Origin of the sequence: Acinetobacter sp. SH024, assembly GCF_000163635.1 — a bacterium.
Classification (GTDB): Bacteria; Pseudomonadota; Gammaproteobacteria; order Pseudomonadales; family Moraxellaceae; genus Acinetobacter; species Acinetobacter pittii.
In genome coordinates, this window is sequence record NZ_GG753602.1 from 1 (window position 1) to 57,671 (window position 57,671).

At 39.7% G+C, this 57,671-nt stretch carries 56 protein-coding genes, 1 rRNA gene and 1 pseudogene (1 of these 58 running past the window's edge); 31 read left to right on the top strand and 27 right to left on the bottom strand.

Going from position 1 to position 57,671, the window contains the following annotated elements:
- Positions 1-106: 106 nt before the first annotated feature.
- Together rrf and cysK are read left to right on the top strand one after the other, a co-directional pair.
- A 5S ribosomal RNA gene (rrf, locus tag HMPREF0013_RS16575) occupies positions 107-221 on the top strand.
- A gap of 125 nt (positions 222-346) precedes the next feature.
- Entirely contained in the window at positions 347-1,345 is a 999-nt protein-coding gene (cysK, locus tag HMPREF0013_RS16580; protein WP_005803987.1) for a cysteine synthase A, read from the top strand.
- A gap of 56 nt (positions 1,346-1,401) precedes the next feature.
- Here the strand turns inward: cysK and HMPREF0013_RS0105525 are convergent, their stop codons facing one another.
- The 4 genes from HMPREF0013_RS0105525 to HMPREF0013_RS16595 all read right to left on the bottom strand — a co-directional run bounded on the left by HMPREF0013_RS0105525 (position 1,402) and on the right by HMPREF0013_RS16595 (position 3,597).
- Positions 1,402-2,010, bottom strand: coding sequence for a lytic transglycosylase domain-containing protein (locus HMPREF0013_RS0105525; RefSeq protein WP_005803989.1), 609 nt, complete (start codon positions 2,008-2,010; stop codon positions 1,402-1,404).
- A gap of 280 nt (positions 2,011-2,290) precedes the next feature.
- Positions 2,291-2,524, bottom strand: a complete 234-nt coding sequence (locus HMPREF0013_RS16585) for a DUF2798 domain-containing protein (protein WP_005065652.1) — start codon at positions 2,522-2,524, stop codon at positions 2,291-2,293.
- Between the two features lie 4 nt (positions 2,525-2,528).
- Positions 2,529-3,095, bottom strand: coding sequence for a flavodoxin family protein (locus HMPREF0013_RS16590; RefSeq protein WP_005803991.1), 567 nt, complete (start codon positions 3,093-3,095; stop codon positions 2,529-2,531).
- A gap of 16 nt (positions 3,096-3,111) precedes the next feature.
- Positions 3,112-3,597 (bottom strand): DUF2938 domain-containing protein, encoded by a 486-nt coding sequence (locus tag HMPREF0013_RS16595; RefSeq protein ID WP_005803994.1) that lies wholly within the window; start codon positions 3,595-3,597, stop codon positions 3,112-3,114.
- Between the two features lie 81 nt (positions 3,598-3,678).
- Here HMPREF0013_RS16595 and HMPREF0013_RS16600 point away from each other — a divergent pair, with 81 nt between their 5' ends.
- From HMPREF0013_RS16600 to HMPREF0013_RS16615, 4 genes are all read left to right on the top strand, one after another.
- A complete protein-coding gene (locus tag HMPREF0013_RS16600; RefSeq protein WP_000350995.1) occupies positions 3,679-4,083 on the top strand; it encodes a helix-turn-helix domain-containing protein in 405 nt (134 codons plus the stop codon).
- Positions 4,084-4,233: 150 nt separating this feature from the next.
- Entirely contained in the window at positions 4,234-5,493 is a 1,260-nt protein-coding gene (locus HMPREF0013_RS16605) for an esterase-like activity of phytase family protein (RefSeq protein ID WP_005803998.1), read from the top strand.
- A gap of 212 nt (positions 5,494-5,705) precedes the next feature.
- On the top strand, positions 5,706-8,084 hold the full coding sequence (locus HMPREF0013_RS16610) for a YgiQ family radical SAM protein (RefSeq protein ID WP_005804000.1): 2,379 nt from the start codon (positions 5,706-5,708) through the stop codon (positions 8,082-8,084).
- A gap of 314 nt (positions 8,085-8,398) precedes the next feature.
- Positions 8,399-8,899: a DUF2726 domain-containing protein gene (locus HMPREF0013_RS16615; RefSeq protein WP_002121669.1), complete on the top strand. Its 501-nt coding sequence runs from the start codon at positions 8,399-8,401 to the stop codon at positions 8,897-8,899.
- 147 nt (positions 8,900-9,046) lie between these two features.
- Here the strand turns inward: HMPREF0013_RS16615 and HMPREF0013_RS16620 are convergent, their stop codons facing one another.
- A complete protein-coding gene (locus tag HMPREF0013_RS16620; RefSeq protein ID WP_005804002.1) occupies positions 9,047-9,400 on the bottom strand; it encodes a RidA family protein in 354 nt (117 codons plus the stop codon).
- Positions 9,401-9,593: 193 nt separating this feature from the next.
- Here HMPREF0013_RS16620 and HMPREF0013_RS25355 point away from each other — a divergent pair.
- Positions 9,594-9,656 (top strand): annotated as a pseudogene (locus HMPREF0013_RS25355) (hypothetical protein); the annotation flags it as partial.
- 58 nt (positions 9,657-9,714) lie between these two features.
- Here the strand turns inward: HMPREF0013_RS25355 and dinB are convergent.
- From dinB to HMPREF0013_RS16640, 4 genes are all read right to left on the bottom strand, one after another.
- On the bottom strand, positions 9,715-10,770 hold the full coding sequence (dinB, locus tag HMPREF0013_RS16625) for a DNA polymerase IV (protein WP_005804005.1): 1,056 nt from the start codon (positions 10,768-10,770) through the stop codon (positions 9,715-9,717).
- Position 10,771: 1 nt separating this feature from the next.
- A complete protein-coding gene (locus HMPREF0013_RS16630) occupies positions 10,772-11,530 on the bottom strand; it encodes a GH25 family lysozyme (protein WP_005804007.1) in 759 nt (252 codons plus the stop codon).
- Positions 11,531-11,606: 76 nt separating this feature from the next.
- Positions 11,607-12,998 carry a multidrug transporter subunit MdtD gene (gene mdtD, locus HMPREF0013_RS16635; RefSeq protein WP_005804008.1) on the bottom strand — a complete coding sequence of 464 codons (1,392 nt, stop codon included), beginning with the start codon at positions 12,996-12,998 and terminating at the stop codon, positions 11,607-11,609.
- Positions 12,999-13,169: 171 nt separating this feature from the next.
- Positions 13,170-13,793: a TIGR00730 family Rossman fold protein gene (locus tag HMPREF0013_RS16640; RefSeq protein ID WP_005804010.1), complete on the bottom strand. Its 624-nt coding sequence runs from the start codon at positions 13,791-13,793 to the stop codon at positions 13,170-13,172.
- Between the two features lie 326 nt (positions 13,794-14,119).
- Between HMPREF0013_RS16640 and HMPREF0013_RS16645 the strand changes: the two genes are divergently transcribed.
- The 6 genes from HMPREF0013_RS16645 to HMPREF0013_RS16670 all read left to right on the top strand — a co-directional run bounded on the left by HMPREF0013_RS16645 (position 14,120) and on the right by HMPREF0013_RS16670 (position 22,689).
- Positions 14,120-15,709, top strand: coding sequence for a TerC family protein (locus HMPREF0013_RS16645; RefSeq protein WP_005804011.1), 1,590 nt, complete (start codon positions 14,120-14,122; stop codon positions 15,707-15,709).
- Between the two features lie 71 nt (positions 15,710-15,780).
- Positions 15,781-16,248 (top strand): YchJ family protein, encoded by a 468-nt coding sequence (locus tag HMPREF0013_RS16650; protein ID WP_005804012.1) that lies wholly within the window; start codon positions 15,781-15,783, stop codon positions 16,246-16,248.
- A 45-nt stretch (positions 16,249-16,293) separates the two neighbouring features.
- Positions 16,294-16,938, top strand: coding sequence for a trimeric intracellular cation channel family protein (locus tag HMPREF0013_RS16655; RefSeq protein ID WP_002121256.1), 645 nt, complete (start codon positions 16,294-16,296; stop codon positions 16,936-16,938).
- Between the two features lie 82 nt (positions 16,939-17,020).
- Positions 17,021-18,340, top strand: coding sequence for an MFS transporter (locus tag HMPREF0013_RS16660; protein WP_005804015.1), 1,320 nt, complete (start codon positions 17,021-17,023; stop codon positions 18,338-18,340).
- Between the two features lie 152 nt (positions 18,341-18,492).
- Entirely contained in the window at positions 18,493-20,712 is a 2,220-nt protein-coding gene (gene parC / locus HMPREF0013_RS16665) for a DNA topoisomerase IV subunit A (RefSeq protein WP_005079495.1), read from the top strand.
- A 297-nt stretch (positions 20,713-21,009) separates the two neighbouring features.
- On the top strand, positions 21,010-22,689 hold the full coding sequence (locus HMPREF0013_RS16670) for a long-chain-fatty-acid--CoA ligase (RefSeq protein ID WP_002121274.1): 1,680 nt from the start codon (positions 21,010-21,012) through the stop codon (positions 22,687-22,689).
- 40 nt (positions 22,690-22,729) lie between these two features.
- Here HMPREF0013_RS16670 and HMPREF0013_RS16675 read toward each other — a convergent pair whose 3' ends face one another.
- Complete coding sequence (locus HMPREF0013_RS16675) at positions 22,730-23,122, bottom strand: hypothetical protein (RefSeq protein WP_005065679.1); 393 nt, start codon at positions 23,120-23,122, stop codon at positions 22,730-22,732.
- Positions 23,123-23,228: 106 nt separating this feature from the next.
- On the opposite strand from HMPREF0013_RS16675, the gene HMPREF0013_RS16680 reads away from it, so the two are divergent.
- Both HMPREF0013_RS16680 and ppa read left to right on the top strand, forming a co-directional pair.
- Complete coding sequence (locus tag HMPREF0013_RS16680) at positions 23,229-23,627, top strand: MAPEG family protein (protein WP_005065682.1); 399 nt, start codon at positions 23,229-23,231, stop codon at positions 23,625-23,627.
- 127 nt (positions 23,628-23,754) lie between these two features.
- Positions 23,755-24,279 (top strand): inorganic diphosphatase, encoded by a 525-nt coding sequence (gene ppa, locus HMPREF0013_RS16685; RefSeq protein WP_002121243.1) that lies wholly within the window; start codon positions 23,755-23,757, stop codon positions 24,277-24,279.
- Positions 24,280-24,385: 106 nt separating this feature from the next.
- On the opposite strand, the gene HMPREF0013_RS16690 is transcribed toward ppa, so the two are convergent.
- Complete coding sequence (locus HMPREF0013_RS16690) at positions 24,386-25,672, bottom strand: OprD family outer membrane porin (protein WP_002121245.1); 1,287 nt, start codon at positions 25,670-25,672, stop codon at positions 24,386-24,388.
- Between the two features lie 736 nt (positions 25,673-26,408).
- On the opposite strand from HMPREF0013_RS16690, the gene HMPREF0013_RS0105530 reads away from it, so the two are divergent.
- Positions 26,409-26,597, top strand: a complete 189-nt coding sequence (locus HMPREF0013_RS0105530; protein ID WP_002121272.1) for a hypothetical protein — start codon at positions 26,409-26,411, stop codon at positions 26,595-26,597.
- Positions 26,598-26,635: 38 nt separating this feature from the next.
- Positions 26,636-27,448 carry a TorF family putative porin gene (locus HMPREF0013_RS16695; RefSeq protein WP_017481901.1) on the top strand — a complete coding sequence of 271 codons (813 nt, stop codon included), beginning with the start codon at positions 26,636-26,638 and terminating at the stop codon, positions 27,446-27,448.
- Positions 27,449-27,490: 42 nt separating this feature from the next.
- Here the strand turns inward: HMPREF0013_RS16695 and HMPREF0013_RS0105535 are convergent, their stop codons facing one another.
- Complete coding sequence (locus HMPREF0013_RS0105535) at positions 27,491-28,369, bottom strand: dihydrodipicolinate synthase family protein (protein ID WP_017481902.1); 879 nt, start codon at positions 28,367-28,369, stop codon at positions 27,491-27,493.
- Positions 28,370-28,384: 15 nt separating this feature from the next.
- A complete protein-coding gene (locus HMPREF0013_RS16700; RefSeq protein ID WP_005804025.1) occupies positions 28,385-29,161 on the bottom strand; it encodes an aldolase in 777 nt (258 codons plus the stop codon).
- A 111-nt stretch (positions 29,162-29,272) separates the two neighbouring features.
- Here HMPREF0013_RS16700 and HMPREF0013_RS16705 point away from each other — a divergent pair, with 111 nt between their 5' ends.
- On the top strand, positions 29,273-30,706 hold the full coding sequence (locus HMPREF0013_RS16705; RefSeq protein WP_005804027.1) for a PLP-dependent aminotransferase family protein: 1,434 nt from the start codon (positions 29,273-29,275) through the stop codon (positions 30,704-30,706).
- A 24-nt stretch (positions 30,707-30,730) separates the two neighbouring features.
- On the opposite strand, the gene HMPREF0013_RS16710 is transcribed toward HMPREF0013_RS16705, so the two are convergent.
- The 3 genes from HMPREF0013_RS16710 to HMPREF0013_RS16720 all read right to left on the bottom strand — a co-directional run bounded on the left by HMPREF0013_RS16710 (position 30,731) and on the right by HMPREF0013_RS16720 (position 33,160).
- Complete coding sequence (locus tag HMPREF0013_RS16710) at positions 30,731-31,276, bottom strand: NADPH-dependent FMN reductase (RefSeq protein WP_005804029.1); 546 nt, start codon at positions 31,274-31,276, stop codon at positions 30,731-30,733.
- A gap of 103 nt (positions 31,277-31,379) precedes the next feature.
- Positions 31,380-32,867 carry a YifB family Mg chelatase-like AAA ATPase gene (locus tag HMPREF0013_RS16715; RefSeq protein ID WP_005804030.1) on the bottom strand — a complete coding sequence of 496 codons (1,488 nt, stop codon included), beginning with the start codon at positions 32,865-32,867 and terminating at the stop codon, positions 31,380-31,382.
- 65 nt (positions 32,868-32,932) lie between these two features.
- On the bottom strand, positions 32,933-33,160 hold the full coding sequence (locus tag HMPREF0013_RS16720) for an accessory factor UbiK family protein (RefSeq protein ID WP_002121136.1): 228 nt from the start codon (positions 33,158-33,160) through the stop codon (positions 32,933-32,935).
- A gap of 278 nt (positions 33,161-33,438) precedes the next feature.
- Between HMPREF0013_RS16720 and glnK the strand changes: the two genes are divergently transcribed.
- From glnK to HMPREF0013_RS16750, 6 genes are all read left to right on the top strand, one after another.
- Positions 33,439-33,777, top strand: a complete 339-nt coding sequence (gene glnK / locus HMPREF0013_RS16725; protein WP_000780326.1) for a P-II family nitrogen regulator — start codon at positions 33,439-33,441, stop codon at positions 33,775-33,777.
- Positions 33,778-33,834: 57 nt separating this feature from the next.
- The gene (locus HMPREF0013_RS16730) at positions 33,835-35,229 is read left to right on the top strand and encodes an ammonium transporter (protein WP_005804034.1); all 1,395 of its coding nucleotides are present in this window, start codon (positions 33,835-33,837) and stop codon (positions 35,227-35,229) included.
- A gap of 124 nt (positions 35,230-35,353) precedes the next feature.
- Complete coding sequence (gene nrdR, locus HMPREF0013_RS16735) at positions 35,354-35,812, top strand: transcriptional regulator NrdR (RefSeq protein WP_000543541.1); 459 nt, start codon at positions 35,354-35,356, stop codon at positions 35,810-35,812.
- 15 nt (positions 35,813-35,827) lie between these two features.
- Positions 35,828-36,913, top strand: a complete 1,086-nt coding sequence (ribD, locus tag HMPREF0013_RS16740; RefSeq protein WP_005804038.1) for a bifunctional diaminohydroxyphosphoribosylaminopyrimidine deaminase/5-amino-6-(5-phosphoribosylamino)uracil reductase RibD — start codon at positions 35,828-35,830, stop codon at positions 36,911-36,913.
- Entirely contained in the window at positions 36,910-38,202 is a 1,293-nt protein-coding gene (locus tag HMPREF0013_RS16745) for a DNA adenine methylase (protein ID WP_002121221.1), read from the top strand. The genes ribD and HMPREF0013_RS16745 overlap by 4 nt, the downstream gene beginning before the upstream one ends.
- Before the next feature lie 43 nt (positions 38,203-38,245).
- Positions 38,246-38,905, top strand: coding sequence for a riboflavin synthase (locus HMPREF0013_RS16750; protein ID WP_002121149.1), 660 nt, complete (start codon positions 38,246-38,248; stop codon positions 38,903-38,905).
- Between the two features lie 60 nt (positions 38,906-38,965).
- Here the strand turns inward: HMPREF0013_RS16750 and HMPREF0013_RS16755 are convergent, their stop codons facing one another.
- The 4 genes from HMPREF0013_RS16755 to HMPREF0013_RS16770 all read right to left on the bottom strand — a co-directional run bounded on the left by HMPREF0013_RS16755 (position 38,966) and on the right by HMPREF0013_RS16770 (position 41,841).
- A complete protein-coding gene (locus HMPREF0013_RS16755; protein WP_005804040.1) occupies positions 38,966-39,184 on the bottom strand; it encodes a hypothetical protein in 219 nt (72 codons plus the stop codon).
- 131 nt (positions 39,185-39,315) lie between these two features.
- Positions 39,316-39,954 (bottom strand): hypothetical protein, encoded by a 639-nt coding sequence (locus HMPREF0013_RS16760; RefSeq protein ID WP_005804042.1) that lies wholly within the window; start codon positions 39,952-39,954, stop codon positions 39,316-39,318.
- Between the two features lie 38 nt (positions 39,955-39,992).
- Positions 39,993-40,400, bottom strand: a complete 408-nt coding sequence (locus tag HMPREF0013_RS16765; protein ID WP_005804044.1) for a DNA polymerase III subunit chi — start codon at positions 40,398-40,400, stop codon at positions 39,993-39,995.
- Positions 40,393-41,841 (bottom strand): leucyl aminopeptidase, encoded by a 1,449-nt coding sequence (locus tag HMPREF0013_RS16770; protein ID WP_005804047.1) that lies wholly within the window; start codon positions 41,839-41,841, stop codon positions 40,393-40,395. The genes HMPREF0013_RS16765 and HMPREF0013_RS16770 overlap by 8 nt, the downstream gene beginning before the upstream one ends.
- Before the next feature lie 143 nt (positions 41,842-41,984).
- On the opposite strand from HMPREF0013_RS16770, the gene lptF reads away from it, so the two are divergent.
- From lptF to HMPREF0013_RS16790, 4 genes are all read left to right on the top strand, one after another.
- Positions 41,985-43,085, top strand: coding sequence for an LPS export ABC transporter permease LptF (gene lptF / locus HMPREF0013_RS16775; RefSeq protein WP_002121169.1), 1,101 nt, complete (start codon positions 41,985-41,987; stop codon positions 43,083-43,085).
- On the top strand, positions 43,085-44,155 hold the full coding sequence (gene lptG, locus HMPREF0013_RS16780) for an LPS export ABC transporter permease LptG (protein WP_002121203.1): 1,071 nt from the start codon (positions 43,085-43,087) through the stop codon (positions 44,153-44,155). The genes lptF and lptG overlap by 1 nt, the downstream gene beginning before the upstream one ends.
- Positions 44,156-44,281: 126 nt before the next feature.
- On the top strand, positions 44,282-45,829 hold the full coding sequence (gene gpmI / locus HMPREF0013_RS16785; protein ID WP_005804050.1) for a 2,3-bisphosphoglycerate-independent phosphoglycerate mutase: 1,548 nt from the start codon (positions 44,282-44,284) through the stop codon (positions 45,827-45,829).
- 15 nt (positions 45,830-45,844) lie between these two features.
- The gene (locus HMPREF0013_RS16790) at positions 45,845-47,029 is read left to right on the top strand and encodes a S41 family peptidase (protein ID WP_002121269.1); all 1,185 of its coding nucleotides are present in this window, start codon (positions 45,845-45,847) and stop codon (positions 47,027-47,029) included.
- 3 nt (positions 47,030-47,032) lie between these two features.
- On the opposite strand, the gene HMPREF0013_RS16795 is transcribed toward HMPREF0013_RS16790, so the two are convergent.
- Genes HMPREF0013_RS16795 through HMPREF0013_RS16805 form a run of 3 tightly spaced genes read right to left on the bottom strand, consistent with a single transcriptional unit; the run spans position 47,033 to position 50,683 of the window.
- Entirely contained in the window at positions 47,033-48,445 is a 1,413-nt protein-coding gene (locus tag HMPREF0013_RS16795; protein WP_005804053.1) for a sigma-54-dependent transcriptional regulator, read from the bottom strand.
- Positions 48,446-48,468: 23 nt separating this feature from the next.
- Positions 48,469-50,037 (bottom strand): sensor histidine kinase, encoded by a 1,569-nt coding sequence (locus HMPREF0013_RS16800; RefSeq protein WP_005804055.1) that lies wholly within the window; start codon positions 50,035-50,037, stop codon positions 48,469-48,471.
- A 10-nt stretch (positions 50,038-50,047) separates the two neighbouring features.
- Positions 50,048-50,683: a response regulator gene (locus tag HMPREF0013_RS16805; RefSeq protein ID WP_005804056.1), complete on the bottom strand. Its 636-nt coding sequence runs from the start codon at positions 50,681-50,683 to the stop codon at positions 50,048-50,050.
- Between the two features lie 212 nt (positions 50,684-50,895).
- Here HMPREF0013_RS16805 and pbpG point away from each other — a divergent pair, with 212 nt between their 5' ends.
- Positions 50,896-51,942: a D-alanyl-D-alanine endopeptidase PBP7/8 gene (pbpG, locus tag HMPREF0013_RS16810; RefSeq protein WP_005804058.1), complete on the top strand. Its 1,047-nt coding sequence runs from the start codon at positions 50,896-50,898 to the stop codon at positions 51,940-51,942.
- A gap of 107 nt (positions 51,943-52,049) precedes the next feature.
- Here the strand turns inward: pbpG and thrC are convergent, their stop codons facing one another.
- From thrC to xerD, 4 genes are all read right to left on the bottom strand, one after another.
- Entirely contained in the window at positions 52,050-53,189 is a 1,140-nt protein-coding gene (thrC, locus tag HMPREF0013_RS16815; protein ID WP_002048893.1) for a threonine synthase, read from the bottom strand.
- 54 nt (positions 53,190-53,243) lie between these two features.
- Positions 53,244-54,545 carry a homoserine dehydrogenase gene (locus HMPREF0013_RS16820; protein WP_002121263.1) on the bottom strand — a complete coding sequence of 434 codons (1,302 nt, stop codon included), beginning with the start codon at positions 54,543-54,545 and terminating at the stop codon, positions 53,244-53,246.
- A 243-nt stretch (positions 54,546-54,788) separates the two neighbouring features.
- A complete protein-coding gene (locus HMPREF0013_RS16825; protein WP_005804062.1) occupies positions 54,789-55,604 on the bottom strand; it encodes a DsbC family protein in 816 nt (271 codons plus the stop codon).
- 146 nt (positions 55,605-55,750) lie between these two features.
- Positions 55,751-56,671, bottom strand: coding sequence for a site-specific tyrosine recombinase XerD (gene xerD, locus HMPREF0013_RS16830; RefSeq protein ID WP_005804064.1), 921 nt, complete (start codon positions 56,669-56,671; stop codon positions 55,751-55,753).
- A gap of 143 nt (positions 56,672-56,814) precedes the next feature.
- On the opposite strand from xerD, the gene HMPREF0013_RS16835 reads away from it, so the two are divergent.
- Entirely contained in the window at positions 56,815-57,078 is a 264-nt protein-coding gene (locus HMPREF0013_RS16835) for a FeoA family protein (RefSeq protein ID WP_001991212.1), read from the top strand.
- Positions 57,075-57,671, top strand: the 5' portion of a protein-coding gene (feoB, locus tag HMPREF0013_RS16840) for a ferrous iron transporter B (protein ID WP_005804071.1). Its footprint extends 1,257 nt past the window's final position; 597 of the gene's 1,854 nt are visible here — the first part of the coding sequence; the start codon lies at positions 57,075-57,077; its stop codon lies off the right edge, out of view. Before HMPREF0013_RS16835 ends, feoB begins: the two co-directional genes overlap by 4 nt.

Genomic DNA, 57,671 nt, shown 5'->3' on the forward strand with positions numbered 1-57,671 from the left:
CTAAAATGAACACGAAAAATCAGACCAATCAGCCCATCTGTAAAGATTTGGAAAACGCAACGTATCACACAGTGAATAAAACGAAGCAAGTATCCATACCAGTTGTGCTGGCGACCATAGCAAGAGTGAACCACCTGATCCCTTCCCGAACTCAGAAGTGAAACCTCTTAGCGCTGATGGTAGTGTGGGGTTACCCATGTGAGAGTAAGTCATCGCCAGCTCATTATTCTAAACACCCCCGTTCTAACGAATGGGGGTGTTTCTTTTATTGCCCGGAATTTATACCTATAATTCTTTATATGATTATAATGGAAGAAATTCATATCAAGTCTAATAAGGATATAACATGTCTACCGATCAACAATTCCCAACACCCAATAATTTAGGTATCGCAGTTTATTCAAATAATGCAGAAGCTATTGGTAATACTCCTTTAGTTCGTATCAACCGTTTAATTAAAACTGGTGCAACTGTATTAGCGAAAGTGGAAAGTCGTAATCCTGCCTTTTCTGTGAAATGCCGTATTGGGGCTGCACTTATTGCAGATGCAGAAAAAAGAGGTGTGTTGAAAGAAGGCATGCATATAGTTGAACCAACTAGTGGTAATACGGGGATTGCATTGGCTTTTGTTGCGGCGGCGAAGGGTTATCCAATTACTTTGACTATGCCAGCTAGCATGAGTCTTGAACGCAGAAAAGTATTAAAAGCTTTAGGTGCTAATTTAGTTCTAACTGAACCGGCGAAAGGGATGAAAGGTGCGGTTGATGAAGCGGTACGATTAGCAACTGAGCAGCCAGATGTTTATTTTTTGCCACAACAATTTGAAAACCCAGCCAATCCACAAATTCATGTGGACACAACTGGCCCAGAAATTTGGCAAGCAACAGGTGGGCAGGTTGATATTTTAGTTGCTGGCGTAGGTACTGGAGGTACGATAACTGGTATTTCTCGTTATTTTGAACAGGTCCAAAATAAGCCATTGTACTCAGTAGCAGTTGAACCTGCTGAGTCTCCAATTATTACTCAAACTAAAAGTGGTGAAAGTATTACGCCTGCACCCCATAAAATTCAGGGGATTGGTGCAAACTTTATTCCAAAAAATCTTGATTTAGATTTGGTTGATGAAGTCTTACCAGTGAATAGTGAAGAAGCAATTCAATGGGCGAGAAACTGTGCAACTCAAGAAGGTATTTTGGTAGGTATCTCAAGTGGAGCTGCCTTGGCTGCTGCAGCTAAAATTGCAGAGCGTCCTGAAAATGCTGGTAAAACAATAGTTGTTATTCTTCCTGATAGCGGAGAACGTTATTTATCTTCTGTTTTATTTGAAGGTTTATTTGACGAATAAAATTAACTATGTAAAAAAGCCCATTAATAGATGGGCTTTTTTTATTTGATCTGAATTTATAATGCACTTTTTAAAGTTTTCTGATGACGTTTCACAGATCGAGCATATTTTTTTGCTTTGTGTCGTGTCCAGAAGCTTCGCTCATATCCAGTTGGTCCCACATTATAATAAGCTGTTGCCTTGAACCAACTATCAGCTGACTGATAATAGTGATTTAAGATATAAGCACCACATTGAATATTAGTGGTTTCATCATATAAATTCCCCACACAAGTTTGTTGCCAATAACTTGGAATAATTTGAGTTAAACCGACGGCGCCAGTAGGAGAGCGAGCATTACTATTGTAACTAGACTCTTGCCTGATGACTGCTGCGAGTAAAAGAGGGGGGACATTATATTGGTCAGCACTTTGAATAATCATTGGAGATAGCCGATTGGCTGTACTCGCTGGAACAGAATAAGCTTTTTGTAAGCCAGACGAGAGTTTATTGGAGCGCCAAGAAAATGAGCCACTATTCGGTCCTAAGCTTGTACACCCTGTCATTATTGTCATCAATGCAATAATAAAAAATTTGAGGCTAAGGCGGTGTAATTCTGATGGTTCAAAATGATCTTGAGCTAAAGATGAGGTAAGCAAAATACAAAACCAATAATCAAATTTCAAATGAAATGATGGTATTCAGCTGTACTTATCGGATCAATGTAAGTTCTGTTGCTCAGCACATCTAGAAAGTAAGAATTTTGTATAATTAAAATGAAAAAACCCCGACATCCTGTCGAGGTTTCTTCGTATTCAGCTTTATGTAGTTAACTCCTGTCAACTACCGCTTCCTGCGTTCTTATTCTTCTTCAATGAGACATCCTGTCTCTCTATGATTTATATACTATGAAAAAATACTAAAGCTGAATATCCGCAAATCACCGCAAGTTTTGTACGTTTTAACTTACAGTCGTTTTTTTTCAACTTTCTTAGATATGATGTCGACTAATTTTTGGGCTATAGGAGCACAAATCAATACACTTGGGAAAGCTAATATCCATGCAATGATCCAAGCCGATAACCATAATGAAACGAAGTGATGATTTAGCCCTACAGCCTTGAAAGTTGAAATACCTGAAACTATAAAAGACATCATTCCTGATAAAATTAAGAGGAATAAAAGTTTCTGTGCTTTCATGGCCTTATATTCCTTGATAAGCATTTAAGGTCAATGCAAAATTTTCTCCAAATTGTTGAGCAGTTTTAATATCTCCTTCATCAAAACCATCTGCATTACTGCCATGTTCAGCTTGAGCCATTAAGCCTGACCATGAACCGAGACGGTTGGCTGCTTGCGTATAAGGAATGCCTTTGTGCTGTTCAGGCATGATTGGATTACCGACCCATAACATGCCGTGTTGCATACAAAAGGTGAAAATCGAAATTAACGTCGATTGTTTATCACCAGCAGGAAGGGAGGAAACGGTAAATCCAGCCGCTAATTTTCCTTTAAAACTTTGTTTTTTCCATAATGGACCAGTTGCATCCATGAGTTGTTTTAATTTGGAAGATACACCACCTAAATAAGTGGGGGAGCCCCAAATTAAGCCGTCATATTGGATAAGAATTTCTGGGCTGTTGATAATATCTTCGGCATTGAGTAAATCTGCTCTCATATTTTTATGGCTCAAAATACCAGTTTGAATTTGCTGAGCAATAAATTGGGTGTGACCTTGGCGACTATGGTAAATAATGGCAACAGTTTTCATGGAAATTTCCCTTTATTTAAATTTGAAATAGTTTTGCAGTGAGATATAAACCACAGCCAAAAACACTATGGTTCAGCAAACTTTTCAGACAGTTCAAAAAAGGATGAGGTGTTTTTGATGAGGCAAAACCACTACCCATAGCTGGTTGCATAATAAAAAAAGGAATGAGAACGGTGATCAAACCAAACAGTAGTGCTGAGTAAAACTGAGGGTGGTCGAGCCAAGTCGAACCTACAATGAAGAGAAAGCTCAATGCGAAGATAATCCCGACACTATAGTGAGCAATCCAGCCTAATAAATATTCCCCCTTTATTGGGGTACTTTTAGCAATAGATTGATGGACGAGTTTTCCTTGAAATATCCAGCCCACCCAACGTCCAAGAAAGGCAAAGTTTAAAGTCGGGGCCTTAAATATTTTTAGTATTAACAGCCATATATCCATAACGATGGTTGCACCAATACCAAGACATAAAGCTTGAAAGAACAGAGTGGATGTATTCATTTTTACACCTTGCTTTTATACGTATGAAACGTGATAAATTTATTGTGCAAATTAAAGTTCACTTGAAGTCAAGAGGGTATTATGGATATTGGTGAAGTCGCTAAGAAGGCAAAAGTCACAACGGCTACCCTACGCTTTTATGAAGAGAAAGGATTAATTAAATCGATAGGGCGGCAAGGCTTACGTCGACAATATGGCAAACAAGTAATTGATCAACTGGCATTAATTGCTTTAGGTCGTGCTGCAGGATTTTCTTTAAATGAAATTGCCACAATGTTTGGGCAAGATGGTAAGCCTGATCTTGACCGTCAAAAACTAAAAGATAAAGCTGAACAATTAGAGCAAATGGCAAAGCGATTGCATTTTATCAGCCAGGGATTAGAACACGCTGCTGTATGTCCTGCTGAAAATCATATGGAATGTCCAACTTTCCAAAAATTTTTAAAAGCAGCAATTGCTGGAGAATATCAGCCAACAAAACTTTAAGCAGTTTTTAGCGAAGAGGTCTAATTTTTGAAGTTGTATTAAATAGTTGGTCTTGTCATATTTTCGCCATAAAGATTTCATCTTTTTGAAGTAAAAACTTCATATAAGCTTGATTAAATTTGCTTAATTTTTTATCAACTGTATAAAACCATGAGCAAAAAAACATTAGCGGTATTATTATGCTGTGCCAGTTTAGGATTGGCGGCATGTAATGATGATAACGACCAAGAACAAACTTCACCTACTGAAAACGTTACCGAACCAACCTTAATTTCTTTTGCTAAATTACCTGTAGAAACTTATGCTGCTGGTCCAGACTCTGGTGCATATGTGAAAGGTGCAAATGGAATTTATCCTCCATTTAAAGGTCAACCTGTACAAGGCTTTTCTGCTGCATTAAAAAATGAAGATGGCAGTTATATGGCAATGGCCGATAACGGTTTTGGAACTCAAGATAATTCAGCAGACTTTTTACTTCGTATTTATAAAATAAAGCCTGATTTCAAAACTAAAGCTAAAGGCACGAGCCAAGTTACTGTACAAAGCTTTATCCAACTGCGTGATCCGAATAAATTAATTCCATTTAATATCATCAATGGTAATACACCTGAGCGTTTATTAACGGGCGCTGATTTTGACCCAGAGTCGATGCAGCGTACTAGTGACGGGACCTACTGGATTGGAGATGAGTTTGGGCCTTATTTACTTCATTTTTCAGCAAATGGTGTGTTATTAGATGCACCGATTGCTCTGCCAAATCCGTTACATCCGACTCAAGAATTACGTTCACCACAAAATCAGTTTAATAAAGCACAAATTAATTTTGTAGAACCTCTAGTTCAACAAAGTGGTGGTTTTGAAGGAATGGCGATTTCGCCAGATGGGCAGTATCTTTACCCTCTTATAGAAAAGCCAATTAAATCAATTCGAGAAACGGAAAGACAGTTGCTGATTTCGCAATTTGATGTGAAGAAAAAAGTGTATACAGGAAAATATTATTGGTTCCAGTTAGACAGCAAGGCAACCAATATTGGTGACTTCCAACTCTTTAATGATAAAGAAGGAATTATTATTGAACGTGATGCGACTCAGAACAATTTAGGTGGATATAAAAAATTAATCCGTATTAAATTGAATGAGTCAGGTCAGCTAGTAAGCCGTGAAGATTTAGTCGATTTAATTAAAATTGCTAACCCGAATTTGTTGTATGGCACAGCTAGAGCAGGGGATATTGGTACGGGGGAGGTTTTTGCTTTTCCATTTGAAACCATTGAAGATGTAATTATTGAAAATGGCACAACGCTGACGGTTTTCAATGATAATAATTTCCCTGGTTCGACAGGACGTAACGCAAAACTGGCTGACGATAACGAGATTATTCAAATTCGTTTGCCAAAAGCTTTGTTCTAAGCTCTATAAATAAAAATTAAAACTGCGGCGGATTTTGGTCCGCCGTATTTATTACAAGAATAAAATATTGAGTAAAGTTTAATCAAATTAATTTCTATATCGTTGTTTTCGCATGTTTTATAAACAGGGAAAATGAATGAAATTCATGTTAAAATGATCGGCTTTCATCTTTAGATGTCTCTCCTTCATCTGCTAGCCGAGATTCGCAAGCCATGTCTACCGCTTATACCATGCAAACTGCGCCAAAAGCGCTGTTTGATTACGACAAATATTGGGCGTCGTGTTTTGAACCAGCGCCATTTTTGCCGATGTCACGAGAAGAAATGGACCAACTCGGCTGGGATGCGTGTGACTTTATTTTAGTCTGTGGTGATGCTTATATTGACCATCCATCATTTGTATCAGGTGTGATTGGACGTGTGCTTGAGGCACAAGGTTTCCGTGTCGGAATTATTGCGCAGCCAGACTGGACCAATGTTGAAAGCTTCCGAGTTTTAGGTAAGCCAACAATTGCTTGGGGTGTAACCGCAGGTAATATGGATTCGATGATTAACCGTTATACGGCAGATCGTAAAATCCGTTCGGATGATGCATATTCTCCAAATAATGAACCAAATAAACGTCCAGACCGCGCAGCAACAGTTTATTGCCAACGTTGTCGAGAAGCATTCCCTGATGTACCTGTGTTATTAGGTGGTATTGAAGGCAGTTTACGCCGTATCGCACACTACGATTATTGGTCAGATAAAGTCCGTCGTTCGATTTTGATGGACTCAAAAGCTGATTTGCTGATGTATGGTAATGGTGAGCGTGCCATTATTGATGTAATGCATCGTTTGGCTAAAGGTGAGAAAATCCACGAGATTACAGATGTTCGTGGTACGGCATTTATTATTAATAAACATAACAAAGCATCAAAAGCAAAGTTTGTTGAAGTTGCGAGTAATGATGTAGATACGGTTGGGCGTGTTGATCCAATTATTAACCCATATGTCATGACAGAAGATATTGATGGCTGTGAGGTTGAAAAAGAAAAGGGTAACTCTTTAGCTCAGTATCAAAATTTCCAAAAAGAGATTGTTGCAAATCCCATTGTGCGTGAAGGCGACAAACTTGATGACGACACTCAAATCGTTCAATTAAAGCCAGCACCGTCAAAAGCAATTAAACACAAATTACCACCACGAGAGTTGGCGGTTATTCGCTTACCTTCTTTTGAAGAAGTGGCAAATGATCAAGTGCTTTATGCGCATGCAAACCGTATTTTGCACCTTGAAACCAACCCTGGTAATGCTCGTGCACTCGTTCAACGCCATGGTGAACGAGATGTGTGGATTAACCCGCCTCCAATTCCTCTAACTACGGAGGAAATGGATTATGTGTTTGATTTACCTTATGCACGTTTGCCACATCCTACTTATGGTGATGCGCGTTTCCCTGCATTTGATATGATCAAATTCTCGGTCAACATTATGCGTGGCTGTTTTGGCGGCTGTACATTCTGTTCGATTACAGAACATGAAGGTCGTATTATCCAAAACCGTTCGGAAGATTCGATCTTACGTGAGATTGAAAAAATCCGTGATACGGCACCAAACTTCACCGGTATTATTTCAGATTTAGGTGGCCCAACAGCAAACATGTACCGTTTGCACTGTAAAGATCCTGAAATTGAGAAAAACTGTCGTAAACCTTCTTGTGTATATCCGGGTGTTTGTCAAAACTTGCATACGGATCATGCACCTTTAGTACAGCTTTACCGTAAAGCGCGCGCAATTAAAGGTGTGAAGAAAATTCTGATTGGTTCTGGTCTGCGCTATGACCTTGCGGTACTCAACCCTGAATATGTAAAAGAACTAGTACAACACCATGTTGGTGGTTATTTAAAAATTGCTCCTGAACATACCGAACAAGGTCCGTTATCTAAGATGATGAAACCGGGTATTGGTACGTATGATCGTTTCAAACAAATGTTTGACCGTTTCAGTAAAGAAGCAGGGAAAGAGCAATATTTAATTCCTTACTTTATTGCTGCGCATCCGGGTACTTCAGATTATGACATGATGCACCTTGCAATTTGGTTGAAAAAGAATGGTTTCCGTGCCGATCAAGTACAGACGTTCTATCCATCGCCAATGGCAACTGCAACAACCATGTATTATTCGGGCAAAAACCCGCTTGCTAAAGTCGCTCGCTATACTGAAAAAGTTGATATTGTAAAAGGCGAGAAACGCCGTCGTCTGCATAAAGCATTCTTGCGTTATCATGATCCAAACAACTGGCCATTACTTCGTGAGGCCCTAAAAGAGATGGGGCGCGCAGATTTAATTGGTAATTCGAAGCAGCATTTAATTCCGACTTATCAGCCAAAAGGCACAGAAGGGGAATATAAGTCTGCTCGTAAGAAAAATTCGTCTGCAGCAGGTGATTCGGTTAAACGAAATAATCAGCAAACGAATAATCATTCGAATCAAAAGCGTCCACAAAAAGGACAGGTTCTAACGCAACATACTGGTTTACCTCCTCGTGAAACAGGTGAGAAAAGACCGTTTGGTGGGAAAAGTAAACCTAAATCTAAAGTTCGTGGATAATGATAAAACAGGCTCTTAAATAGAGCCTGTTTTGTTTTTTATGACTCTATTTAAATCGTATAATGAGATTTTCGAGGATTTAAAGTACAAAAAACGTAACGAATAATGATAAATAACCAAAATCTGACGAGCTGCACTTGATTGTTATTGATTCTATGATTATAAATAATGTGAGGGTGGCTAAATTTAAGCCAAGCTTGATAACTACAAGTGAAATTACTAAGTGAACCTTTTAAAAAACGGCTGTGTCGTTATCAATTAAAACAAAGTGTGATCTAGCAAAATCATTATAAAAAACTTAAAGGATTAGGCCCATGTATTATTTAATCACGATCTTATTATTATTTCTGGTTGTTGTTATGGCAGTGAAAAGTCTGTCACGAAGGCATCAACATGATAGTGCTTTAAAGCGCCGTGCAGTGTTAACTAGCCATGAGCAAATGACCTTAACCAGACTACAAACTGTTTTGCCCAAATTTACCGTATTAGCGCATGTATCTTTTGATGCACTTCTAACTACAAAATACGCGCATACACGTCGTAAATATCAAAATATGTCAGCTGATTTTGTTGTGCTTGATCAAAATTATCAGGTAATTGTAGTCGTTGTTCTAGGGGAAAACGGTTTACGCCGAGCGCATCAACAATATGAGCGTCGCCTATTACAATTGGCTGGCTATCGTGTGCTTCATTATAGTAGTGTGCCTGATTATCATGACTTAAGAAGAGACTTATTGAGTCCTGAATCAGAATTAGCAACTTTGCATGCGACACCCCAGCTAGAAAGAATGTCAAATGCTTTTGTGAAGCCTTAAAAATTCGACATTAGCGCAACTAATCTGAGAGCTCATTTAAGAATATCTTAATAAGATGCTGAAATTCAAAATTTTAAAATTACTAAAAAATTGAGCAATATCACCTAAGATATTGCTCAATTTTACATGGATTTATAATTATAAAAATTATGGAAGTACCGCAACAACCGTCATTTCTACAAGTACATCGGGTGCATAGAGTTTTGATTCTACACATGTACGTGCTGGTGGGTTCCCTTCGCTAATCCATCCATCCCAAACCGCATTCATTGCTGCATAATCTTTTTCAATATCTTTTAAAAAAATCATGACAGAAAGAATATGGGTTTTATCAGTTCCAGCTTCTGCCAATAGACGGTCAATATTATCTAAAGTTTGTTGAGTCTGCCCTGTGACATCTGCGCTTGTATCATCGGCGAGTTGCCCAGCTAGGTGTACCAAATTACCTGAAATCGCAACTTCGCAGTAGCGTGAAGTAACGTGTAAACGCTTTACCGTCATAAAAATGCTCTAAAGTGGCTTTATTTAATAGTTTTGATTTTATGAAGAGTTGCTAGGTCGGTGCAAGCAAGTAGAAAAGAATTTCAGTAGATTATTGTGAGGAAGGGATATCTAAGCCATGTATCAGAAGAGCCCTGCAATATTCGGATTTGGTCGTCACGCCAATCACAGGACGATATGCCGAAAGTAAAGGTTGCTTTGGCATGTTGCAAATACATGGGTAATGAATATGCGTTGATTAGGTTACTCTAAAGTTTGAGTAAAAGGGAGCCTATTTTGTTCAAAAGTTGCTCTTTCGGGTAAAAATTAATCAGTCACCAGAGGTTAAGTTGGAAGTCATCGGCTTGCGTTTGTAATTGATAAACGCCTATACCAATCAGGCGAAACTGGAAATGTTCGGGTATCTGCATTTCATTTAACAATAAAAATAAAACTTGGATTAGGTCCTGTAGCGACTGGATCGGTCTTTTAAAGCTTTTACTATGTTGTAGAGTCTGAAAATTCTTGAGTTTAAGTTTGATATTCACACCACGTGCATTGAGTTGCTTTTTCTCTAGGGTTTGCCAGACTTTTTCAGCTAATCCCTGCCAATAGGGCTGACATTGAGCCAAAGTAAAATCACTGTCAAAAGTGGTCTCTTTCGAAATTTGTTGGCGAGCTCTTTCAGCTTGAACAGGTCTATGGTCAATGCCCTGAGCATATAGATAGAGTTGTTGTCCATATTTACCAAAGTGGTGAACCAAAACAGCTTCTTCAATTTTTTGTAAGTCACCTAAAGTATGTAGCTGAAGCTGTTGTAATTTTTCCTGAGTGACTTTACCCACGCCTGGAATCTTTTTAAGCGGAAGGTCTTGAATAAAAGTAGCAACTTGCGAAGGTTTGATTACACATAAGCCATTAGGTTTGTTCCAATCCGAAGCAATTTTTGCCAAAAATTTATTTGGTGCTACACCAGCCGATGCAGTAAGCCCAGTTAATCGAAAAATATCTTCCCGAATTTGCATGGCAACTTCAGTTGCACTCGCAATTTGTTTTAGATTTTCAGTGACATCCAAATAGGCTTCATCTAAAGATAAAGGTTCAATAAGTAGCGTATATTGCTGAAAGATTGAGTGAATTTGAGCGGAAACCGTACGGTATTTTTCAAAATTTGGTTCAATAATGACAACTTGAGGACATAGTTTTCTTGCCTGACTCATCGACATAGCAGAACGCAAACCAAATTCACGGGCAGGGTAGGAGGCAGCAGCAATCACAGCTCGCGGATGATGCGAAGAAATAACGACGGGAAGATGCTTTAGATCAGGACGCTCTCGCAATTCGACCGATGCATAAAAGGCATCCATATCGATATGAATGATTTTGCGCATATTATTGTGCTTTCACGATGCCTTGCTGCTGTAAAAAATGATGCCATTCTTTGACTGAACCCTCATAAACATTTAAGTCTACTGGTTTTGTCATGCCTTCAATTTTACCTTGATTACTATGCTGCCAAAAGAGCCATTTTCTTTTGTCTTTCAGCTCAGGTTTTCCTTCGTAATCTCTGACCCAAAGTGGTGTATTAGGGAAACTTCCTATTAATACAATGTGGTAAAAAGTTTTGGAAATATAAAAGATGGGCTGTTTGCCATAATGCTGTTTTAAGCGATCATGCATGATGCCTATTTCTTTAAGTAATTGTTCTTTGGTGTGCGCATTAATACAGTTACCGTCATATTCTAGATCGATAACAGGAGGAAGGGCATCGGCTTTGTTGGGTACAGTCGCAATAAAGTTATCCGCTTGTGTTTTTCCATCACGGCATAGACGATAAAAATGATAAGCACCTACATGAAACCCATGTTCACGTGCCTTGAGCCAGTTTTCCTGAAATTTTGAATCTTTGTAATCGCCGCCTTCGGTCGCTTTTAAATAGACGAATTGGAATTTTTCCGGTGATATTTTTTTCCAGTTAATATCACCTTGATGATGAGAAACATCGAACCCTTGCACCGGATAGTCCTGCGCAACTGCTTTTTGTTGATAGAACAGACCAAAATAAGCTAAGACTCCCATAACACAAGCTAAGCCAATTCCGATTAGGGTATTGTGCCGTGATGTGAAAAAAGTTTTAGCCAGTTTGCTCATTCAAAACTCGTTAAAATTTGAAGTCGACATCATAGCGTGATTCGCGAGCGAGAAACCATGCTAAAAATGCAACTGCTTATACAGGCGTATCCTTTGGAATTTGCCAGAAAATAAATGCAGTAATGACATTGATACAACCGAGGCAAATTAAAGTGACATGGAATGCAGTGGTTACATAAGCTGGGCCATAATAATTGGTAAATACGTTAATGAGTGTACCTGCCAGTGCCACGCCAATACTCATTGATAGCATCATGATCATTGATAGAAAACTATTACCGCTACTTGCATCTTGTTGAGGCAAATCTTTCAAGGTCAATGTGTTCATGCCAACAAATTGCAGTGAATTTAATGTGCCAAATAAGAAAAAGTGTAAGGCTCTAAACCAAGTTGGAGTATCGACGGTCATGATTGCAAAAGAGGCAATACATAATCCAACAAGTGTTGTGTTGATGAGTAAAAAACGTCGATAGCCAATTTTCTGAATAATAGGTCTGACAATTGGCTTTGAAAATAATGAACCCAAGACCAAGGGAATCATCATTAAACCTGCAATAAAGGGTTCAAAACCAAAAGCAACTTGTAGCATGAGTGGTAAAACAAAAGGCAAAGCATTACCACCAAAGCGAGCAAAGAAATTACCTAAAATACCAATCGCATAAATTTTGTTTCTAAAGAGTCGGCTGCGGAATAATGCATTTTGATGAGTATGTGAATGATAGGCATACCAAAGTGTTGCGATTATTCCGACGACTAATAATGAAATGCTAAACCATTTTGAATATTCAGGTGAGGCTAGGTGTTCTATCCCTAAAGACCATCCAATCATGGCCACGACTAATAAGATAAAGCCACCCAAATCGAATGTTTTGACTGAGGGTTCTTTTACATTTGGCATGACTTTTAGTGTCATTAATATGCCAAGTATGCCCATAGGAATATTAATCAGGAAAATCCAATGCCAAGTTGCAACTTCAACTAACCAGCCACCTAAAGTTGGGCCCGCCAACGGTCCGAGTAAACCTGCAAGGCTCATTAGACTCATTGCAGCTAAAAATTGAGTTCGAGGAATAATTTTTAAAAGTGATAGTCGACCTACAGGAAGTAGTAAGGCGCCGCCCACACCTTGGATAACGCGGAAAAATAAGAGTTCATTGAGACTTTGTGAAAGTCCACATCCTAAAGAAGCCAGAGTAAAAATGACGATTGCCGACAAGAAAATACTTCTGACACCAAAGCGGTCTGCTAACCAGCCACTTAAAGGAATACAAGCGGCAACCGATAATACATAGGCCACCACTACGCTGTGCATGCGTAAAGGATCTTCATTGAGATGATGAGCCATTGCAGGAATAGCGGTATTTACAATCGTTGTGTCCAAGGCCTGCATAAAAAAGCCAATAGAAACCAAAAGAACGAGTAAGCGATATTCGGGTTGCAAGGCTTGGTGAGTCGGCGTGGCATTCATAACATTTAAAAATTAACGTTTTGATCTAGTGTAAAACAAATTGAATTTAAAAGAAGTAAGTCAATGTTGAATACCTCTTTACAAAATCTAAGTGCTTATGAAGGCAACGGTGAAAATAGTTAAAACAAAAAAAGCGGCAGAACCGCTTTTTTAAATAGAGTAGGGGGACAACTAGACAACAAATCTTTTTGGCATTTTTAAGTTTTTAATGACGTTATAAATTTGATCGACCTCTTCGCATACAATTAATTTAGCTCGGTGCTGAAGGGGAAGGAAACCTTCTTGAACTGCATGGTCTAATTGGGCGATCAATGCATTATAAAAGCCATTTACGTTATATAAAATCATCGGCTTTTGATGTTGGTTGAGTTGGCCCCAAGTGGCTATTTCCAATATTTCTTCAAATGTTCCTAGACCACCCGGTAACGCAATAAATGCACTTGCGCGCTCTGCCATCATGGCTTTGCGTTCGTGCATGGTTTCTACGACATGTAATTCAGTTAGTCCTGCATGTGCGACTTCATAATCAAGCATAAATTCAGGGATCACCCCGACAGCCTCTCCACCATTTGCGAGAACGCTATCTGCGACTTGTCCCATTAAACCGATACTTGCACCGCCATAGACTAAACCGAAGCCTTGTTCAGCAATTCCGTGAGCAAGTTCAATTGCTTTTTCTCGGTAGATTGGGTTATTTCCTGCACGTGAACCACAATATAATGCAATAAGAGGTTGTTTTGTTTTTACAGCTGTTATTGGTGAATCATTTACTGCCATTGTTAATACGCTATTCATTGCTTTATTTTCACCTTATCACGTTCATATTTCTTGTCTACACTAAGCAAAAGATATGACAACTTTATAAGCAGATTTATAAGAAAGATTCATGTTTTGTATGGGTTTGGTGAATGCTGGTTATGTACAAATAAAAATGATGAATTTATGTTAAATCTTGCCTATACTAAAAAATCGTTTAACAACATATGAACAAATATGGGTAGTGGTTGTAGTCGCTCCGTTTTAATTTCTTGTCTTAAAAAAACATTTTCCCCCCTTTGTATAGGCGCGCCTGTTGTGTTGCCAAATAAAGATAAAATTCAAACAACACAGGAGCAGGATCAATGATCTTTGAATGGATGTCTGATCCCTCTGCTTGGGTGGGTTTAGCAACTTTAATCGTTCTTGAAATTGTATTGGGGATCGATAACCTCGTTTTTATCGCAATCTTGGCTGAGAAATTGCCGCCCGAGCAACGAGCTAAAGCACGTATAGTCGGTTTGGTGCTCGCCTTGGGAATGCGTCTTATACTCTTAGCCTCGATTGCTTGGGTTGTGACACTAACTGAACCACTTTTCCATATTTTTGACCATCCTTTCTCTGGTCGTGATCTGATTTTGTTATTCGGTGGTGTGTTCTTATTATTTAAAGGCACCATGGAATTGCATGAACGGATGGAAGGAAAACAACTTCATAAAGAAGATAATCCTGTTCATGCTGCATTCTGGATGGTTATTGTCCAGATTGTTGTGCTTGATGCTGTATTCTCGTTAGACAGTGTGATTACAGCTGTAGGTATGGTGAAAGAGCTGTCAGTGATGATGGTTGCGGTTGTTATTGCTGTCGGAATCATGTTGTGGGCATCAAAACCACTCATGGACTTCGTCAATAAACATCCAACAGTTGTCATTCTGTGTCTTGGCTTCTTGATGATGATCGGTTTCTCTTTGGTGGTGGAAGGCTTTGGTTTCCATATTCCGAAGGGCTATTTATATGCTGCAATTGGCTTCTCGGTTTTGGTAGAAGTTATCAATCAGAGCATGCGTCGCAATCAGGAAAAGCTAGTTACCACTACAGATTTACGTTATCGCACTGCCTCTGCGGTTTTACGTATGTTAGGCAGTAAAAATAGTAGTTCTTCAGATACTCAATCTTCTGATAAAGAAGATGTATTAGCGACGCAAGCTTTTGCTGATGAAGTTTTTGACGAAGAAAATGGTGCTTATCACAGTGTGCTTGTACAAGGTGTGCTTGGTTTATCAGAGCGTCCTGTAAAATCTGTTATGACTCCACGCCCTGAACTTGAGTGGATTGACTTAGACGATGAACCTGAAGTTTTAAAAGAACGTTTAATGTCGATGACACATTCTCGTTTGATCGTTGCACGCGGTGAACTTGATAATATTGAGGGTATTGCACTTACGCATAAAGTTTTAAACAACTTTATTGAAACAGGTGTAATTGATTTCCAAAAGCATCTACGTGAACCTGTGATTGTGCATGAAAATGCTCAAGTGCTTATGGTGATGGAGCAATTGCGTCAAGCACCTTTACAAATGGCGATCGTATTAAATGAATATGGTTCCATCGAAGGTATCGCAACACCAATTGATATCTTAGAAGCGATTGCTGGTGAATTCCCTGATGAAGATGAGTTAGACGCTGCTGCTGAAAGCTTGGCAGACGGTTCATTAATGCTTGAAGGTTCAACTGATATTCGCCATGTATCACTTTTATTAGGTCGTGATCTCGTTGACGAAAGTGAACAGTATTCAACTTTATCGGGCTACCTGTTATTCCATTTAGGCCGTTTACCGGAAAATGGTGAAGCTGTTGAGGCAGACGGTTATCGCTTTGAAGTGATTACGATGGAAGGTCATAAAATTGAGAAAGTTCATATTGTTTCTATCGAGCAAGATGAATCAAAAGATTAAATGACGTTTTAAGTCTAGAAACATCATAAAATAGCTCAACTCTGAGCTATTTTTTATTTGAGAAACACCAAATGATCCAACAAACTTGTCCATGTGGAAAAGGCAGCTATACACAATGTTGTGAGCCTTTACATTTAGGCACAGCCAAAGCACTAACGGCAGAGCAGCTTATGCGTTCACGTTATAGCGCTTTTGCATTACAGCAAATCGATTATATTGTGCAAACGACTGCTTTAGGTCAGCAAACAGCACTAGATAAAGATGCCATCGCAGAGTGGAGCAAACAAAATCAATGGTTGGGTTTAGAGGTGGTTAATGCCAACGAAAAATTAGATAAAACCCACGCACAGGTTGAGTTTAAGGCTCACTATCATGATGGACAAAAAGCCCAAATTCATCATGAGGTTTCACATTTTGTTTATCACCAGCAAAAATGGTTTTTCCTCGACCCAACGGTCGATATGCACGTCACAATGAAACAACCTTGTATATGTGGTTCAGGAAAAAAATTTAAGCAATGCTGTGCACAATTTCTGTAAGTTTATCTTAAAATACGCCCACTGTTTGGCCTGAGGGAAAGGGCGATGTTACTCACCGTTATTTATATTATTGCGATTACTGCGGAAGCCATGACAGGTGCATTGTCTGCTGGTCGACGGAGTATGGACTGGTTCGGTGTCGTACTGATTGCCTGTGTGACTGCTTTAGGTGGTGGTTCGGTGCGAGATGTATTGCTTGGCCACTATCCTTTAACTTGGGTAAAACATCCGGAATACTTAGTTCTGACCTGTTGTGCTGCATTTGTCACGATTATTATTGCCAAATGGATGCGTCATTTACATAACATCTTTTTGGTGCTCGATGCATTAGGCTTGATTGGTTTTACGATCATTGGTTGTCAGATTGCCCTACAAATGGGACATGGTTTTGTCGTGTCGGCAGTAGCAGGGGTGTTGACTGGAGTATCTGGCGGTATTTTACGTGATATTTTATGTAACGATGTCCCGTTCGTTTTCCGCCGAGAACTCTATGCGAGTATCTCTTTTGTGGCAGTCATCTGTTACTGGGTTTGTCAGGATTTAGGATTAAGCCTAGAGTTAACAGTCATTTCAACTTTAATTTTTGGCTTTACCTTGCGTCTGATTGCGATCTATTTTGGCTTAGAAATGCCTAAATTTATTTATAAAGATGATGATGCAGAATCGGCTTCTTCAACTGACGAACATTAATCATGCAGAATTCGATGTGAGCATGATATAACAATTAAATATATTGTCTTGCTCACTTATTTTTTCCAGTAGAGTTTTTCCTATGGATCTGGTTTCACGTATACAAAATCTTCCAATTGGCAAATTTCACTACACATTACTGTGGGTGGTTGGTTTAGGTTGGATGTTTGATGCGATGGACACCGGTATCATTGCTTTTATCATGACAACGCTTGTTAAAGACTGGGCATTAACGCCAGCAGAAAGCGGTTGGATTGTAAGTATTGGTTTTGTAGGGATGGCTATTGGAGCTGTTTGCTCAGGAGCTTTAGCAGACCGCTTTGGCCGCAAGACAATATTTGCTATAACCATGGCGATCTATAGCATTGCGACTGCCTTATGTGCCTTTGCTCCAGACTTAAAGTGGTTATTAATTTTTCGTTTTATTGTTGGTCTTGGACTTGGTGGACAGTTACCCGTTGCAGTGACATTGGTGAGTGAATATATACCTGCACATGTACGTGGTCGTTTTATTGTCCTCCTCGAAAGTTTTTGGGGTTTAGGCTGGTTAGTTGCTGCACTCATTTCTTATTTTATTATTCCTAAATTTGGTTGGCACATTGCATTTCTTATGGGTGGCCTCCCACTGATTTATATTTTAGTAATTTGGAAAAAACTCCCTGAATCCATACCTTACCTGATTAACCGTGGACGTGTTGAAGAAGCACATGCATTGGTTCAAAAATTAGAAGCTCAAGCAGGCGTTCAAATTGTTCACCATATTGAAGTCGTGCCTGTAGCCATGCGACAAAAAGTCTCTTTTAAACAACTTTGGAGTGGTCAATTTGCTCGCAGAAGCTTAATGCTTTGGCTCATCTGGTTTGGAATTGTGTATTCCTACTACGGGATCTTTACGTGGCTGCCAAGTTTATTAGTGAAACAGGGCTATGACATCGTTAAATCTTTTGAATATGTTTTGCTTATGATTTTGGCGCAGCTACCAGGCTACTTGGCAGCGGCATGGTTTGTAGAGAGATTGGGTAGAAAAATTACACTCGCTGCATTTATCGGTTTTTGTGCCTTGTCTGCATATTTCTTTGGACAAGCCGACAGTGTAAACAGCATTATGTTTTGGGGTTGTCTCATGTCCTTCTTTAATTTGGGTGCATGGGGAGTGTTATATACCTATACACCAGAGCAATATCCAGCCAACATTCGGGCTTTTGGTTCGGGCTGGGCATCGGCAATGGGCCGTTTAGGTGGAATTTTGGCGCCGATAGTCGTCACTCATATGATGGTTTCCAAAAATGGGTTTAGCCATGTTTTTATGATGTTTACTATTGTTTTACTTTTGGTTGCAGCTGTAATTTTAATATTAGGTGAAGAAACCCAAGGTAAAAGACTAGAGTCGATAGGCCTCTAGTTTTGCCTAACTTTATAGCAAGTAACTAAAAATATAGAGAGATGAGACATAATTTGACGCTCAGGTGACAGAGTCCCTCTTGTGTCTGTAACATAGCCCACTTAGCATAAGACTCACTTAAAATAACGACTGATTTGGAAGATAAGCTGACTATGACCAGCCTTGCGCATCAAGCGACAGAAAACCGCTCTGTAGCCGAATTTACTGAACAGGCTTACCTGAATTATGCCATGTACGTCATTATGGACCGTGCATTGCCACATATCAGTGATGGCTTAAAACCTGTACAGCGCCGTATTGTCTACGCCATGAGCGAGTTGGGCTTAAAAAGCAGTGGTAAGCCAAAAAAATCGGCCCGTACTGTAGGTGACGTACTAGGTAAATATCATCCGCATGGTGATTCGGCATGTTATGAAGCCATGGTGTTGATGGCTCAGCCGTTTAGTTATCGCTATCCTTTGATTGAAGGTCAAGGGAACTGGGGTTCACCAGATGATCCTAAATCGTTTGCTGCGATGCGTTATACCGAGGCAAAACTTTCTGCCTACAGTGAGTTATTACTAAGTGAGTTAGGACAAGGCACGAGTGAATGGCAAGATAACTTTGACGGTTCATTAAAAGAACCGATTACCTTGCCAGCACGAGTTCCTAATATTCTGCTGAATGGTACAACTGGTATTGCGGTTGGTATGGCGACTGATATTCCGCCACATAATTTGCGTGAAGTGATTAAAGGAACAATTGCCTTAATTCGTAATCCGCAAACATCAGACGAGAAATTGGCTGAATATATTCCAGCGCCAGATTTACCAACCAAAGCTGAAATTATTACTCCGCCTGAAGAATTACTCAAAATCCAGACGACTGGACGTGGTAGTTACCGCATGCGAGCGGTTTATACCATCGAAAAAAATGAAATCGTGATTACCGAATTGCCGTATCAAGTATCGGGTTCTAAGGTGATCACTCAAATTGCCGACCAAATGCAGGCCAAAAAGCTACCATTAGTGGTGGATGTGCGTGACGAGTCGGATCATGAAAACCCAACACGACTCGTGATTGTACTTCGTTCTAACCGTATTGATGCTGAAGCGGTGATGAGCCACTTATTTGCTACTACCGATTTAGAATCAAGCTACCGCGTTAATTTAAACATGATTGGTGAGGATGGTCGTCCTCAGGTTAAGTCGATTCGACGTATCTTGCTTGAGTGGATTGAGATCCGTAAAAAAACGGTTACTCGCCGTTTGGAATATCATTTAAACCGAATTGAAAAACGCCTGCATATTTTGGCAGGCCTTTTAATTGCTTATCTCGATATTGATACAGTTATTCGTATTATTCGTGAAGAAGATCAGCCTAAACCTGTATTGATGGACCATTTCAAAATTGATGAGATACAAGCAGAAGCAATTTTAGAACTCAAGTTACGCCATTTAGCAAAACTTGAAGAGATGGAAATCCGTCAAGAACAGGATGAGCTCTCAGCAAAAGCAGCGATTATTCGTGAGCAATTAGAAAACCCAGAATCTTTAAAAAACCTGATTATTGGCGAATTAAAAGAAGACGCGAAAAAGTTTGGTGACGAACGCCGTTCTCCAATTGTTGCACGTGCTGAAGCTGTTCAAATTAGAGAACAAGATTTAATGCCGGCTGAAGCAGTAACAGTGGTTTTATCTGAAGCGGGATGGATTCGTGCTGCAAAAGGTGCAGATGTTGATGCAGAGAATTTAAACTATCGTGCTGGTGACCAATATTTAAGTCATGCGGTGGGTAAAACCAATCAACGAATTTATTTCCTCGATGAGACAGGGCGTAGTTATGCCTTGCCTATTAGCAGTCTGCCATCAGCAAGAGGTTTAGGCGAGCCATTAAGTTCAAAACTTGCTCCTGCAAGTGGAGTTGCGTTTATTCAGGTCTATTTAGATGATGAAGAGTCAGAACTTATTGCTGCTAGCTCATCAGGTTATGGTTTTAAAACTCAAGTCAAACAGTTAGATACCAATGCCAAGGCAGGGAAAAGCTTCTTGTCGGTACCTGAAAAGTCAAAAGCACTACCGTTAATATCTGCCCAAAACATGACACATTTGGCTGTACTCAGCTCAGCAGGTCGACTCTTGATTATTGATTTGTCAGAACTGCCAAATTTAAATAAGGGTAAAGGTAATAAGTTGATACAACTTGAAGCGAAAGAGCAGATTTTATCCATGACAACCCTGAACTTAGATGAAATAATTCAGGTGGTTGCAGGTCAACAACATCTAAAACTAAAAGGTGATGATCTACAGAAATACATGGGTAAACGAGCTTCAAAAGGTCACCTCTTACCACGTGGATATCAAAAAGCAAATAAACTGTTGATTCAGAGATAAAGCTAGCGTCGGGCAACATAAATACGCTATATATGGCAATAAGTTCAAGCAATGAACTGAACTTATTGGTATTGGATAACGATTAAAAGGACAGCAATTTGGAGTACGCAATTTGTACTCCATGCAAAAAATTTGGCAGGGTCAAATTGTCAAAACTTCTGTCTCATAATCTTGTTCGAAAGTGTCATGAATGTGCCAATAAGTTTTAAATATGTTCTGGCACCAAGAAGCTAAAGAATAGCTGGGGCATTGAATAACAGTTATTACTAAGGATTACGAATCGGAGATAATGGCATTATGGAAAAGATTTGGTTTGCAGAATACCAAAAAACAGGGATTCCAGAAACAGTAGCATTGCCTGCGGAAAATACCTCTCTTGTTGATATTTTTGAGAGTAATTTCCAAAAATTTGGTTCTCGTGATGCCTTTATCTTTATGGATAAAGCGATGTCATTTAACGAGTTGGAACTTGCAAGCCGTAAGTTCGCGACCTATTTGCAAAATTTGGGGTTAGCAAAGGGAACTCGTGTGGCAGTGATGATGCCAAACGTATTGCAATATCCTGTAGTTGCATTAGCTGTGTTACGTGCAGGCTTAGTATTAGTGAATGTAAACCCACTTTATACTGCGCGTGAGCTTGAGCATCAATTAAATGACTCGGGTTCAGAAGTACTCGTGATTATCGAAAACTTTGCCAGTGTTTACCAAAGCATTTTAGGTAAAACTCCTGTGAAGCATGTTGTAGTTGCGACAGTAGGAGATATGCTTGGTACGCTTAAAGGTACATTAGTAAATTTTGTATTACGTAAAGTACGTAAGCAAATTCCTGCTTGGAATATTCCAGGGTACGTTAAATTTAATACAGCATTAAATAAAGTAAGTCCGAGTAATTATAAGCGTCCAAATTTAACTTTAAGTGATACTGCCGTGCTTCAATATACGGGTGGTACTACAGGTGTTTCAAAAGGTGCGGAATTAACACATCTTAATTTGGTTGCCAACCTTTTACAGTGTGATGGTATCTTCCAAAGTAAATTTGGTGCAAATGATGGTGCTAAAGGCGACCGTATTGTTTGCGCATTACCGCTTTATCATATTTTTGCGTTCATGGTTTGCGCGATGTACGGTATGTATAAAGGTCAGGCAAATATCTTGATTCCGAACCCACGTGATTTACCAGCGGTAATTAATGAATTACGTAAATATCAGCCATCATTCTTCCCAGCAGTAAATACATTATTTAATGCTTTAGTAAACAATGAAGAATTTAAACAACTTGACCATAGCAATTTAAAAATGGCGATGGGCGGTGGTATGGCAGTTCTACCTTCTACAGCAGAAGCGTGGAAGAAGATTACTGGTACAACCATTATTGAAGGTTATGGTTTGTCTGAGACTTCTCCGGTAGCGACTGCAAACCCTCCTGCATCTACTGAATTTAGCGGCACTATTGGTATTCCGTTACCTTTAACTGAAGTTGCTATTTTAGATGATGACGGTAAAGAAGTTGCCTTAGGTGAGCAAGGTGAAATCTCTATTCGTGGTCCTCAAGTCATGAAAGGCTATTGGAAGCGTCCTGATGAGACTGCGAAAGTCATGACTGCAGACGGTTTCTTCCGTACTGGTGATATCGGCGTTATGGATAGCCGTGGATATACTAAAATTGTAGACCGTAAAAAAGATATGATTTTGGTTTCTGGCTTTAACGTTTATCCAAGCGAAATCGAAGAAGTTATTGCTAAACATCCAAAAGTATTGGAAGTTGCAGCAATTGGTGTTCCTGATGAAAAATCAGGTGAAGTGCCAAAACTCTTTATCGTGAAAAAAGATCAAAGCTTAACGACTGAAGAAATTTTGAACTTTGCTAAAGAAAACTTAACAGGTTATAAACGCCCTCGTTATGTTGAGTTTATGGATGAATTACCTAAATCAAACGTAGGCAAAATCTTACGTAAGGACTTACGTAAGCCAGCCTAAAAAGTTAATAAAAAAGCGCCTTAGGGCGCTTTTTTTGTTTTTACATTTTGTTGTGGCTTTTCATAAACCAGCGGTCTATGTAAGGACGACCAATTCCTACCATCCCAACAAAAACTAGCATTGTGCCCAATTGCAAACGCAAATGAGTTAAATCGAGCTGACCATAACTTAAATAATTATCTACTAGGCAATATAGGGTAATCACAATTAACCAATGCCATAAAGGAAGCCGTTTAATACCGACTGCAATAAAAGTAATTGTTAAAATAACAAAGGTGCCCAATGTCGATTGCCAATTTAGATTTGCACAAATCACACTCAATAAAAAAGCGACAATAGGAAATACGATTTTTAATATACGGTCTACCTGAAGCTGATTTTGTTTTTGCTTGTCTAAGACGTCAAACAATTCTTTTTGATCAGGTTGTTGCATACATGGCCCTATTAATCAGTGATGACAAGTGATTGCATAAAATTTCAGGTAAAAACGCAATGTTATGATAGCATGATCAACAGTATTTTCAGTGATGGATGGCACTATGCAGGGCATCAGCGGCATTATCTATATTATTTTAGTGGCATGTTTGCTGCCATACGCATTTACCGTAATTGCAAAATTTACAGGTGGTTTTCAGCCCGTCGATAATCAAAACCCAAGAGCTTTTTTGGCTAAAACAACAGGCCTTGCTGCTCGCGCTAATGCCGTACAACAAAATAGCTTTGAAAGCCTACCTTTATTCTTAACTGCTATTTTAATGGCTGAATATATGGTTGTTCCGGAATATTTTATTCTGAGATTAGGTTGGGCATATATTATTTTAAGAGTTATTTATGGTATTTGCTATTTAAGTAATTGGGCAACTTTGCGCTCGATTGTTTGGTTCTTATCTATATTGTGTCCAATCTTATTACTTGTGGTCACGATTAAACTGACTTGAGTGTCATTCTGTCATCATTCATATCAACTTTCGCGTGTGCCCATTGTATAATCGGCATCATTTTGATGATATCCACGCTATAATCGAGTGGATTTTACATCTGACTTCATAACGAAAGAGTATTGATATGAGTTACAGCAATATCCCAGCAGGTAAAGATGCGCCAAATGACATCTATGTCATTATTGAAATTCCTGCAAATGCAGCACCAATTAAATATGAAATCGATAAAGATTCTGATGCATTGTTCGTAGACCGTTTCATGGGTACAGCAATGTTCTATCCAGCGAACTATGGTTATGTTCCAAATACTTTGTCTGAAGATGGCGACCCATTAGACGTACTTGTTGTAACTCCTCATCCTGTTGCTGCTGGTTCAGTCATTCGTTGCCGTCCAGTGGGCAAATTAAATATGGAAGATGACGGTGGTATTGATGCGAAATTAATCGCTGTTCCACACGAAAAATTATCTCCACTTTATAAAGATGTGAAGGAATATACAGATCTTCCTCCGTTATTGATTAGCCAAGTTGAGCATTTCTTCAGTCACTATAAAGATTTAGAACCAGGTAAGTGGGTAAAAATCAGTGGTTGGGAAGGTGCTGATGTTGCTAAAGCCGAAGTATTAAAAGCAATTGAAGCTGCTAAATAAGCTTTAATTTATAAGCTCAGAATGTCTCAATTGATATTTTGAGCTTAATAAAAAACCTACATCTGTTACCAGACGTAGGTTTTTTTATGCTTGATAGATTTGTGAATTAGAATAATTTCACAGGAATATCAAGGAATAAACGCCATTCATTGGTATCACCAATGTACGCACCTTGGTATGAGTCGCTTGCACGATAATACGAGTTACGGATACGGAGGCTTGCATCTTTAGCGAAACCACTTTGAACTGTGTATTTCACTTGGTTAAAGAACTCACGTTCTTGAGCATCATCAGTTACATTTTTAACTTTGATGTCCCAACCATATACAAATGCAGTTGTCCAGTTTAGACCAGGTAATACACCTAATTTACCAAAATCGAGACTGTACTGGATTTGTGCAGATTTTTCATCATTACCGATGAAGTCAGACATGTAAGAGTTTGGCAAATAGATACTTTGGAAGCCGTCAGCATTTTGACCATAGTCATAACCAACATTACCGCTGTTTTGTTGGTAAGCAACCATGATGTTATGTGGGCCCGTATTATAAGCCGTAGAGATAGCCCAAATGTTATTTTGACGATTAGATAGATCATCAGTAGTTTGAGAATAAGTAAAAGCACCTTCATCAAACTTAGTATGATAACCGCTGAAATCATATGTTAATGAACTGTCATTCGCCAATGGCTGTTTAAAGTTCACATTTACATAATGGCGATCAAGCTTATTCTTGCTGTCTAAACCATAGTAAGATGCATTTAAATTATCATCAAACTTGTATTTAGCACCCCACACAATTGCACGATCAAGACCCTTACCATTTACGTCAGCATCGGTATTGATTTGATCAGACATTTGGTTTTTAGTAAATTTACCAGCAACAACTTCAAGATTCTTGATTTCATGGCTAGTTAATAAAGTACCTGTAAAATATTCAGGAACCATACGTCCAGTATTACTTGCAAGAACAGGTAGGTCGAGTACTTGAGTACCGTAACGTACTGTTGTATTCGAGAAACGTGCTTTAACGCTACCACCACCACGAGCCCAGTGATCATAAGCGGAGCCATCATTATGTAATGGGATCATTTGGTTACCGGCATTTTTATTTTCACCGATCTTAAATGAACCATCACCCACAGCGCCAACACCGAAACCAATAATACCAGGGGTAAAGCCAGAATCAATACTTACAATTGCTGATTGAGCAAATGAGCTAGTATCTTTTGCGCCCTGTTTTTTATCACGGTTGATGTAACCTGTACGGAAGAGAATAGAACCGTTCGCATCTTCAACAAATCCTTTTGCCTCACTTTGCTCGCTTGCCTGAGCTGAGGAAATTATTGCCGCAGAAATGAGAACTGCTAATGTAAGTTTTTGTGCTTTTAGCATATTTAAAGAACCTCATAAAAACGATAAATCCTGTGCCTTGTTATTGTTCAGGGCCTAGGATTTCCATCAATTGTATAAGTAATCTGTAAAAAAGATATATTTTTGTTCATTTTATTTTATATATGCTATGCAGGATTTGATTAATGTGGTAGGGGTTGTTTAATAAATTTATAATTCGTCTTTTATACTTAATCTATTGTTTAAAATAAAAAAAGTAATTTAATTTTTAGTGGATTTTTACCATTTATTTTGTATTTAAAGTTCAAAAAATAGTTGATTCTTGTGTTCATTTTTTACTCTTTTTTGTTGGATATGTTTACTTTTTAATCTTATTTTAAGTTTCTTTTTTCATCACTTTTATTTTTATACCCTTTAAATTGTTACTATATAACGTTATTTTAAAAATGGAATGTACAAAAATAGATCACTACAGGCGGATAACAAAATATGTTTAGATTGATCAAATTTAGTGCAATAAATTGCTTGTATTTTGTGCACTACTCTTTTTATCCATATTATTGCTTAAAAAAGACCCAAAATAGTACATCTACTTTAAACAAGTAATAAATAAACAAATCCAATGAGTAGAAATGCGCAATCACAGATCAATACAAGCATTGTCTTCCAGAAATTTACATACTTTTTATATCTCGCCTCTAAGATTAAATAGAAAATTTATGTGCAACAAATGAATACTTCACGCCTCGCTCATTAATTTCCGATAAGGGATTTTCGTATGTTTAGTATTTTTTATCGCATAAGAATTTTATTTTATCGCTATGTTTTTTATGGATATATTTTTATAAAAATTACCCAGAAATTTTATAATAAAGTGAGTTTGATCTCAAAATTAATGAAGAGAACTGATAGCAAATTCGTACTTGGCACAGCAATTGCTAAAGCTCAAGTAACACAATTTGTTTAATTCCTATAAATCGTGCGTTCATTGTGGGGGAGATCAAAATGATGAAATTTGCACTTAAGGCAGTAACTCTTGGTATCTTTGCAGCAGGGTCAACTATGGCTATGGCTGAAGATGCTCCATCTTTTTATGGAATCACGGCAACAGGTAGTGTGGCAGCGACCACAGACTACCGTTTCCGTGGTGTTACCCAATCGTCAAATAACCCAGCTATTCAAGGTGGGTTCACCTTTTCTCATAAGTCAGGTGCTTATGTTGCGCTTTGGGGGTCAAGCGTAGACTTTAATACACCTGGCGTTTCAACTGAAACCGATATCTCTTTAGGTTATACAAATACATTAAAATTGTCTGATACGCTTGCACCAACGTATGATGTGGGTGTAATTCATTATGGCTATATTGGTTCTGACTCAAAATTTACTAACCCATACAATGGTGATACTGGCTTCGACTTCACCGAATTTTACGGAAAATTAACGTTTGCAGACTCTTTATTTAAAGGTGATGCACTTAGTGTGGGCGTAAGCTATTCAGATGATTACTGGGGCCACTCTGATGAGTTCTGGTATTTCAACGTCGGTTATTCAGCACCAATTGCAGACACAGGATTTACTGGACTTGCTTCAGTTGGTTATAACAAACTCAAAAACAAAGACTCTTTACTTGTAGTTGCGGGTGGGCCAGGTGAAGACGATAGCTATATCGATTATAAAGTTGGTGTGAATTATAACATCTTGGGTATTATTGCTGAGCTAGATGTTGTTGGTACAGACATTAGTACTTCTGGTATGACTGATGCTGGTAAGAAACCTTATGACACGGGCTTGGTGTTTAGTTTAACTAAAACATTCTAAGTTTGAGTTTTAAAAAAGCGGGTGAGTAACCCGCTTTTTTTATTAGTTTTCTATTTCAGAAAGTAGCTGTTTTAACTGGTTAAGCTCAATATCCGTAGCTTTAGATAATGGCTTGCGTGGTAAGCCCGCAGAGACACCTTTTAGTTGTAAACCAGTTTTAATCGTTTTAGGTAAACCACCATTTACAATAAAGCGTAGTAAAGGAAGTTGCTGATAAAATGAATTTTGGGCTTGTTCTAACTCACCATTTTTTACATGTTCAATAAGCTGTTGAGGTCGTTGACCTAATAGGTTTGGTGCTGCTGTACACCAGCCGCTTGCTCCCGCACATAAAGCTTCTAAAGCTAGAGGGTTACACCCGTTATAAAATGGGAGTTCTCCTTTTGATAGCTCATAAATCTTATGCATGCGCTGAATATCACCGCTACTTTCTTTCACCATCGTAATATTTGCAATGCTATTAAACATATGCACGATTAATTCTGGAGACATATCAACACCGCTAGTCGCAGGGTTGTTATAAATCATAATTGGTAGTGTGGTCTCTTGGGCAATTGCTTGATAATATTCAAAAATATCTTGGTCTGTTAGCTTCCAATAAGATATAGGAATCACCATGAGTGCATCTGCACCGTAGCTTTGCGCGATTTGGGCTTTTTTAATGGCTTGATCAGTCGTGAGTTCTGAAATTCCAATAATGACAGGCACGCGTTTATTAATACTTTCAATTGAAGTTTTTGCGACTAAGCACCATTCATCCCATTCAAGATAAGCGCTTTCGCCTGTACTGCCTAAAGGCGCAATCGCATCGCAGCCATTTGCAATCAGCAAATCCAGCATTTGTTTCAAAACAGGAAGATTAATGGTGTTGTCATCAGAAAATGGGGTAACAGGGTAGCCAATAATGCCGTTTAGTTTCATGGTCGAAATCTCTTTTTAAATACAGTCAGAATGTTTTTTCAAAGCTTTACGTGCGTAGTAGGCAAAGTTCACTTTGTTACGTTTATCGATAGAAACCCAGTCATGAGCTTCTGTTGCTAAATCATGTGGGATCGGCTGGATTTGTCCGGCAGACATCGCTAGCAGTTGCAGTTGAGCTGCTCGTTCAATTAAAAGAGCCAAGTTGCAGGCTTCTTCAATGGTTTTTCCTGTAACCAGTTGGCCATGGTGAGACAATAAAACAGCACGGTTTTTACCCAGCGCAGAAGAAATCAAAATACCTTCTTCATTGCCCACAGGAACACCTGGCCAATGACCTACAAATGAGCAGTCTTCGTAAAGTGCGCAGACGTCCATTTGGGAAATCATAAGTGGAACCTGTAGCATCGATAGAGCCGCTACATGAGTCGGATGCGTATGGATAATGCAGTTCACTTCTGGATGTTCTTTATAAATCCATGTATGAAAACGATTAGCTGGGTTTGCCATTCCTTCTTGATTGATGGGTTCTAAATCTTGATTTACCTCAAGTAAATTTGAGGCAGTAATTTCATCAAAACCTAAACCAAAACGTTGGGTAATAAAGGACTCTTTATTTTCACTACGGCAGGTAATTTGGCCTGCTAAACCAGCATCATGGCCATGGTCAAATAAAATACGGCAAGTGAGTGCAAGCTTTTGACGATCAGTTAAATCTGAGTCACTAATCCACTTTTGCATATCTTGCTGTGCGTGTTGCATCAGGTCTTGTTTGTTTACAGCAGCAGTCTTCATCTCTTCTCCAGTCCAGTTGACCAAATTAAGTAGGTGAAGGCAGAATAGAAAATAGCTGGATGAATCAATACATCCAGTTTTTATAAGTTGTATGGTCCAGATGGGGTGGATATGCTAAGACCTTGGCAAGTACATTTTCGTATCGATGAAAGAGAAGAAAAAACGGTTTTTCTAAAACTGACTAACTTGATTAGTCAGGAAATTTTAAGTGGCCGTTTAGTGCAGGGGACTATGCTGCCAGGGTCTCGTAGCCTGTCAAAAGAACTAGGAATTAATCGAAAAACCGTACAAGCAGTCTATGAAGAATTAGAAGCACAAGGATGGCTTGTGACCCTTCCCCGGAAAGGCACATTTGTGGCGGATGTTTTGCCAGAAAAACAGCTTCAAATAGAGCCAGTATCTGAGCGAAAAGTTAATGATAAACCAATCACTCAAGAAGTGATTCAACGCCCACATAACGATGGTGTGCCAGATCCGAGGCTTATTCCCTACGAACTATTTTCGCGGGCATACCGGCATGCACTGATTAAAATTACGCAAAACCAGTACATGGGATATGGTGACCCACGAGGGATGGTTGAGCTAAGACAGGCTTTACAACAAATGTTGTCAATGGAATGTTTTATGAATGTTGCTGAAGATGAGATTTGTATTGTACGTGGTAGTCAAATGGGAATTTTTCTTGCCTCTCGAGCATTACCCAATCGGCAGGGAGTTATCGTTGTTGAAGAATTATATTATCCATCTGCTTTTAAAGCATTTCAGTCAAATGGCTTTCAAGTGGTTTCTGTTAAATTAGATGAACAAGGTATTGTCATTGACGACCTAGAACGGATTTTACAAGAGCACTCAGTTGCTGCCATTTATACAACTCCGCATCACCAATATCCTACAACTGTCACCATGGCCATGTCTCGCCGTCTTCAACTCTTAGAGCTTTCAAAAAAATGGGGGTTTTATATTATTGAAGACGACTATGACCACGAATTTCATTATGACAGCCGGCCTATGCCACCCTTAGCAAGTTTGCCTCATTCTGAATTGGTCATTCATGTGGGCTCATTATCAAAGGTCTTCGCACCCGGTATTCGCTTGGGATACGTCGTGGCATCGTCAATAATCATTCAATCGATTACAGAAGATATTCTATTGATTGATCGGCAAGGCAATAACATTACGGAACTTGCTTTAGCAGATTTAATGCAGCGAGGGGAAATCAAGCGGCATATCCGTAAAATGAAAAAAATATATCAACTACGCCGTGACCATGCCTTAGCTGAGTTCCATCGAGTTTTTGCTGAGACTGTTCAGATACAACCACCTGCAGGTGGAATGGCCTTATGGGCGAAATTCCAGAAAGCATTTACTCAAGATCAGCTTATAAAATTAAAAGAACTTAACATTGATACAGAGCATAAGTTTAAACAGGAAGAATGTACTAATCATTGTATCCGTTTTGGCTTTGCGGCTTTATCAGAGAAAGAAATTACTTGCTTAATTGAGACTTTAAATGGAGCTTTTAATAAAAGAACAGCGGACTCATAATCCGCTGTTTTATTTTAAGAAAGTTCACTCTAATTCATTTCTACATTTTTGAATCTCTGAGACAAAGGTAAGCAGAAAGGGAGTAATTTGTGACTTATATTTTTCGGTTTGTAGCATCTCGCTAATTTGTTCAGGAGATTTGCCGATGAGAGAAATCCTTAAAAATAAATCTTCAAAGAAATTGCTACTAACAGTCGACAATACTCTTCTTAAAGAAACTAGCATGTCGTCGCCGCGGCTAGATGCATGAACCAGAACAATAGGTATATCTATAATTTCGGTACGGGAAACCATCCAATCAATTGCATTCTTGAGACCACCTGGAATACAACGGATATATTCTGGACTTGAGATGATAATGCCATCTGCATCAGAAACAGATTTGATGAAATCTTCCACTACAGTAGGCGTTTTTTCTCCTTCATTATCTGGAGAAAAGACAGGCAGATTATTAATATGATCAAAAACTGTCAATTCAATGTCGGACGGTGCTATATCCTTCATTGCTATTAATAGAGCAGTATTTGTAGATTCTTTTCTTGCACTACCTGAGATAGCCAAAATTTTCATAGCATCCTCTTTACTTCTATTAATACATAGGGAGTAATAAATTCTCTTATTAATAACTTCTATAAATATTAAAAAAGCGGACTCATAATCCGCTGTTTTTATTTTAAGAATGATTGCCTCGATAAGAGAGCGCTTCTGTAAGATGAGGACTTTGGATCATCTCACTTTGCGCCAAATCGGCAATGGTACGAGCAACCCGTAAAACACGATGATAAGCACGAGCCGACAGATTCAAACGTTGTTGAGCCATTTCAATCATTCGTTGAGAAGTACTATCAAGTACAGCATATTGCTCAAGTTGTTTCGGTGAAAGTGCTTGATTTAAACAATCTTGTCTTTGCATTTGTTGTTCATAAGCATAAATCACACGCTGTCTTACAGCCGTAGAGTCTTCAGCAGGTGTTGGATCTTGCAGTTCCTGAGCTTTTAAAGGCGGTACATCAATATGTAAATCGATACGGTCAAGTAATGGTCCCGATATACGGTTTTGATAGCGCTTGATACTCTCTGGCGAACATTGGCAACGGCTGTCTTGATTAAACGCATAACCACATGGACAAGGGTTCATTGCTGCAATGAGCTGAAAGTTTGCAGGATAAGTAATTTGCCGAGCTGCACGTGAAATAATGATTTCTTTTGACTCAAGCGGCTGACGTAAGACCTCTAGAACTTTTCTATCAAACTCAGGGAGTTCATCTAAAAACAAAACGCCTAAATGAGATAAGGTAATTTCACCCGGTTTAGGATGCGAGCCGCCCCCAACTAGTGCAATGGCTGATGCTGTATGGTGGGGCGCGCGAAATGGACGCTGACCAAAGGTATGCGGTGTATTTGAAATAGAATAAATACTCGCGACTTCAAGCGTTTCCTGATTAGAAAGCGGTGGCAAAATTGAAGGAAGACGTGAAGCGAGTAAAGTCTTACCTGTACCTGGTGGTCCTTTAAAGAGCAGCGAGTGCCCGCCTGCGGCGGCAATTTCTAGTGCGCGACGTGGACGTAGCTGACCTTTTACATCTGCCAGATCAAATTTATAAGGCATTTGGTTTGAGGTCGTTGCAGGTTCAATCGAAGATAGTGATTTCATGCCCAAGAAATGATCACAAACTTCTTTTAAATGGCTCACTGGATAACATTCAAGATTCGGTAAATGGCTAATATCCTGACTGTTATCGAGAGGTAAAAGCATTTTATGCTTGGCCTGTTGACATGCCATTGCCAAAGTTAAAGTGCCTGACACTAGCCTTACATGGCCATCTAAAGCTAATTCACCAATTAATTCAAAATCTTCGGCGCAGTTTTCTGGGAGCTGGCCAGAAGCAATTAAAATACCTACAGCAATAGGTAAATCTAGACGTGAACCATCTTTGGGCAAATCTGCTGGTGCAAGATTAATGGTCAATCTTTTAGTTGGAAATTGAAATCCACTATTAATAATGGCTGAGCGAACCCGGTCTTTACTTTCTCTTACCGCCGCCTCTGCTAGGCCGACAATAGTAAGAGAAGGTAAACCTTGACTCACATGTACCTCAACTTCAATCAGAGGCGCATGTAAACCTAAAAGTCCCCGTGTATAAATTTTAGAAAAAGACATCTTATTGTTCCATTATGGTGCTTCATTTTTAATCGTTGTAAAGTATAAATGCGCTACGTTGGTGCTTATTTTTTATTCTTTAAAGTTTCTTCTAACAAACTTACTTGTTTTTGTAGCTCTTCTAAACGTTGATTGGCTGATTGAAGTGCAGTCTTTTGACGGTCGATCTCTTGTTTGGAAACAAGATCCAACTTTTCAACCGCTTCATTTAATAATGCACGTAAATTTTTTTCCAAATCTTTTTTAGGCTCATCAATTTGTTCCAGAATGGCCTGTAGCAAAGTTTCTAGCATGAAATATCCAAAGTGTTGTATTACCTTATGCTTTACAGTTTAACACTGCTTAAGCGCTGGATATAGGTTTCAATTTTTTTAGTGCAAATAGATCATTAAATCAGCATATAACACTACTGAAAATTCATTTTATTTTTGATAGCTCTTCTACATCTTGCTCACTAAATAGGTTATAAAGAAAGTTCATGCAAAAGATTCATTTCCCTCAACCTTTGAAATATTGGCATGAAAATTGAACATAAAACCTTACTGGTGAAAAGAAGCCGAAGGAAACAAACATGAAGCTTGTAACTGCAATTGTAAAACCGTTTAAATTGGATGACGTGCGTGAAGCACTCTCTGACATTGGTGTACAAGGGATTACCGTAACTGAAGTTAAAGGTTTTGGTCGTCAAAAAGGGCATACTGAACTCTACCGGGGCGCGGAGTATGTGGTTGATTTCTTACCTAAAGTAAAAATCGAGATTGCGATTAGTGATGAAATGGTCGACGCAGTAATTGAATCAATTACACGTGTCGCAAGCACTGGAAAAATCGGCGATGGTAAGATTTTTGTGACTAACCTGGAACAAGTAATCCGTATTCGTACGGGTGAAACTGGACCGGATGCTGTCTAAATTGGCACAAAGCTTGCTGAGTAGAAAATAACTCGCAAATGAGGTTGGGGGACACGAATGAAAAAAATGCTTATGGCGCTCAGTCTATCAGGCGCTCTTTTGGGTGGTACTGCCGTTTGGGCAGAAGAAGCTGTAACAACGCCAACATCGGAAGTTGCGGCTGCATCAACATCTCCAGCTACTGCAACTACTGCAGAAGCACCAGTTGCTGAAACTCCAGCAGCTCCAGCACCGGCACCTACGCTTGATACAGGTGATACCTCTTGGATTTTAGTTTCAACCGCATTGGTTCTATTAATGACCATTCCGGGATTGGCATTATTCTACGGCGGTATGGTACGTAAAAAAAATGTACTCAGTACGATGATGTTCAGCCTTTCAGCTGCAATCTTGGTAAGTTTGCTGTGGGTGATTGCTGGTTACTCAATCGCGTTCTCTGGCACAGGTGCATTTTTTGGTGATTTGTCTAAAGCAATGCTAAACGGGGTAGCGTTTGATGCATTAAGTGGGACAATTCCTGAAAGTCTCTTTGTTATTTTCCAAATGACTTTTGCCATTATTACAGTGGCGATCCTTAGCGGTTCTATTGCAGACCGTATGAAATATTCAGCTTTCATGGTGTTTATTGCAGTTTGGGTGCTCGTTGTTTACGCACCAATTACCCACTGGGTGTGGGCTGCAGATGGCTGGTTATTTAAAGCAGGCGCATTAGATTTTGCTGGTGGTACAGTTGTACATATCAACTCAGGTGTTGCAGGTCTAGTTGCTGCTTACATGCTTGGAAAACGTATTGGCCTTGGCCGCGAATCTATGGCTCCGCATAACCTGACTTTAACTGTAGTGGGCGCAAGCTTACTTTGGGTGGGTTGGTTCGGCTTTAACGGTGGTAGTGCTCTAGGCGCTGGTGCTCGTGCAAGTATGGCAATTTTAGTGACTCAAGTTGCCGCTGCCGCTGCTGCATTCTCTTGGTTAGTTGTTGAACGTATGATCCGTGGTAAAGCATCTGTATTAGGCGGTGCTTCTGGTGCGGTAGCTGGCTTAGTTGTGATTACACCAGCAGCAGGTTTTGTTGGGGTAGGCGGTGCTTTAGTGATGGGCCTTATTGGTGGCGTAGTGTGCTTCTGGGGTATTACAGCACTTAAACGCTTACTTAAAGCCGATGATGCTTTGGATGCGTTTGGTTTGCATGCGGTAGGTGGTATTGTCGGTGCGATTTTAACTGGCGTATTCTACAGTGACGAAATTATTAAAGCAGCCAACGTTGCATTAGCTCCAACATTCGCTGGCCAATTATGGGTACAAGTTGAAGGCGTATTGGCAACCATGGTTTACAGCGGTATCGCGACTTTCGTTATTCTTAAAGTGATTGATCTTGTGATTGGTATTCGTGTTAATGCTGATGATGAACGCATGGGTCTGGATTTAAGCCAACATGGCGAACGTATCGAATAATTCGTAATATATTCCAATCAAAAAAACAGTCTTCGGACTGTTTTTTTGTCTTATAGAATGCTGGTTCTGTAAGTGTAGAAATTTTGCTACACTAGGTCAAAGTAATCGACCCTATAAATCCGCTATGCATTGTCCATTTTGCAACGCCGCAGATAGTAAAGTCATCGATTCACGTTTAGCCGCCGAAGGCTGTCAGATTCGTCGACGTCGTGAGTGTGTAAGTTGCGGTGAACGTTTTACCACTTTTGAAAGCTATGAAGTGGTAATGCCCCGTGTGATCAAATCGAATGGAAAAAATGAACCTTTCGATGAGGCCAAATTACGTCGTTCGTTAATGCATGCTTTGCAAAAACGTCCGGTCACACAAGAGCAGATCGAAACAGTTTTAAGTGATATCCAGTTGCAGATTCGCCGTTTAGGTGAGCGTGATGTGAAATCCAGAACGATTGGTGAGATTGTCATGCAATCTTTATTTGCACTTGACCACGTTGCCTATGTTCGTTTTGCTTCGGTTTATCAAGACTTTCAGGATGTTGAAGCGTTTCGCCGCCAAATTGAGCAAATGCAACAACGTGAGCACTAATCATTTGAGATTTTTATGTCTGAGTTAAAACAAGATCAATACTGGATGCAGCAAGCCATTGAACTTGCCAAACGAGGACTATATTCGACCAAGCCTAATCCAAATGTTGGTTGTGTGATTGTCAAAGATGATCAGTTAATTGGCCAAGGTTTTCATCCTAAAGCGGGTCAGCCACACGCAGAGGTTTTTGCCTTACGCGAAGCGGGTGAACATGCACAAGGTGCAACAGCTTACGTTACGCTTGAACCATGTGCACATTATGGCAGAACCCCTCCTTGTGCCGAAGCATTGGTAAAAGCCCAAGTTAAAAAAGTAGTGGTTGCTTGTCCTGATCCAAATCCATTGGTGGCGGGTAAGGGTGTTCAGATTTTGGAAAATGCCGGAATTGAAGTAGAAGTTGGCATTTGTGAAGATTTAGCATCAAAACTTAATCAAGGTTTTTTAAAGGCAATGTCTACAGGCATGCCTTATGTACGTTTAAAGGTAGCCTCAAGTTTAGATGGACGTACTGCAATGGCATCAGGTGAGTCGAAGTGGATTACCGGTTCGGCTGCACGCCAAGATGTACAACATTGGCGTGCCATTTCTGGAGCAGTGATTACAGGTATTGAAACTGTGATTGCAGATGATTGTCAGCTTAACGTGCGTTCACTCAATAATTTTGATATCGAGACAGTTGCTCAGCCAAAACGTGTCGTTTTAGATCGCCAAGGACGTTTACCACTTAACGCTAAGATCTTAGAAAATCCTGAAACTGTGATGGTAATGGGGCCGTATCGTCAAGAACTTGCTGATTTAGGCGTGATACAATTAGAAATTCAGCCTTTAAAAATGCTGTTACAGACCCTATCTAAGCAACATCAAATTTATGATGTGTTGGTTGAAGCTGGCGCAACATTGTCTACTGCCTTTTTGCAAGAAGGTTTGGTGGACGAATTGATCAGTTATATTGCCTCGACCTTATTGGGGAAAAGTGCAAGGGCCATGTTCAATGCAGAATTTGAATATATGGCAGAGCAACTTCGTTTTACACTTCTTGATGTGACACAAATTGATCAAGATATACGCTTAAGGTTAATCCCTACGCAAGAGAAAGTATGAATTCAGAGCCTTCGGTTTATCACAAACGTCGTCATGCAGCCCGTACGACAGACGAATATCTTTTCCATCAGCTTGTGCCGTACTTGGGTAACAAGCGCCGATTGCTCCATCTAATTTTAGAAGCCCTTGAAATTACAGGGACACTGAATAGCAAGAAAAAGAATCCACCGATTTTTGCCGATTTCTTTGCCGGCAGTGGCGTTGTATCTCGTTTAGCACGTCAAAATGGTTACCGAGTCATTGCAAACGACTGGGAACCTTATAGTCATGCTTTAAATCATGCGATTTTAGCCTGTGTAGATGCACCTGCTTTTAAAGAATTAGGTGGCTATCAAAAGGCAATCGATTATTTAAATCGCTTACCTGAAGTTAAAGGTTGGGTAACGCATAACCTTTGCCCACGTAACGATGATGTATACGATCCAACCCGTGACCGTTTATTCTTTAAACGCCGTAACGGTATGCGTATCGATGCAATTCGTCAGCAGATTGCAACATGGCAGGCACAAGGTGCAATTAATGATGTAGAGATGAGTGCTTTGCTTGCGCCATTGCTCTATTCAGCTAGTTTTGTCAGTAACACGAGTGGTGTATTTAAAAGCTTCCACCAAGGGTGGGGCGGACGTACTCAAACTGCGTTAGAACGAATTGAATCATTACTTTGGTTAACACCGAGCCGTTTTTGTGAGATTGGTGATCGCAAACGTCCGGCTGCTGAAATGTGGTGTGTAGATTCACAACATCTAGCAAATCAAATGAGTGGTTTTGAGGTTGATGTTGCCTATCTCGATCCACCATATAACCAGCACGCATATAGTAGTAATTACCATGTTTTAAATGCATTAACTTTATGGGATCAGGTGGATTTACCTTCACCGGATACCAAAGGTTATAAGAGTGGTATTGATAGAGCATGGCGTAAAGAACGCCCAAGTCCATATAACTCTTCTAAACATGCAAAAGATGCGTATGAGAAATTACTTTCAACGATCAATGCACGCTATATTCTGACCAGCTATTCAACTGATGGTAATATCGAGCCGAAAGATTTACTTATGGCCAATCTGGAACGAGGCAAAGTGACCTTGTTAACACAAGATGTTCCGCGTTATCGAGTGAGTAAACAACGACAGTCTGAACGTGCACGGGTGCTTGAGTTTATTGTGATTACTGATACTCATGCTAAGTCAGGACCACCATTACGTCAGTTATTAGGCCAGCTTTACCACTTCGCCGAGCTAGGTGGTGTAGATACCTCAGGCAATAGTACACAGCTCGCACTTTGGTAAGCGCTGCAATTTAAGCAGTGTAAAAAGATTTGGAGATTGAGCCATGTTTACAGGCATCATTGAAAGTTTAGGTAAAGTTGAAAGCCTGCAAAGTGTAGGTGGTGATGTACGTCTACGTATTCAGACAGATCTGGATATGTCTGATGTACATTTGGGTGATTCGATTGCAACCAATGGTATTTGTCTTACAGTGATTGAATGGGGCGATAACTGGTACGCGGCAGATGTTTCTCGTGAAAGTTTAAATCGAACAACATTGGGTAACTGGAAAGTTGGGCAACGTGTCAATGTTGAAAAGGCAATGTTACCGACAACGCGCTTTGGCGGGCACATTGTAAGTGGTCACGTTGATGGCGTAGGTGAAATTACCGTAGTGCGTGAAGATGCTCGTTCAATCTATTATGAAGTTACAGCACCGACAGAACTTGCTAAATATTTGGCGGAAAAAGGTTCTGTAACCGTTGACGGAATTAGCTTAACGATTAACCACTTACGTGGAAATATTTTAAGCTTGAATTTGATTCCGCATACCGCAGAACGTACCAATATTGGAACATGGCAAGTAGGCAGTAAGGTCAACCTTGAAGTCGACGTGTTGGCGCGTTATATCGAACGTTTATTGCTAGGTGATAAAGCAGCTGAACAAAAAACTGAGTCAAATATTAGTATGGCTTTTTTAGCTGAAAATGGTTTTTTAAAATAAAAGCCAGATCATCAAAATAAAAAAACCGGACATATGTTCCGGTTTTTTTATTTTTAAAAATTAATGCTTGGTGAGTGTAACCGAATGTGTGCCAACCCATGGTTTAGTATGCTGAGTGCTTGTAATTGAAAACTCACCTTTTTCCGACGCTCGTGTCAGCAAGATTGAAAGCGAATTAAAGTCGTTATGACTCATATAAAGTTCTTGTGCTGAAAATGTCCATTGCTCACCCTGATTAAGCTGCTCAAGTTGCTTTGAAATCTGATGCGGAATGTCCATTTCTTACCCTCATTAATTATCTTAAAAACGCTACTTTCTATTCTCATAATCAATTGATCTACAAAAATAATATTTATGTCTATTTTGTGACATATAGGTGTCAGTTTTATGACAGAAGAAGTTTTACAACATTACTTCTCTATTTTTTCATCAGAAAACTTAGAGTTCTTTAAAATATATTCAATTTCTTCTTGAGCTGCCGAATGTAGTTTGGCTCGGAAAGCCGTTATAGACTCTTCAATTAAGTTTTCAGCTTCAAGTTCTAAACGAATGCGTAAACTTTCAAGCTCAGATAAGATTTGATCATCGGTGATACTAAGTTTTACGCCAGCAGAGTAATTGACGGCTGGGGTTTCAGGGTTTTTCTGATAACGTGCGGTTTGTTCTGCAACTTCTTGTTCTAAATGACTACGTAATGTCTGTAATGTTTCAGTTTGTTCATTAAACTTGCGAATTTCGTCTGCTTGCAACTCCGCAGCATAAGCAGCTTCTGATGCACGTTTATCAGCAAGTGCTTTTTCTAAAGCGAGTTGACGACGGATACGTGCTTGCTCAATAAGCTCTGCCTTAAGGTCCGCGTAAGCTTGTTCAATTTTTTGCTGTGATTCTAACTGCGCTTTTTCATCATTTAAAACCCAAAGCTGAATAGGGGTTTGTGGTTCTAATAGGTCGCAAATACGTGCCAGATCTTGTTGATAGGCATGACGGACAGCTTCAGGCGCATTTAACCATCTTTTTTTAAAATCTTGCCCGACATTTAATGCCACCATGCTTCTCCTTTGTTCAACAGTATTTACATTTTAGCGCGTTATAATTTAAAGGTCCGCGGTTCTATACCCAAACGGCGATACATTTTAAATTTTTCTCGGCCAATTTGCTTGGCTGTTTCATTATTTTCAACAATTTCTATAATGTGGCTAAAATGATCAACTTGTTCAAGTGCATGATTGTTAAAATTAAATACTAACAAGCCTTGTTCAAGCGGTTGTTTAGCCGAAATACATACAGCAGCTTCAGCTTGGTCAATGCCATGCGCAATGAAACTTGCAGGGTCGAAATCCCATAATCTTTCATCAAGAGTTTGTTGTAGCTGCACATCTGGGCAATACCACCAGATTTTAGGATGCTTCTGCAAAATCTTTCGGCATAAACGGCAAGCACTATCGACTTGCCGTTCTTCACTGGTTTCAAACAGATAAAAATTAACTTTAGCCATTCGTATTTACACGATTCGCTAAAAATTGCATGAGTAATGGTACTGGGCGACCTGTTGCACCTTTAGCTGGACCAGATAACCATGCTGTTCCTGCTACATCTAAATGAGCCCAACGGTACTCACGTGTAAAGCGCTCAAGGAAACATGCTGCCGTAATTGCACCGCCGTATGGACCGCCAATATTTGCAATATCAGCAAATGGTGAATCAAGTAATTCCTGATAATCCTCAATCACTGGCATACGCCATACACGGTCAAATGATTGCTCACCCGCTTGTTGAAGTTCAGCTGCTAAAGCATCATCTGGTGAGAACAAACCACTCAGTACTTTACCTAAAGCGACTACACATGCACCAGTTAATGTTGCGATATCAACCACAACTGCTGGATTGAAGCGTTTGATATAGGTCAATGTGTCGCACAGTACCAAACGACCTTCTGCATCGGTATTTAAAATTTCAACTGTTTGTCCGCTCATGGTTGTCACAATATCACCTGGGCGAGTTGCTTTACCTGATGGCATGTTTTCTGCAGCTGCAATTGCTCCAACGACATGAATAGGAAGTCTTGCCTCGCATAGCGCGCGAATAGTACCTAGTACAGAGGCTGCACCGCACATATCGAACTTCATTTCATCCATGCCTAGGCCTGGTTTTAAAGAAATACCGCCTGTATCAAAAGTAACGCCTTTACCAACAAGCACAACAGGCGCTTGATCGATTCCAGCTTGGTATTCGAGTGTTACGATACGACCCGGACGTTCAGATCCTTTGCTGACTGCAAGAAAAGCATACATACCTAAATCAGCCATTTGCTGTTCATTTAAGACAGTTACTTTGAGTAAGTCAGGGAATTCTGCAGCTAAAGCTAATGCTTGTTCTGCCAAATATTCAGGGAAGCAAATGTTACCTGGACGGTTTCCAAGGTCACGTGCATACGACTGACCAGATTGTACGGCATGCACTAAAGCCAGTTGTTTTTCATCGAGGCTCGTTGTTGAACTAATTAAATCAACCTGTTGTAACACAAATTCATTTTTTTTCGATTTAAACTCATCATAACCATAAGCTGCTTGAGTTAAGCTTAAAGCGAATAAATAATGGTATTCGACAGGTAACGCAGCAATATCAATTGCGATATGCTTAAATTTATTTTGTGTCGATTTGATAATGGTTTGGGCAAGTTTAGCGAGCTTAACCGCATGAAGTTCGGCTGTTTTTCCTAAGCCAAGTAATTGGCTATGAGGTTGATTTGAAACTTGCCCGAATAAAGGCAGAGTTTCATTGAAGTTGCCTTTGAATTGGGTGGCAGTAAGAACGCTTTCTAGGTTATTGATTTGATATGTGTTGATGTTGCTTTGTAGCTGTTCTGAATCAACTAAAACCCACAAAGATTCATTAGATGTCTGTTCGGGAAAAGTTGTATAAGTTGTAAATTTCATGGCTGCCGTGATTGCCTATAGAAAGTTATGTTGGATTAAAACATTGAAACACTTTCAAGCATAGCGTTGCAATGTGCGGTTTTATATTTTTAACATTCGGGTAAACTAGCACACGTCCCGATTAGCCTTTTGGAAGTATTACTTTGATTATTCGGCGTTATCTCGTCAAGCAAGTTGTCTCTACCTCATTGGTGGTCATTTCTTTACTGACCTTAATCATGATGGGTGGTCGTCTGATCAAATACTTTGGTGTGGCGGCGCAGGGGCGTTTAGATGCCAGTATCTTATTTAGCATCATTGGATATCGTTTACCTGAATTTCTAACACTCATTTTACCATTGGGTTTTTTCATTGGTTTAATGTTGGTGTTTGGTCGTTTATATGTTGACCATGAAATGGCTGTATTAAATGGTAGTGGTGTAAGCCGTCATCAATTAGCACGATTACTCATTCCAATGACGCTTGTTTATATGGTTTTTCAGTCTGTGCTTATGCTCTGGATGACGCCGTGGGGACTACGTGAGTTTGAAAAACTGACAACAACACAAGCTGTTCGGACAGGTTTCGATTTGGTTCGACCAAGAGAGTTTATTTCCTCTGGGCCATATACGATCTATGCAGGTTCATTGTCAGAAGACCGAAAGAATTTGAAGGATATTTTCTTTTATCAACGCGCTGCTAAAGAAGATAAGCCAGATGTTATGATTTTGGCAAAGGAAGCGACTCGTGTAGAAGTTGCAAATGATACCGCCAATGTCGTTGATCTGGTACAAGGTCGTCGCTATGAAATATTCCCGGGACAACCAAAATATACACAAGCAGAGTTTCAGTCTTATCGTCTACGTTTAGAAAATGACAAAGATGTTAAGTTTGAGAGTGGCGATGTAGAAGCACTATCAACAACAAAACTCTTTTCAAAAACGAATGATCCAGTCATCAGAAGTGAGTTGGGATGGCGTTTATTTGGGCCATTCACGATTGTTATTGCGTTAATGCTATCAGTGGCATTGTCTGAGGTGAGTCCACGACAGGGCCGTTATTACCGTCTTATTCCGGCGATTTTTATTTTTTCCAGTCTGATCGTATTAATGATTGCAATCAAGACTCGTATTAGTAAAGAAGAACTCGATATTTGGGCTTATCCTGCCGTGTTGGTTGTGTATGGCGTTGCTGCTGCCTTATTCTCACGAAAGCAGAAGTTGGGACCAAAAATCAAGAAACAGATCAAGCGAGTGAAATTATAATGTTAGCACGTCGAATAGTCGCCAAATATGTGACGAAAACCACTGCGCTTGCGATGTTTGGCACCACAGTTGTTTTGTCCATTCTTCAGGTCTTATTTACATATCTTGGCGAGTTGGGTGAGCTCAAACCAGACTATAACGCATGGCAAGCTCTCGTCTATGTTTTGTGGGGAGCTCCTCGCTATCTCTATGAAATTTTACCTATCTCTGCCTTGATTGGTGCTGTGATTGGACTAGGCTCATTGGCAACGAGTAGTGAACTCATTGTTATGCGTTCAGTGGGTGTTAGCTTATGGCGTATTGTTGGTTGGGTTATGCGCTCAGCTTTACTGCTTATTATTTTGTCGTTTGCTTTAAGTGAATGGGTTATTCCTTATACCAATGAAAAAGCACAAAGTGTTAAAAGCCATCGTTCAGTAGCTGCTTTAGGTGAAGTTAAAGGCTATTGGTCACGTGAAGGGCAGCGATTTATCTATATCGACTATGCTAACTCTCAAGGCAATTTAAGAGACATTCAAGTGGTCGACTTTGACCAGAACTATTACTTGCAATCATTAATTAATGCTCAGCAAGGACAGTTTATTAAAAATGGTCAATGGGCTTTGAAAAAAGCTGAACAAATGGACATTTTGGCGGCAGGCAATGCCATCAAAACTGACCATGAAGAACAATCACTTGCTTTAGCATTACAGCCTAAATATGTGCATATGGTGACTTTAGATCCTGAAGATTTATCGCCAAGCCAACTGATTAGCTTTATGCGTTATATGGATGAATATAGTCAGGTACCAAAGACTTACCAATTAGCTTTCTGGCAAAAAGTTGCTTCGCCATTTTCACTCATTGCATTAGTTCTAGTGGCGTGTTCTTTTATTTTTGGACCGTTACGCCAACAATCAATGGGTTTCCGTTTGGTGATCGCATTGTTTATTGGTTTGAGTTTCTATTATTTGCAAGATTTCTTGGGTTATGCGAGCTTGGTTTATTCCCCATCTCCAGCATGGTTCGTACTTGTGCCTATCTTGCTAATGTTTGGTGCCGGAAGTTATTTGCTTTACCGCGCTCGCTAGAAATAAGTGATATTTATGGTTTTCATCAATCGCGGATATTGGTGAAAGCCATAGGAATAAATAGAGTCTTGACCGAAAATTCGGTAAGATATTGTGACGAAATTGTAGACAAAAGAGAAATTGATTATGACGGATGCAACTGCTGGCAAGATCCCTCACGTTCTGGTCATTATGGATGGTGTTGGACACCGTGAAGCGATTGAAGATAATGCTTTTCTTGCAGCAAAAACACCAAATTTGGCGGCAATGAAAGCCAAGCATCCGAATAGTCTAATTTCTGGTTCAGGTGAAGATGTTGGATTGCCTGATGGGCAAATGGGGAACTCTGAAGTCGGCCATATGAATCTTGGCGCTGGCCGTGTGTTATATCAAGATTTTACCCGCATTACTAAAGATATCCGTACTGGTGACTTCTTTAAACATGAAGTGTTGATCGACGCTGTTGAAAAAGCCAAAGCTGCTGGCGGTGCTGTCCATATCATGGGGCTACTTTCAGAAGGTGGCGTCCATTCACATGAAGATCATATTGTGGCGATGTGTGAACTTGCATTAAAACGCGGTGCAAAAGTTTATTTGCATGCTTTCCTTGATGGTCGTGATACACCTCCACGTAGTGCTCAGCCGTCTTTAGAAAAATTAGATGCATTATTTGCTCAATATCCGGGCCAAGGCCGTATCGCAACCATGATTGGTCGCTACTTTGCAATGGACCGTGACAACCGTTGGGATCGCGTTGAGCAAGCTTATCGCTTGTTGACCGAAGGTGAAGCACTTCGTACTGCGCAAACAGCGGTTGAAGGGTTGGAATTGGCTTATGCAGCCAACGAAAATGATGAGTTTGTAAAAGCGACTCGTATTAGTGATATTGCTAAAGTTCAAGATGGTGATAGCGTTGTATTTATGAATTTCCGTGCTGACCGAGCTCGTGAAATTACTCGCGCATTTGTAGAGAAAGACTTTGCTGGTTTTGAACGTAAAGTTGTACCGAATCTTTCTAAATTTGTGATGTTAACGCGTTATCAGGCAAGCATTGATGCACCAGTTGCATATATGCCAGAAGCCCTTAAAAATTCATTGGGTGAGTATTTATCTTCTTTAGGTAAAACCCAGTTACGTATTGCTGAAACTGAAAAGTATGCGCATGTGACATTCTTCTTTAGTGGTGGCCGTGAAGATGAATATCCGGGTGAGAAACGTATTTTAATTCCGTCTCCAAACGTGGCGACATATGACCTTAAGCCTGAAATGAGTGCTTATGAAGTCACTGATGAGTTGGTTAAGGCAATTAATTCAGGTGAATACGACTTATTGGTTGTGAACTATGCAAATGGTGATATGGTCGGTCATACAGGTGTATTTGATGCTGCGGTTAAAGCAGTTGAAGCGGTTGATACTTGTTTAGGTCGTGTCTATGAGGCAGTTATGGCGAAAAAAGGCCATATGCTCATTACTGCTGACCATGGTAACGTTGAACAAATGCAAGACTATGAAAGTGGGCAAGTGCATACTCAACATACAACCGAGCTTGTGCCGTTTATCTATGTTGGTCCAACACAAGCAACAATTGCAGAAGGTGGTGTGCTTGCAGACGTAGCACCGACAATTCTCAATTTAATGCAGATTCCTGTTCCTGCCGAAATGCAAGGACGTAATCTGATTACACTATCTGCATAAGTTAAAGGTGATTGGATGCTGCAACACATTAAATATAAAAAACTTATTGTAAGTATGTTGCTGTGTTGCAGCCAATTTACCTTTGCAGCGCCAGTTGTAAAAGAAAAAATGTCACCTTTGCATTCGGATTCGGAAGAACCGGAACATAGCTATGCAGAGGTGCCGATCGAGTCGATTCAACAGTTTGTGCAAATCTATGGAATTGTTCGAGATAACTACGTTGATGTGAAATCTGACGATGCCTTGTTTCAACAAGCCATAAAAGGGTTAGTGAGTGGGTTAGATCGTTATTCGCGTTATTTATCGGCAGAAGAATATCGCCAACTGATTCAATACACAGAGGGTGATCTTGCATCAGTTGATTTTGCATTAAGCCCTGAATCACATGCTCATAAATGGATGATTCGTGATCTTAAAACCGGTTCTGATTCCTATAAATTAGGTTTGAGAAATGGTCAGACGATTCTCAAAATTGATAACCAAGATTTAAAAAATTTAAACCAAGATCAGGTGCTTGGACTACTTTACGGTTCTATAGGAAGTACACTTCAAGTACAAGCAGAAGAGCTAAACGGAAACATTAACTTAGTCCGTAATAAAAAAATAGAAACCGATATAGAACCTGTAATGTTACATAATCAGGTGCTCGTACTCAAAATTAGAGTATTCCAACAAGACACTGCTAATGAAATTAAAAGATTAATTGAAGAAAACAGTTCTCCACGTTTAAAGGCTGTTTTAATCGATTTGCGAAACAATCCGGGTGGGTTGTTATCGGCAGCAGTTGAGTCAGCAGATTTATTTTTAAATAACGGAATTATTGTTTCGACCAAAAGCCGTTCGGAAGGTAACCAGCAGTTTCAAGCTTTGCCCGGTAATGAATTCCAGAATATAAAACTGGGTATATTAATTAATCACCGCTCTGCATCGGCGGCAGAAGTTTTTACTGCGGCCATGAAAGAACACCAGCGTGCTTGGGTGATGGGTGAAAAAAGTTATGGAAAAGGTGTAGTACAAAAGCTATTTCCTTTGCCAAGTGGGGCGGCTCTACAGATGACGGTCTCTCATTACTACACGCCAAATGGCAATATGATTGAAGGTCAGGGTATTCAACCTAACCAGACCTATCCATTACCTGCAGAAATGAAAGAAGACGTATATTTAGAGCGCGTTGCAGATTTATTCCTAAAGAGGAAGTAATTTTTATACTTCCTCTCCCATTTCAGTATCTAAGCCAAACTTTTTTAGTCGATAGCGTAAAGAACGGAATGTCATTCCTAACTTTTTAGCCGCTAAAGTTCGATTCCAATGCGTCATGTTCAGAGCATTCAGTAAAATATCTTTTTCGATATTTTCTAAGTAGCGTTCTAAACCTTCCATTGGAAATTTTGGGTGAGTCTGAACAGCCGGTGTTTGATTTAGTTGTTTCGTTACGATTTGCGGGCTCACGCTACTGCCTCTAAGAGGAGGCGCTAAGTGTGTTAAATCAATGGACTCATCATCACTTAAAGTAATAGCCCGTTCAATCATATTTCTTAATTCACGAACATTACCCGGGAAGTCTTGCTGCAATAAGTAAGTCTCAGCGCTCGCCGTTAATTGCTTGCTTGAAATTCCCCATTCCGTACAAACCTTTTGAATAAAATGATTGGCCAATAGCAAAATATCTCCACCACGGTCACGTAGTGGCGGCAACATAATATCCATAACATGAATACGGAAAAATAAGTCCTGACGGAATTTACCTTGTTGAACTAATAAATCTAAGTCTTGGTGACTGGCACTGATTACTCGAAAATCAACATCAATTTCCTGATCTGAACCTACAGGGCGAATCTTTTTCTCTTGTACTGCCCGAAGCAATTTAACTTGCATACTTAAAGGCAATTCGGCAATTTCATCTAAAAATAAACTGCCACCGTGTGCTGATAAAATAAGACCTTGTTTATCTTGAGTCGCGCCAGTAAAGCTCCCTTTTTTATGCCCGAAAAGTTCACTTTCCATGAGCTCAGTTGGGATTGCTCCACAGTTAATTGCAATAAATGGTCCTTCACTGCGGTTGCTTAATCGGTGAATCAGATTAGCAACAACTTCTTTACCCGTACCAGACTCGCCTGTAACAAATACAGGAGCTTGGGAGCGGGCTATTTTTTTAATAGCTGTCCGTAAGTTTTGTATAGGTGGTGAACGCCCAATTAATAAGTCATTTTCTAATGTTGTTTCACCGAACTCATGCTCTGGTTTTGGCTGGTTGAGCGCCTTTTTTAACAATTGATCTAAGTGAATTTGGTTAATAGGTTTGCTGACAAAATCAAAAGCTCCCGCTTTTAATGCTGCAATTGCAATATCCATATTGCCGTATGCAGTTAAGACTGCAATGGGAGTGTATGGGTAAGTTTGAGAAACATGTTGAACCAATTCTAAACCACTACCGTCAGGTAGATTTAAATCGGTCAAGCATGCATCGTAATGAAACTGAGTAAAAAGCTGTTTGGCCTGTTCAACCCGATAAGCAAGATGTGTCTTAATCCCCATTCGTGCAAGAGTCATTTGCATTAACAGGCACAAATCTTCTTCATCGTCTACAAGCAAAACGAGTGGTTGCTGTTCTGCCATTTCCCCAAAAACCTAATAAAAAATCAATATATTATTGGGCATTCTATTCTGAAGCATGCCCCTTGTTTTTGCTCTACATAAGTGAGCTTTGCATGGTTTGCCTCACAAAAACTATGAGACAAATATAATCCTAAACCAGTTCCATTAATTTCGGTACTAAAAAATGGTTTAAATAATTGAGATATATCACGTTTTGAAACACCTTCACCGTAATCGATCACATCAATATAAATTTTATTTGTTTGTGAATGGATATTGATCAGAACATAGGGAGAGTCGGGTGCATTGTGGCGTAGAGCATTCCTAACAAGGTTAATGAGGACTTGTCTGAGTTGCTTTTCATCAAACAATAGCTTTAAGGATAAATCAGAACTTTTAAGCTGGATCGTATGTTTAACATCAGATAAATCTTCATCTAATAACGTTTTTATGAAGTCGTTTAATTCGATCTGGATTGGGTGCGTTCTTTCACTGCGGGCAAGTCCTAAGGTGTCTTGAACAATACTATCAATGCGTTTCGTTTGCTTACCAATCATATTGCGCAAAGTGTTTTGCTGTTCCGCATTACTATCTTTGAGTAATTCATTTGCTTGAACAATGGCCGCAAGAGGATTACGGATCTCATGGGCAATACTTGCTGAGAGTTGTCCTAAAGCGGCAAGTTTGAGTTGTTGAGCTTGCTGATTAATCTGCTGCGCATCTTGTAAGATGAGTAGTGTTAATGTTTGCTGTGGCACCAAAAGATGTTGCACTTTAATATTAATAGAATAAGCCGACAGTCGGGACTCAAAAATAAATCGATCACCTTCTTTTAGGTTATCAAACTTAAGAATTTCAAATAAGTCAGCATGCCATTTTGCTAAAGAATATTTTTCACTGGCAAATTGAGGTGGAATTCCTAAAAGAGAGCAGGCGGCTGGGTTACTTAAAACAATGTCATAGTTTTCATCTAGAACTAAATAGCCCTCTTCAATTTGTTCCAAGATATAACGGTTAATATTTTGTAGTTGATAGAGTTCTATTGATTGATGGAAAGTTAGTGCTTCAAGTAATTTAAAGCGCTGGACCGCAATTTGTCCGATTCCATGTACTACAAAAAACAAGAAGGCCAATAAGGCGCTATTACCAATCGTATTTAAATTATTGTAGTCAAATAAACTGCCAACGAAGCGTTGATAAATAACCGCAATGACTGCAAGTAATGTTATGAGCAAAGACATTCTTGCGCTAAGTAAAATGGCCGAAGTAAATATGGCAATCACATAGAGCAAGCTGAGTTGAAGATTTGGTTCACCTACAGAAAATGTAAGTAAACTCAGACAGATAATATCAACTACAAAAAATAAAATGAGCTGCCTTGTTGCCTGAGTTGAAATAAACTTAAAACATAAAAGTTGAAGAAGGCTTAAGAGCGAATAGCCGAGTAGTGTGTAAGAATATAAAGTGGGTTGTTGTAGACTATTGTCGATTTGAGCATCGGTTAAAACCAAAATAATATTCAGGCTAACCGCAATAATAAGGCGATATAAACCATACCACGTGCCCAAACGAAATATCGTATGGGACAAGGATGAGTTTACGGGAAATTGCATGTAAGTCTGATTAAGGTTTGATCAGACCGTAACGAATCGCGAGATGAGTTAGCTTAACATCACTATCAATGGCTAGCTTTTCAAAAATACGGTAGCGGTAAGTATTCACTGTTTTGACACTTACAAAAAGTTTGTCTGCAATTTCTTGAGCGCTAATACAATTTACAACCATCATTGCAACTTGCATTTCTCGTTCAGAGAGAGAATCAAAAGGTGATTGCTGTGTATCGGATAAATAAGAACTTGCTAATTGCTCCGCAATATCGGCACTAAAGTATTTGCCACCTTGCATCACTTTATTAATCGCCCGAACCATTTCGGTAATTGGAGCACCTTTGGTGATGTAACCTTTAGCTCCTGCTTTAAGCAAAAGAGAAGGGTAAGGTTCTTCTACTAAGCCACTGACTGCAATCACTTTTGTATCTGGTGCGGTTTGTAGTAAACGGCGGGTTGTTTCTACGCCACCGATGCCAGGCATGTTGACATCAAGTAGAACAACTTGAGGATGTTTCTGACGAACAATAGCAATTGCTTCTTCACCCGATTCGGCTTGTCCAATGACCTCTACATCGGCATGATCTTCTAACATACGGCAGATACCTGTACGTACAAGTTCATGGTCATCCACAACTAAAACTGTAATCAAGAAGACCTCCTTTCTTTCAAAAAACAAGTTTTTTGTTACATAAAGCAAAATTAGCTTGCAATGGAATGACAAAATTAGCAATCCTATTCTTATATAGTGAGCGAATAGTTGTGCACAATTGTGTCGGTAAAAGCGTTATACCTTATCCCTCAAATGTAAGGCATAATTATAGTAAGCGCAAATGTGTATCACCCTGAGTCGAGTATTGTGCCGTGAAAAATTCTAAAAAGTCTTTAATGCATGTGCTAAGCATGTCTATTTTGCTTAGTTTGAGTTCAACAAGCTTTGCAGAACTCGTCAATAACCCGTCCTCAGGGAATAGTGGTACTGCAAGCTTAAATTGGTCAGCAGCGGATGCTAGTCAACTTTTAAATGATGAAGATGATGAACCAACTCCGCAAGGTTCAACATCTGTAACTACAACTTTGCGTGGCAGTAATGCGCCAAAAGTTATTAGCTCTACACCTAGAGTTGCTCCAATCCGTGATACGTCTGGTTACAATGCCCAGCCGAGTGTAAGTGCTCGAGCTGCACTTGTGATGGACGCGCAAACTGGTGAAGTGCTCTACAGTAAAAATACCAACGCTTCTGTACCAATTGCATCTATTACAAAAGTGATGACAGCGGTTGTAACGGCGGATGCCCGTTTAAACATGTCTGAAGAAATTACACTCGAGCAAATTGACTTTGCTGGTGCTGGTGGGAAAAATTCTAGCTCTACCTTACGTGTTGGCGACAAGATGAACCGTGCAGAAGTTCTTTTGTTTGCTTTAATGAAATCTGAGAACCCTGCAGCGGCTGCCTTAGCACGTACTTATCCAGGTGGTCGCCCTGCATTCGTAGCTGCAATGAATGCTAAAGCTCGTGCTTTGGGTATGAATTCGACTCACTATTATGAGTCAACTGGTTTAGATCCGCGTAATGTGTCTTCAGCACGTGACTTAGGAATTTTGGTAAGTACAGCTTCTCAATATGGCTTGATTCGTCAATTCTCAACCACACCGACTTATGATTTTAACTTGGGTTATCGCGTGTTGAAATCTAATAATACCAATGCTCTAGTGCGTAATGGTGGTTGGAATATTAACTTGTCTAAAACTGGATATATTAATGAAGCAGGTCGCTGTGTTGTAATGCACACGACTGTAAACTCACGTCCGGCAGTCATTGTATTACTGGGTGAACCAAGTACACAGGCACGTAATAATGATGCAACTAACTTATTGGGTTGGTTAAGTAATTTACCAAAACGTATTTAAATTCAATATTCTAAAAACGCTTCTATCAAGAAGCGTTTTTTTATAGCTATAAAAAAAGACATAAAAAAAACGGCTGTTTAAGACAGCCGTTTTTGAAAAATCAGATCTTACATATTAGATAAAATCGAATCTTTTACTTGGTCCATTGTTGCATCAATTGACAACATAACTGCATCAGCACATTGTTTGATTGCAGTGTCAGGATCTTTCAAGCCATTACCAGTTACTGTACATACAATTACAGAACCTTCAGCAATTTTACCCGCTTTAATATCACGAATCGCACCGCCGATAGAAGCAGCAGACGCTGGCTCAACAAATACACCTTCATACATAGAAAGTAAGCGTTGAGCTTCTAAAATTTCGCTGTCTTGAAGTTCATCAAACCAGCCTTTAGAGTCACGTACTACAGCTTTTGCATGGTTCCAGCTCTGTGGATTACCAATACGGATTGCAGTTGCAACAGTTTCAGGGCTTTCAACTGGAGCGCCACGTAAGAATGGAGCTGCGCCAGAAGCTTGGTAACCTACCATAGTTGGTAAACCTTCTGGTTTTGGACCAGTGAATTGATCAGTAGCAGCATCATAAATCACTTGTTCAAACTGATCAGCAGGCTGGTTTGCTACAGCTTCTGTATAGCCCATCCAGTGAGCTGTGATGTTACCTGCGTTACCTACAGGTAAGCAGTGGTAATCAGGTGCACGGCCTAAAGCTTCAACGATTTCATAAGCAATAGTCTTTTGACCTTGCAAACGGTAAGGGTTGATTGAGTTTACAATCGTTACAGGCGCTTGATCAGCGACTTCTTTTACAAGACGCATACCATCATCAAAGTTACCACGAATTTGCATAGTGATCGCACCATACATCATCGCTTGTGCCATTTTACCCATCGCAATTTTGCCTTCTGGAATCAAAACAAATGCTTTGATACCTGCACGTGCAGCATAGGCAGCAGCAGCAGCAGAAGTGTTACCAGTAGATGCACAGATAATCGCTTTAGAGCCTTCTTCAACCGCTTTGGTTACAGCCATGGTCATACCACGGTCTTTAAATGAACCAGTTGGGTTTAAGCCCTCGTATTTCACATAAATTTCAACATCTTTGCCAATAATACGTGGAATATTCTCAAGTTTAATGAGTGGGGTGTTGCCTTCACCCAGAGAGATAGCACGAGTAGTTGCCGAAACTGGCAAACGGTCACGATAACGATCTACAAGACCAGTATAACGATTGGCATTAGACATGATGGTGTTCCAATTAGAGGTGAAGCGGGAGAGGGAATCTTTCCCTCAACCTGATTAACTATCGAGCGATTCTAAACGAATTCTTACGATTTCGCCACGAATTGCAGGTAATGCTTGAATTTGTGCAAGAGCATCATCCATTTTTGATTCAACGATTGGATCGGTCAGAATCACGATTGGAATAAGGTCTTTTAAACGAGATTGTTGCATGATCGCATCAATACTAATTCCAGCGCGACTTAAGATGGTAGTTACATCTGCAAGTACGCCAGTTTGGTCTTCTGCATTTAAGCGGATGTAATAACCTGTGGTCATTTCTTCACGGCTTAAAATTGGCACATTGGTTAATGCTTCAAAAGCCAACTGAGGAATTGTGCCTGCACCGTCTTCGGTATAAGAGATGTCACGGACAATATCAATAACATCAGCAACAACCGCAGAAGCTGTAGGACCTGCGCCTGCACCCGCGCCGTAATAGAGTGTTGGACCTACGGCATTTGCCTGAACTAAAACAGCATTTTTAACGCCGTTTACATTCGCAATCAGCTGTTCATCTGGAATGAGTGTTGGGTGAACACGTAACTCAATACCTTTTTCAGCACGACGTGCAATACCGAGATGTTTAATGCGGAAACCAAGATCTTCTGCATATTTCACATCTTGTGCAGTGATTTTGCTGATACCTTCGGTATAAACCTTATCAAATTGAAGAGGAATACCAAACGCACAAGACGCTAAAATGGTAAGTTTATGCGCAGCATCGATACCTTCAACGTCAAAAGTTGGGTCTGCTTCTGCATAACCGAGTTCTTGAGCTTCTTTTAATACATCATCAAATGCACGACCTTTCTCACGCATTTCAGTCAGAATAAAGTTACCTGTACCATTAATAATACCTGCCAACCATTCGATATGGTTTGCAGCAAGACCTTCACGGATCACTTTAATAATTGGAATACCGCCAGCAACTGCTGCTTCATAAGCAATTTGCACAGCATTGTCTTCTGCTGCTTTAAATAATTCATTGCCATGTTCAGCGAGTAACGCTTTGTTTGCAGTCACGACTTGTTTGCCGTGTTTGATCGCTTCCATGATAACTTCGTAAGCAGGGTGGATCCCACCCATAACTTCTACAACTACATCAACGTCTGGTTGACGAACGATGTCAAGTAAATCGGCGCTTTGTTTAATCCCTTCCAATTCAAGATCTGGACGAGGGCGGCGTGTTCCAACGTGGGTAATTTGAATTTCTCGACCGGTGCGACGTTTAATTTCAGCGGCATTTTCTTGTAGTAGTTTAAGGGCTCCTCCACCTACGGTTCCTAGACCGAGTATTGCCAGGCGAACTGGTTTCACGTCACACTCCATTCATCATTTAATCATTTAGTTGAAGCTAGATCATAGCTAAAAAAAACGCCAGACTCTAGCGCTTTTAGTGCTTGTTCAATGAATTAGAGTGCGATGTTTGGAAAAGAAGAGTAGATCAGTCTTTAAACAGAGGTTGTTTAAATATTAATTATTGAAAAAACAAAGCGCTGCAATCAGAGCAGCGCTTTTTAAAAGAGATAGATGATTAATCATTCACCAGCTTAAAGGATGTTATTTATCCAGACGTTTAATTAATTCATCCGGTGTTAGGTATCCACCTAAGTACTCGCCATCAACATTGTAAATAGCTGGTGTTCCATTTACACCCATGTTTAAGCCAAGTTGATATTGTTCTCGAACAGGGCTTTTGCATTGAGCAGGTGGGATATTAATACCTTGTACTGCTTGATTAAATGCAGCTTTACGGTCTGCACTACACCATACAGCCTCCATAGTCGGCATAAACTGTTCACCGCGTGGCCAAGCGATATAGCGTACCTCAATACCTTTTTCATTAATTTCAGGTAAATGCTCATGTAATTTATGGCAATAAGGACAGCTTGCATCGGTAAACACATAAATCACATGTTTAGCCTTACCACCTTTAGCTGGGTAGACAATCAAATCTTCATTTTTTAAAGCAGCAAGATGCTTCTTGTTTTCTGAAGCTTGAAGATTATCGCCAATATTATGCAGTTCTTTACCGCCTAAACGAATGACATCACCTTGAATCAGGTATTTGCCATCACTGGTTGTATAAATCGACGTCATTCCTTCGAGATTTACCCAATATAAGTTAGGCACTTCAGTAGGCTTGATATCTAGAATTTTGGCGTTGATGTTTGCATTCTTAAATTGTTTTTGCAAAGTTTCAATTAAACGCTGTTTAGCATTGCGTTCAATGATGGTTGAAGCTTCCCCAGTAGCAGGTGCGGTCGCAGTGAGCGCATCTTCTTTTTGTGGTTTGTTTTCTTTAGAACAAGCACTGAATAACAGGCTAGAGGCCAACGCACAGGCAAGAAAAAGTTGAGATCGGGTAAAAGACATAGATAACCCTTATTTCATCAGTATTTATAGTCAGAAGCTGCTAAGCATAACAAAAAATCTAGTGTGTATTGTTAAAACTTTCTTAACCTTTGTGAACGAAATCAATTGATTGTTGGGTGTATTTAAAATAATAAGTTTTAAATTTTTTAACCTCTAGGATGATGTTTTTCATGCAATTGTTGCATTCTTACTTGTGCTACATGTGTATAAATTTGAGTAGTTGATAGGTCACTATGGCCCAGTAACATTTGCACTACGCGTAAATCGGCGCCGTGATTAAGCAGGTGTGTTGCAAAGGCGTGACGTAAGGTGTGAGGTGAGAGTTCAGCTTGAATATTGGCTTGAAGCGCGTAACGCTTAATGGCATACCAGAAGTTCTGACGGCTCATAATCCCGCCATGCTGAGTTAAAAAGAGGTAGTCGGTTGAACTTTTATAAAGTTGAGGTCGAGCATCCTGTAAGTAGCGTTCTACCCATTCACAAGCAAATTGCCCTAGCGGGACCAAACGCTCTTTATTACCTTTACCGGTAATTCTTAAATAACCTTGTTTTAAGTTAATAAGCTCTAGGCGTAAGTTCAGCAGTTCTGAAACACGTAAACCACATGCGTAAAGGACTTCAAACATGGCCCGATCACGTAAACCAAGTGCTGTATTAATGTCTGGAGCCTGAATCAGTGCTTCGACATCTTCCTCTGATAAATCTTTGGGTAAGGCTCTGCCAATTTTTGGAGAATGATGGGTTGCTACAGGATTATCGCTTCGTAATTTCTGTTCACGTAAAAATTTGTAAAACTGACGTAGGGCAGATAAGCAGCGGGCAATCGAGCGCGGGCTTTTTCCAACTTTAGTCAACTCAATCAAAACATCAGCGATATTATCACTTGTCCACTCTGGAAGAAGTGATTTTTTATGAAGTTCGCTGCATTGAATAAGGTCAGATAAATAAGCATTACGTGTATGTGGACTTACCGTCTGAGCAACGAGATAGTCACGAAAACCTTGTAAAAAGCTCAAATGTTCAGGAATTTGAACAGGGCTTGGAATACGCGGTTTTTTATTCAACATACACTACATCCTCTAAACCTTTGTACTTTAAAAGAAACTTTAAGGTTTGTCGATTAAACTGAATAAGAAGTGAAATTTAACCTTATTTGGTAATTATTCTCATTTATATGTATACTATTAAAAAAGGTTTAGGATCGGATGCGGTGCGTTTATCAGCTTTAAAAGTGAAGCAAGCGGCGACCATCACCAAAGTGAATCGGATAGAAGTAGAGTCCGAGCAGCAAGATTTGGTCGCAATTCGTTTGGAAAGTCTGGGCTTTGTACCGGGCACACGAGTGGAAGTGATTACCAAAGGTGTTTTTGGTGGTGATCCGATCTTGATCCAAATAGGCTTTACTCGTTTCGCTTTACGTAAAGCAGAAGCGGAAAAAATTGAAATTCAAGTAGAAGAAGGAGTACCCGCATGAGTGATGCGTTACGTATTGCCCTTGTGGGAAACCCTAACTGTGGTAAAACCTCTCTTTTTAACCATTTAACCGGAACTCGACAAAAAGTTGCAAACTATGCAGGCGTAACGGTCGAGCGTAAGGTTGGTCATTTTCAGTTGCCTTCAGGTCGAGCTGTGCGTGTACTTGATTTGCCGGGTACATATAGCCTTAATGCAACCAGTCCTGATGAAGTAATTACCCGTGATGTTTGCTTGGGTAAAATTGCAGAAGAAGGGCAGCAAGATGCCTTTTTATGTGTGGTTGATGCCACTAACTTAAAATTGCATTTAGGGCTAGTGCTCGAAATGATCGAGTTAGGTCGTCCGATTTTACTTGTACTGAATATGATGGATGAAGCGCGTCGTCGTGGCATCCAAATTAATACTCAAAAGTTGTCTCAACGTTTGGGCGTACCCGTTGTTGAAACAGTGGCTGTTCGTAATGCGGGTATTGAAAATCTATTACATGCCCTTGATCAAGAAAAATACAGTGTGCCACAAACTGAACTGAGTGGTTTAACTGGAACTCATCATCAAAAAATCGATATGATTTTTAAAGATGTGGTTCATTAT

Bases quoted from the DNA above. Each gene is read 5' to 3' on its own strand.
- HMPREF0013_RS16595 (WP_005803994.1), bottom strand. From the start codon at position 3,597: ATGAATACATCCACTCTGTTCTTTCAAGCTTTATGTCTTGGTATTGGT.
- HMPREF0013_RS16705 (WP_005804027.1), top strand. From the start codon at position 29,273: ATGCTAAGACCTTGGCAAGTACATTTTCGTATCGATGAAAGAGAAGAA.
- HMPREF0013_RS16660 (WP_005804015.1), top strand. From the start codon at position 17,021: ATGGATCTGGTTTCACGTATACAAAATCTTCCAATTGGCAAATTTCAC.
- HMPREF0013_RS16680 (WP_005065682.1), top strand. From the start codon at position 23,229: ATGCAGGGCATCAGCGGCATTATCTATATTATTTTAGTGGCATGTTTG.
- HMPREF0013_RS16585 (WP_005065652.1), bottom strand. From the start codon at position 2,524: ATGAAAGCACAGAAACTTTTATTCCTCTTAATTTTATCAGGAATGATG.
- HMPREF0013_RS16605 (WP_005803998.1), top strand. From the start codon at position 4,234: ATGAGCAAAAAAACATTAGCGGTATTATTATGCTGTGCCAGTTTAGGA.
- cysK (WP_005803987.1), top strand. From the start codon at position 347: ATGTCTACCGATCAACAATTCCCAACACCCAATAATTTAGGTATCGCA.
- HMPREF0013_RS16610 (WP_005804000.1), top strand. From the start codon at position 5,706: ATGTCTACCGCTTATACCATGCAAACTGCGCCAAAAGCGCTGTTTGAT.
- HMPREF0013_RS16600 (WP_000350995.1), top strand. From the start codon at position 3,679: ATGGATATTGGTGAAGTCGCTAAGAAGGCAAAAGTCACAACGGCTACC.
- HMPREF0013_RS16760 (WP_005804042.1), bottom strand. From the start codon at position 39,954: ATGGTGGCATTAAATGTCGGGCAAGATTTTAAAAAAAGATGGTTAAAT.
- HMPREF0013_RS16690 (WP_002121245.1), bottom strand. From the start codon at position 25,672: ATGCTAAAAGCACAAAAACTTACATTAGCAGTTCTCATTTCTGCGGCA.
- dinB (WP_005804005.1), bottom strand. From the start codon at position 10,770: ATGCGCAAAATCATTCATATCGATATGGATGCCTTTTATGCATCGGTC.
- HMPREF0013_RS16825 (WP_005804062.1), bottom strand. From the start codon at position 55,604: ATGTCTTTTACCCGATCTCAACTTTTTCTTGCCTGTGCGTTGGCCTCT.
- xerD (WP_005804064.1), bottom strand. From the start codon at position 56,671: ATGTTGAATAAAAAACCGCGTATTCCAAGCCCTGTTCAAATTCCTGAA.
- mdtD (WP_005804008.1), bottom strand. From the start codon at position 12,998: ATGAATGCCACGCCGACTCACCAAGCCTTGCAACCCGAATATCGCTTA.
- HMPREF0013_RS16795 (WP_005804053.1), bottom strand. From the start codon at position 48,445: ATGGCAGAACAGCAACCACTCGTTTTGCTTGTAGACGATGAAGAAGAT.
- HMPREF0013_RS16755 (WP_005804040.1), bottom strand. From the start codon at position 39,184: ATGGACATTCCGCATCAGATTTCAAAGCAACTTGAGCAGCTTAATCAG.
- HMPREF0013_RS16790 (WP_002121269.1), top strand. From the start codon at position 45,845: ATGCTGCAACACATTAAATATAAAAAACTTATTGTAAGTATGTTGCTG.
- parC (WP_005079495.1), top strand. From the start codon at position 18,493: ATGACCAGCCTTGCGCATCAAGCGACAGAAAACCGCTCTGTAGCCGAA.
- lptG (WP_002121203.1), top strand. From the start codon at position 43,085: ATGTTAGCACGTCGAATAGTCGCCAAATATGTGACGAAAACCACTGCG.
- HMPREF0013_RS16730 (WP_005804034.1), top strand. From the start codon at position 33,835: ATGAAAAAAATGCTTATGGCGCTCAGTCTATCAGGCGCTCTTTTGGGT.
- HMPREF0013_RS16695 (WP_017481901.1), top strand. From the start codon at position 26,636: ATGATGAAATTTGCACTTAAGGCAGTAACTCTTGGTATCTTTGCAGCA.
- HMPREF0013_RS16620 (WP_005804002.1), bottom strand. From the start codon at position 9,400: ATGACGGTAAAGCGTTTACACGTTACTTCACGCTACTGCGAAGTTGCG.
- HMPREF0013_RS16630 (WP_005804007.1), bottom strand. From the start codon at position 11,530: ATGAGCAAACTGGCTAAAACTTTTTTCACATCACGGCACAATACCCTA.
- glnK (WP_000780326.1), top strand. From the start codon at position 33,439: ATGAAGCTTGTAACTGCAATTGTAAAACCGTTTAAATTGGATGACGTG.
- nrdR (WP_000543541.1), top strand. From the start codon at position 35,354: ATGCATTGTCCATTTTGCAACGCCGCAGATAGTAAAGTCATCGATTCA.
- HMPREF0013_RS16700 (WP_005804025.1), bottom strand. From the start codon at position 29,161: ATGAAGACTGCTGCTGTAAACAAACAAGACCTGATGCAACACGCACAG.
- ppa (WP_002121243.1), top strand. From the start codon at position 23,755: ATGAGTTACAGCAATATCCCAGCAGGTAAAGATGCGCCAAATGACATC.
- HMPREF0013_RS16745 (WP_002121221.1), top strand. From the start codon at position 36,910: ATGAATTCAGAGCCTTCGGTTTATCACAAACGTCGTCATGCAGCCCGT.
- HMPREF0013_RS16655 (WP_002121256.1), top strand. From the start codon at position 16,294: ATGTTACTCACCGTTATTTATATTATTGCGATTACTGCGGAAGCCATG.
- HMPREF0013_RS16650 (WP_005804012.1), top strand. From the start codon at position 15,781: ATGATCCAACAAACTTGTCCATGTGGAAAAGGCAGCTATACACAATGT.
- HMPREF0013_RS16615 (WP_002121669.1), top strand. From the start codon at position 8,399: ATGTATTATTTAATCACGATCTTATTATTATTTCTGGTTGTTGTTATG.
- HMPREF0013_RS16765 (WP_005804044.1), bottom strand. From the start codon at position 40,400: ATGGCTAAAGTTAATTTTTATCTGTTTGAAACCAGTGAAGAACGGCAA.
- HMPREF0013_RS16800 (WP_005804055.1), bottom strand. From the start codon at position 50,037: ATGCAATTTCCCGTAAACTCATCCTTGTCCCATACGATATTTCGTTTG.
- HMPREF0013_RS16770 (WP_005804047.1), bottom strand. From the start codon at position 41,841: ATGAAATTTACAACTTATACAACTTTTCCCGAACAGACATCTAATGAA.
- HMPREF0013_RS16715 (WP_005804030.1), bottom strand. From the start codon at position 32,867: ATGTCTTTTTCTAAAATTTATACACGGGGACTTTTAGGTTTACATGCG.
- HMPREF0013_RS16640 (WP_005804010.1), bottom strand. From the start codon at position 13,793: ATGAATAGCGTATTAACAATGGCAGTAAATGATTCACCAATAACAGCT.
- HMPREF0013_RS16670 (WP_002121274.1), top strand. From the start codon at position 21,010: ATGGAAAAGATTTGGTTTGCAGAATACCAAAAAACAGGGATTCCAGAA.
- HMPREF0013_RS16590 (WP_005803991.1), bottom strand. From the start codon at position 3,095: ATGAAAACTGTTGCCATTATTTACCATAGTCGCCAAGGTCACACCCAA.
- HMPREF0013_RS16750 (WP_002121149.1), top strand. From the start codon at position 38,246: ATGTTTACAGGCATCATTGAAAGTTTAGGTAAAGTTGAAAGCCTGCAA.
- HMPREF0013_RS16710 (WP_005804029.1), bottom strand. From the start codon at position 31,276: ATGAAAATTTTGGCTATCTCAGGTAGTGCAAGAAAAGAATCTACAAAT.
- HMPREF0013_RS0105535 (WP_017481902.1), bottom strand. From the start codon at position 28,369: ATGAAACTAAACGGCATTATTGGCTACCCTGTTACCCCATTTTCTGAT.
- HMPREF0013_RS16675 (WP_005065679.1), bottom strand. From the start codon at position 23,122: ATGCAACAACCTGATCAAAAAGAATTGTTTGACGTCTTAGACAAGCAA.
- ribD (WP_005804038.1), top strand. From the start codon at position 35,828: ATGTCTGAGTTAAAACAAGATCAATACTGGATGCAGCAAGCCATTGAA.
- HMPREF0013_RS16720 (WP_002121136.1), bottom strand. From the start codon at position 33,160: ATGCTAGAAACTTTGCTACAGGCCATTCTGGAACAAATTGATGAGCCT.
- HMPREF0013_RS0105530 (WP_002121272.1), top strand. From the start codon at position 26,409: ATGTTTAGTATTTTTTATCGCATAAGAATTTTATTTTATCGCTATGTT.
- thrC (WP_002048893.1), bottom strand. From the start codon at position 53,189: ATGTCTAATGCCAATCGTTATACTGGTCTTGTAGATCGTTATCGTGAC.
- HMPREF0013_RS16645 (WP_005804011.1), top strand. From the start codon at position 14,120: ATGATCTTTGAATGGATGTCTGATCCCTCTGCTTGGGTGGGTTTAGCA.
- gpmI (WP_005804050.1), top strand. From the start codon at position 44,282: ATGACGGATGCAACTGCTGGCAAGATCCCTCACGTTCTGGTCATTATG.